We start from the raw sequence: 57,671 nt of genomic DNA on the forward strand, positions 1-57,671 counted from the left end.
TTCTGTATTTCTGCCTTAGCAAATTCTAGTCTTTCTTCATCTGTAGCTTCTTCTCTATCATCATATTTCCCAAGCATTAGAAAGAAAAGATAATCTCCATGTCTTACTATTTTAGAGGAATTTACCTTAGCAATATTCATAGGATATTGGAAGGAATCTTCTATAAGATATTTTCTGTATTTCTCTAGACCTTCCTCTATAATATCTCCCTTCCCTTCCTTTGCCTTAATTGCTATAAAAGTATCTACACTGACATTTATCATTGGTGATTCTGCTATAAAAGTTTCCATATCTTCTGCTTTTATCCCTGTAAAATTCATTATTTCTTCTGTAGTCAATTCTCTATCTGGATAATAATCTTCACCAAGGGCTTCCTTAACTGCAACATGTACTTCCTTTAAATCTACTACCTTACTTCCATTTTCTTTTGTAGCACAACCTCCTAAAAATGTAACCATCATTATCATAGCCAAAAATAATCCAAATACCTTTTTCAATTTACTTCTCTCCTATCTATATTATCTTTTATATTGTCCATATTATATTTATTCCCCTGCTTATCTATAAAAATATCTTTTTCTATTTCCAAAAATTGACTTTCATCACCATTTACTAAATAATATATTCCCTTCTCTTTCTGAAGAAATAATAAAGATTTCTTTCCTTTCTTAAATTCACCTTCCATTTGAGAAAAAACCTTTTCCTTCTCTACTTTCCCTCCCTTTATCCTAAGTATAATTTCATCATTATGAATATCTCCTAAAAATATTTCATCAACGCCTATGGTAATATCTGTATATATATAATTGTCTTCTTTTACATATTGACTTTTATTAATCTTTTTAGTTTCTCCTATAACTACATAATCTGCCTCATAGAAGTTAACCATCGGATCATTTAAGGTAAACATCCTCACTACTTGAGGAATTTCATTATAGTCTTTTGGAATTGAAATTTGTCCCCTAAATAATATTAAAGAAACTATTACAGCTATAGCTGCTGCCATAGATGAGATTTTTACATATCTTTTATAGATTGTACTTTTCTTGATTTTTTCTTTCTCTAATAATTCTGCCTTCTTATATATCCCTTCTAGGAATTCCCTATTAGCTTTCATCTTTTTCTGCTCCTTTCTCAAATATTTCTTTGAGAGCTTTTCTAGCTCTATGGATTAATACTTTTGTCTGTCCTAAGGTTTTTCCTAGAATTTTTGATATTTCTCCATAAGATAATTCTTCAAAGTCAGCCAAATAAATAGCATTTTCATAATCAGGCTTCAACTTTTTTAAACTATCAAGAAGGAGCTTTTTTTCTTCATCTTTTATTATTTTTTCTTCTATACTATCTTTATCTACTAATATTTCATTATCTCTTTCAAAGGGTACTACCTTTAGCTTTGATTGCTTTCTTACATAATCTATGGCTTTATTTCTTCCTAATGTATATATATAAGTTTTAAAGGAATAGTCAAAATTATACTTTTCCTTGTAAACATAGACATAGGCAAATACATCCTGTGCAATATCTTCAGCAGCAAAGATATCCCCAGTATATCGAGAAATAAAATATATTAAATTATCCTTATGTCTAAGCACAAGGGTTTCGAAGGAACTTATACTGCCTTCAAGAAAACTTTTATAAAGAATTTTATCATCTAACATTAGAGTCCTCCATTGTCTTTCATATATTATTCGTATAAAAAGATAAAAAGTTACAGTAAATTTTAATATTTTTTAATTTGCTATAAAATACCCCTTAAATATGTAAATCAAAATTGTTCTTGACTTTTCTATACTAAATAGGAGAAAATAAATATAGAATATTTTGGAGGTGAAAAATGAGATTAGATGAAAAAATTGTTCTAGTTACAGGAGCTAGTTCTGGTATAGGCAAAGAAATAGCTTTGCTATTTGCTAAGGAAGGTGCAAGGGTGGTTGCTGTAGCTAGAAGAATAAATAAGTTAGAAGAACTTGTAAATTCCACTATTGGATATAATGGAATAATCATTCCTTTTGAAGGAGATGTGTCTAAGCAAGAAGACATGGACAAGTTAGTAGATTATATAATTAAAAACTTTGGAAGAATTGATGTTTTAGTTAATAATGCAGGAAATCTTGATAACTTTACACCTGTCCATGATTTATCTGATGAGCTTTGGGAAAATATATTAGATATAAATCTTACAGCTCCTATGAAATTGGCTAGAAAAATAATTCCTTTTATGATTCAAGCTGAAAGTGGAAATATAGTTAATGTTGCATCAATAGGTGGACTAAATGGTGCTAGAGGTGGTGCTGCTTATACTGCATCTAAATTTGGACTTGTAGGGCTATCGAAAAATATTGGATTCATGTATGCTAATAAAGGAATTAGGTGTAATGTTATATGTCCTGGAGGAGTAGATACAGAAATAACTTCAAATCAAAAACCCAATACCTTTGGGGTAGAAAGAATTATGTCTGGTACTGGAAATAATATAAGATCTGGATCTCCAGAGGAGATTGCAAATATAGCATTATTCTTAGCTTCAGATGAATCTAGCTTAATCAATGGTGCTACTATTGTAGCCGATGCTGGTTGGACTGCATATTAATCAGTAAAAAAACTAGGTGAATTTCACCTAGTTTTTTATAAATTCCAATTCCTTTAGACATAATTTCTTGAATTATTTCTTTATATGAACCTTTATACATATGTAGCTATAGCTGTACCAATTAAAGGTGCTACTACTGCAATGGCTAAAGTGGTATTGACCGTCTCCTGTGGCAATTTATTTAAACTTCACATTATACTCTCCATCTATTTTTTCCACAACTACATTAAGATTAGTCTTCTTTAAAAATTCATCTGGAATTTTAATATCTTTTTTAGTCAAATCATAGAGAAGTTTTTCTATAGACTCTACGGCTTTGGTTTCCGTAGCATCAACTTGAGCAACGAGAATTTTATCTTTTTTAGGATTAATAGTTACAGTCAATCCTTTGCCAGATAATTTAACTCCATCATCAGTAATTACCTCTTCCTTTAAATATTTAATATCTGATGAAATATTAGAAGATAACTCTTTTAATGACATATCTACTATTGGTTTATCCTTATATTTAAACTCACCTATTTTTATCTTGCCCATCTCTACTGCATTATCAACTTTTTGGCTAGTTTCAGCATTAAACATACCTAATGCATTAAATATTAAAACAATTATAACGACAACTATTGCTGTTTTAATGATTTTCATACTATTCATCTCCTTACTCTTTAAATCACAATATTTACATTATCTCTTTTAAAACCTTATTTGCCCATTGAATTGCCTCTATATACTCTTGATATAAAATACTTGCATCTACCTTTATGTCTCTTGAAACTTCTATTGCTTGTGCCCAATCACCCTTTTCATATGCTAACATTAACTCATATATGGGATATAAAATTCCTCTATTGTAAATCAATGCTTCCAATATAGAGTCTGAAATAGCTATGTCTTTTAATGCTTCAGACATAGTTTGATCTAACATAGCATCAATTACACTAAATAACCCCATCATAGCTGCTTCATCTTTTATTTTCCCAAATCCACTACATAAGGCAATTGACTCTGCAAATCTTGTACGAATTAGAGATAGTTTAATTAATTCTCTAGGCTTTTCCTTTCCTACATCTTGAAGCATCAATACATTTAACCATCTTTCAATCTCCTTGGTACCCATATAAGTTAAAGCTCTTTTTATTGAATGAATTAAATCTTCCCCAGCCCTAGAACTCACTGCACGAACAAGTCTATAAGATAAATTTACATCTTGCTGAATCATTTCTGCTAAATTATCAAAGGATACTTCTTGTTTTTTCAATTCCTTTATTATACGAAAATACTGAGCTTTAGATGTACTTTTGCTAGGAGTTTTTCTAGTAATGCTAGGTTTACTAAAGAAATATCCTTGAAACAGATGGAAACCCATTTCCTTAGCTCTTAAAAACTCTTCCTTTGTTTCAATCTTTTCTGCCAATAAAATTTTATTTTGTGAAAGAGCCAGTTTTACATCTTTCTTAATGGCTTCTAATGGAGTTACTATTAAATCAAATTTAATAATATCTGCAATCGGTACTAAAGGATATTCTTTATATTCTTCAACAAAATCATCAAGGGCTATTTTATACCCCTTTTTCTTAAGGTCTTTTAGCCGTCCTATTAGCTTTTCATCTACTTTAACATCTTCCAGCATTTCCACTACAAGTCTATGGGAATCTATTAATTCTATTGCATTGGAATAAATAAACTTTTCATCGAAGTTAACAAATGCATATTTATCTTCCACTATACTATCCATTCCTGATTCAAATAATCCGCCAATTACTGTAGCAGTTGCACTCATTGATGATACTCCGTCAAAACTTTTAGACTGTATATCCGAACGAAATAATAACTCATAGCCATAAACATCTAAATTCCCTTTAAAAATAGGCTGTCTAGCTATAAACATAAAATCTCCCCTTATTATATAAATATAAAATAGACATCTAGTATTATATTATAAAAACATTGAAATTAATGGTATTGTGGCTATAGATACAATATGACTTATTATGGTAAATTTAGATGCAAACTCTATTTCTCCATCATGCTTTTGAGTTAGAACTACAAGGAGTATAGCTGATGGCAAAGATTGCATAGTAATTATAATACTTGTAAGTAATTCCGGTGCATTTACAGCCTTTAGTACAGCTAATGATATAATGGGAGATACTAAAAGCCTAACAAAACAACCATAATATATATCTTTATCTCCTATTATTTCTTTAAACTTTAATTTTGTTATTTTCTCTCCTAAGACTAACATAGATAATGGTGAAGTAAGTGCTGAAAACATGGATAATGGCTTATTTATTACATATGGCAATTGAATCTTTAATATAAATAATATTGTACCTAAGACTACAGCAACTAATGCTGGAGTAGTTACTAATTTTTTAATAGGAGATTCTGTCCTTTCTTTTGAAAGTATACCTTCACCATATGTCCATAATAAAGTATGGTAAGGAATCATAAATACAGATGCATATAGAACTGCCTCTTGCCCAAATAAATCAAATATTAGAGGAAGTCCCATAAATCCAGAATTAGGAAATATGGTTCCAAATCTAAGCACTTCATTTTTACCTTTAGGATATTTTATAAAAAAGAGTTTAGCTATTAATATAGTAAGAAGGTGTATTCCTATGGAATATATAAATATTAATACTACTCCTTTTAATGTATCATTAGAATAGCTCATATTAAAGGATGAAATTATAAGGGAAGGTAAAGCTATTGCCGTAAGAATTTGAGTCATACCCTTAGATATAGTGTCGTTTATTATATTTTTCTTTGTTGCTATATACCCTATTGCCATTAATATGGCTAAAACTACAACTTGCTGTATTACAAAAGAAGTCTGCATATTTTTCCCCCTTAGTTTCAATTAATTATATTATATATTTTTTCTATAAAGAAAACTAGGTAATTTTACCTAGCTATTCTGCTTTCTCTTATTATCTTCCTCTTAATCTAATGTAACTGTACCATATAAATTGCCCTCTGCTCTATAATATGAGTTCTCCCTTCAATTATCAAATATATAAATTTATTATTTTCTCTAGGTGATAATGATATACCCTTGATAAAAGATAGTAAACAGTTTCATGTTATACTAGGGTATTTATCGTTAAAAATGACAGTAATATCCCTGCTAAAACCGATAAAACCAGATTCCCCTTTATATATGATATAATAGCTGCAATTCCAACACCTGCCACAGTTGCCATCTTTACTCCATCTGCAGCAGTTATTATTCCTCTTATTATTAGAATACTCAAAGAAGTATAAGGTATATATAATAAAAATTGTTTTATATGTTTATTTACTTTCCTATTACTCAGCAGCATTAGGGGCATCAGTCTTGGCAAATAAGTAACTAAAGTCATGGCTATGGGAAAATATCCTATAACTATTGGTAGAGATGCTATAGCTCCTTGTTTTACTTTTTTATTCTATCTTTTTCTATATTCATATTATCATCCCCTTTTTTACCTTAGCGTAATAGAAAATTAATAATATTATATTATATTAGTATTATCATAAAAATACAAGAAGAAAAACAACTCCATTTTTGATGACTACACCAAAATGAAGTTGTTAAGGATAGTATTATATTGAAAATATATTTAATTTGTCTTTTAATTCCCTTGCTAGCTCCTTTAATTGCAATGCTGTTTCATTGAATTCTGTCATAGTTGCATTTATTTCCTCTGCCGATGCTGATACTTCTTCTGTACTTGCAGAGCTTTCCTCAGCTATAGAAGATATATTTAACATTCTATTTACTATATTATCTTTACTTTCATTTGTTTGATCTATGGAATCCTTTATTTTCCCTATTCCTATCATTAACTTGTTTATAGACTCCATAATCATATTAAATATTTCTCTTGTTTCATTTACAAATTCTGTTTGTTCAGTAACTACCATTTGAGTATCGTCCATGGTTTCTACTACTAATCTTGAACCTTCCTTTATCTTCTCTATTAAAGCTTGAATCTGATATGTAGCGTCTCCAGATTGCTCAGCTAACTTTCTTATCTCATCAGCAACTACTGAAAAACCTCTTCCTGCCTCTCCAGCCCTAGCTGCCTCTATGGCTGCATTTAATGCTAATAAATTGGTTTGAGCAGATATTTCATTTATAGTATCTGTTATAAGTCCTATCTCTGCAGTTACTCCATTCATTTCCCCTATGGCTACTGACATATCCTTAGCTTTATTATTTGCTTCTTCAGTTTTTCCTATTAATTTATTCATCTGCTTTAATCCATCTTGACTCAATTCATTTGTTTCTAATGATATTGTATTCATATTATTGGCTAACTCTTCAATATTTTCAATTTCCTTTGCTAATTTATTTACTCCTTCTACTCCATCATTAATATCTTCTGCCTGAGATACTGTCCCCTGTGCTACTTGATCTATGGTTATACTTATTTCATCTATGGCTATAGAAGCCTCATTGGCAGATGTACTCATTACATCCGATGTACTTAATATAATATTTGAAGATTCTCCTATATCCCTTACTAAGTTTCTAATAGTATTTATCATATCATTAAACCCGTTGCTTAAATCTTCAAATTCATCTCCTGTATCTATATCAGTACGAAATAATAAATCCCCCTCTGATACTTTTTGGAAGCCATATAATAATTTATTAATATTCTTATTTATCCATCTTACTACAAATAATGCTATAACTACAGCAATAGTTGCTATAATAATTACCATAATTCCATTGGTCAATCTTATCTTATTTGTATCATCCAATAGTTCTTTTTCATTTAAATCAACTACTATTTTCCAACCTCTTTTTGTATCCGTAGTATGACCAATATACTCTTTTTTACCATTTATCTCATATACATTAAAATTCATTTCTTCCCCAGAAACATCATCCCACCATGGCATTTCTTTAGCAGACTCACCACGTAATTCCTCTGAATCTGGATGAGCTACTGTTATACCTCTTGAATCAATGACATGAAGATATCCATTTTCTCCTATCTTTATAGATGATAATATATTAGATAAATCCTCTAATGCTATATCTATGGCAACTGCTCCAATAATCTCTCCGTCTATCTCTACAGTCTTAGAAATAGTAATTATATCTTTTCCTGTAAAGGCATCTATATATGGGTCTGAATAAGTTAATTTTCCTTTATTTGCTACTGCATCTTTATACCAATCCCTATCTGTAGGATCATAATCTGGTGCTAATTGAGTTTCTGGATATAATATAGTCTGTTTGTTCTCTAACCCAATATATGCTCCAAGAATGGCAGGATCTGATTTCTGTGCATATCCTAATCTTTCAAAAACTTCATCTGTAAACTCTCTATTCAAATAAACATCTTTAAATAATTTATCTTCTACAAATATATTAACAATTGATTCAAATCGTCCAAAAGAAAAATCTATAGAATTTTGAACCTGCTCTATATTTTGCAAAGATGTAACCTTGAGCTTATTATATAGGATATTAAAGGATGTTTGATATGACAAAATACCTAATAATACTATGGGAATTACAGATATGGACAATAAAAGTATAATTAGCTTTGTCTTAATGCTTTTTTGTCTTTTTACTCTTTTATTGTCTTCAGGTCTAACTACCTCTTCTTTCATCTTTTATAGTCCCCCTTGTTATTATTTTAACCAACCTTAATATATATATCGACACTATTTTAAAATCCATTAATATTATCTATTATATATTTCTTTATATTGTTTTTACTTATATAAAGGAACAGGTTTTCCGTTCCAATTTGAAACGGAAAACCTGTTCCTTTGTTATTTATATATCTTTAGATAATAGGGCAGCTCCTATAGATCCTGCATATCTTGCCAATGGACTTGTTTGTACTTTTACCCCTAGCTTCTCTGAAAGCAAATGGGTAAAAGATTCTACCTCACATAGTCCTCCTGTTAAAAATACAGTATCAGTAGCACCATGTTTGTGTAAAAGTGCATATACTCTTCCTGTAATTGAATTTACTATACCTCTTGCTATACTTTCTCTTTTAGTTCCAGAACCTATAAGACTTATTACTTCTGACTCAGCAAATACTGTACACATGCTGGTAATATTTATATCTTCTCCAGACAATGCCATTCTTCCCAATTCGTCTATACTGACTCCCAAAGTATTTGCCATTAGTTCTAAAAATCTTCCCGTTCCTGCTGCACATTTATCATTCATGGTAAAATTAGATACTTTCCCTTTTTCTAAGGTAATTATCTTAGTATCTTGTCCACCTATATCTATAACTGTGCAATCTTTACCTAATAAATAGTGAGTTCCTTTGCCATGGCAAGTAATTTCTGTAATGGTTTTATCTGCATAGGGTACGGAAATTCTACCATATCCTGTGGCTATAACCTTTGATTTATCTATTTCTATATTACTTTTCTCTAACCTTTCTTTAATTTCCTTTGAGGTTTCTATGCTGCTCCATCCTGTAGGCATAGTAAAGTTCTCCATTAGATCAATATCATTAAATACGGAAACCTTTGCAGCCGTGGAACCTATGTCTATACCAATATAATGCATTTTTTATCATCCTTTACTATTTTGCAGTTGCTGGTTTCTCTATTGTTTCTAAAAAAGCTTCTACCCTTACCTTTACTTGTCCAGTATCTGAATCTGAGTAATCAGTTTCTATTTGAATAAAGGGTAATTTTAATTCTTCTTGAACAAATTTCTTAACTGTAAATGATTCTATATTATAGGTGTGACATGCTTGCCAAGTCAAATCTACTACTCCATCTACATCATATTCTTTAGCTAATCTTTCTATTAAGTCTAATCTTCCATTATTATTCGTCATACATGAACAAGGTGTAGAAAGATATTTTTCTGCCAATGCAGTTATAGGATCTTTTTCTTCATCTACCATAACATCTAATCCCTTGTATCCAGTACAATTTTCTAGAGCCACTACTGATGCACCTGCTTCTTCTAATGCCTTAAGTACTTTTTCCGATCCAGAACCTATTGGACAACCTGTAAGTAGTATTCTGGGTGCTGTTTCATCAAAGGCATATATGCCTTTTTCCATACGCTCTTCTATTTCAGCTATTAATCTTTCTATTAAATCTATTCCCGATTCCTTATTTACATTAAAGCCTTTTAACCATTGAGCTAACATCATATCCATTCCTGATAAAGGAGCTGGCTTATGAGCATTTAATTTATGTAATCTTTTCATTGCGTCTCTTTCTTTATTCATAAGCTTAATAGCATCTCTTAATTTTTCATCTGTTATTTCTACTTCAAATTGTTCTTCTAAAAAATTCTTAAACTTAATCATTTCCTTTTTCCATAAATCTAATGAATCTTTATCATTTGCCGTTTGTGGTAAATTCATTATATGCATTGGTTTTATTTTTCCCATCAATTCGTACATTTTTTTCTTCCCATCACAAGTAGTTTCTGCTAAAAGTGCATCTGAGAAAAAGAAATATGGGCATTTATCTGTAATGGCAAATCCGTAGCTGGATTTTATAAGTGGACATAGATTTCTTGGCAGTTCTTTTTCTGCATCTTCTATAGGTGCTTGAGTTGTACCACATAATGTTACAGGTATTGCATCTGCTGCTAATGCTATTTCTGAAGGTGAAAATACACAATACATTCCTACAACTTTTTTCCCAGACTCATGTGCTTCTTTGATTTTAACTGAGTTTACACCTCTTAATCCTTCAACTTCTTCCATTATTGATGGTCTCATATTTCACACACTCCTTTTATAAAGTTACATACACTTTAAAGTCTACCATGTAAAAAAAACATCTACCAATTGTTTTTATCAATGATAGATGTTTTAATATAGATAAAACTTATTTTAATTAATCTTATTGCTTTTTCTTCAAATAATCTTCTATTGCAGCTCTTAATCCTTTAACTCCAAGAACTGAGCAGTGAATTTTGCTTTGTGGCAAACCATCTAAGGCATCTATTAATTCTTTTTCCGTAATAGCTAAGGCTTCTTCTATGGTCTTTCCCTTTGCCATTTCTGTTATCATACTACTTGTTGCTATAGAAGCAGTACACCCAAATACTAAAAAACTAATATCTGTTATTATATTATCCCTTACCTTAATATAAATAGTTAAGGAATCACCACATTTTAAATCACCAAAGGTTCCTTCCCCATCAGGATCTCTCATGCTTCCTACATTTCTTGGACTCATAAAATGCTCTATTACTTTCATTGAGTACTCTGAATACAATCTAATCACTTCCTGTTTATATAATAATGTTATCTACATCTTATTTTACCACATAGATATCGGAAAATTCCACATGTATCTTTTCTGAATAACATCCTTCCTCCCTATATCCTTCCATACTATTATCATCAATAACTCTATCTGGTAATTCCATTATAAACTCACTTCCCTTGCCAAGTTCACTATGCACTGATATAGAACCTTCATGTAATTCTACCAAGGATTTAACTAAAGATAATCCAATTCCTGAGCCTTCTACTCCTCTCCTAAGAGGATTTTCTACTTGGGCAAATCTGTCAAAAATCATTTCTAATTTATCTTGAGGAATTCCTATTCCATTATCTTTAACAGAAATAATAACTTTTTCTTCCTCAACATAAATGTTGACTTGAATTTCCCCTCCCTTTTCTGTAAATTTAATTGCATTTGATAATAAATTCAACATAATTCTCTCCATCATATCCATATCAAAGGCAATTATCTTTTCTTCTACATCCGTATCAAATATGATACTAATATCCTTCATCTTCGTATATTCTACAATGGACATTGTTATATCTTCAATAACTTTCACAATATCATTATTTCTTAATTTAATCTTGACATTGCTACTCTCAATTTTAGTTATATCTATAAAATTGCTAATTAATCTTAGTAACCTATAACTATTTTGTTTCTGAATCCCAATATATTTATTAAATAATCTTTTAAACTCTTCTAAATCATTCATATCTGTATTTTCTAATAATTGTATGCTCCCCAGTATAATATTTAAAGGAGTCTTAAATTCATGGGATATTGTGGCTAAAAAATTAGACTTCAATTGATTATATTCTTCTGTTTCTATTGCCTTCTGATTGAGAGCCTCTACCATTTTATCGAAAGCTTGCCCAACATCACCAAAAACATCCTCTTCATTAATTCCTGTTTTTACATTTAAATCTCCAGTCTTAACTTTATGAGCTGCTAATTTTAATTTCTCAATTGATTGAATAAAATTACTAGACATTAATATTGCTATGGCAAAAGATATTATGTAAATCAAAGTAAATACTGTTAAATTTCTTATGGATGAATACCTTCCATTTGCTAACACCTTTTCCACAGGTGTAGCTACAAAACTGACCCAACCAATTTCCTTAATAGGACAATCAACTCCCAATCGTTCTATTCCATCAGATTGAGAGTATCGAGAATAAGTCTTTATAATTTCTCCTCTTAATGCTTTTCTTGTAGGAGAGTCTTCACTGGCTACTTCTATTTTTGGAATTAATATACTATCTCCACTACGGTATACTATATTTGCATCTTTGTCTACTAATCCAAATATACTTCCTGCCACTATTCTATTTATGGGAAGAATATGTTTAATATCATTAGCTTTTATTGTATTGATAACTATACCCTTTAATTCTCCATCAACTAAGATTCCTCTTGCAATAGGAATTATCAATTCCCCACTAATAGTGCTACGCTCTAAATTTCCTATTACCTTTTCTTTTCCATTAATGATCTCTTGATAGATACTCCTATCTTTTATATCTATTAATAGTTCTTCTTCTTTTGAACTTATATCCATAATACCTTCAGGAGTAGCCCAATAATAATTCATCTTGAAAAGTTGATTTTCTAAAGATGTATCATTAAGATATTTACTCAGGCACTGAATTCTCTGATTAGGTTGTGAAATTAGAGCCTTTCCAATTACATACTGATTTGACCAAGTTCTTTCTAAAAAATTCATAAATAAGGTATTAATTACTTCTGCATATTCCTGATTCGCTTCTAATTCTGCCTGCATATTTATTTCCAAATCTTTTCTTATATCTATGATGTTTAATATTGATAACGGAATTAATGTAATAAAAATCAATAATACCAATTTAAATCTTACAGGATTTATTTTCAATATTTATCCTCCTAAAATATGTCTTTATGTGAACTATTATAGCAATACTTATAAAAATTGGCAATAAGTGACATTTAGGGATAAAAATAAAAATCAAGGACTATATTAAAGTATATAGTCCTTGATTTCAGGAGGAAGTCTATTCTATTTTCCTATATTAATAACTCCATTTTCTGTTATTTCTACTTCTACCTTTAATATTTCCTCCAAAAAGTTTAGAGGTACATAGGTAGTAAAATCCTTCATTTCTGGTGCTGTTCCTAATTTTACCATCATTTTAGCAAAATTATAATTATCTTGTCCAATAGTTACAGAAGTCCATTGTGCACCCTTTATTAATTCTGCCGTTTTTGTTTCACCATTCCACTTTATCTCATACCCTAAAGTTTCAGATATTTGTCTAAGTGGAATCATAATTACATCTTTATTATTTTTATATACTTTTTTATTTAAAGTAATTTCCTTATTATTTATAATTATTTTATCTAAAACTGTAATCTCTGGATTTTTCTTTTCTTCCTTTTTCCTTTCCATTACAATTATTTTTTCTGGTGTTGTTTGTGCTGGAATACTCTTTGTTGATATAGTATAAAAAACAATTAAATCTCTATTTATTATATTTTCTTTTTCTATTTTCTTTCCATCTTTATCAACTATAACTGTATTTTCAGATGGATTTATTTTTAGCATACCATCAGAGCTTATAAACTCTTTATTAAATCCTGAAACATGAGTAAATATTGGTTCTTCACTCTCATCTATCACAATAATATCTGGACCTAATTGTGGCGGCATACTCATTGCCATTATGGTATTCTTATGATAGTATGCTGAAACTTTCATACCCTTTTTAAGTGTATCTTTTGTTATAAATTCTTTAGATTTATTGTTTAAAAGAATTACATCTTCATTAATATGGAATAACATTCCATTATATGGCTCATCTTCCTTATCTTTAACTAATACAGATAAATTTTTTCCATTATCATTTACTTCAACTATCTTTCCCTCATACTTTATATAATCTGCTACTATTTTATCTTCAGTATCATTTTTATCAATAGATGCTGATATTGGAATTATATCCTTTCCTTCTAAATTATTAGCCCTAGCCATCAATGGACTCAATGAAATACAAGTCGCCAGTGATAATACCATATACTTATTTATTTTTTTCATTTCTTTATCACTCCTTTTCCCTTATAATTATAATATCAGTAATTTGTGTTAAAATGGTTACATTAGGATTACAATATGATTACAATATTTCTAATTTATGGAGGAAAAAATGAATATTAAAATAATTTTTGAAGATAAAGATATATTAGTTGTAGAAAAGCCACCAAAAGTTCCTTGTCAGTCTGACAAAACTTCTGATGATAATATGATGAGCATATTAAACCGACCCTATCTTGGTCTTATACACAGATTAGATCGACCTGTAGGAGGGGTTATGGTATATGCTAAAAATGAAAAAACCAATTCCTTTCTTTCTAAAGAAGTTTCATCTAGGAGATTGTATAAAGAATATCTTACAGTAGTTTGTGGTAAACCTGAAAATAATGAGGGAGAACTAAAAGATTATTTAAAGAAACTAAGAACTATAAATATGAGTAAAGTCGTTGATGAAAAAACTCCTGGTGCTAAAGAAGCCATATTAGAATATAAGGTCTTAGAATCTAAAGATACAGAAGAATATGGCACTCTGAGTTTGATTAAAGTTATTTTAAAAACAGGTCGCCATCATCAAATAAGAGTTCAGCTATCTAATGCTGGTTTCCCTATATGGGGAGATAATAAATATAATAAAACCTTTGTAAAGAAAAAAGGTTGGACACAAATAGCCTTATGGGCGTATAGAATAAGATTTAATCATCCTAAGGAAAAACAATATATGGATTTTACTTCTATGCCCTATGATGAATATCCTTGGAATCTTTTTTAATATAAAAGAAGTTAAGATGGTTCTTAAAAGGAGGAACCATCTTAATAGGTTTTATATCTAAAGTTAATACTAATTAATAAATATAATTATTTACAAATACGTCTATAAATTTTCTCACTTATATCAGATAAATTCATTCTATTTTTTTCTTCTATAACTTCTTGATATCCTTCAGTAATAGAGTCCACTCCATTATATGCTCCTCCAAGTGCACCAGAAATACTTGCAATAGCACTTGTCTCATCTCCTATATTGACTCCACCAAAAATAGATTCCATAGTATTGCCATTATTAGCTATAAATAGACCAAAGGCAGAAGGAACTGTTTCCGAAATCGCTGGTCCACTACCTATAATATCTGCCAATTTCTTCATTATTATATCTGTATTTCCCTCTTTAACTGCTATGTTCACAGCCATATCCATTCGTTTTTGTACAGAAGGTCCTGGGTAATGAAGTCCAATTTTGGCTCCCCTTTCCTCTCCAATTTTTGCACCATATAAACCAGCCTGAACTATATCATATACATTAACTTCTTCCTCCATAGCTTTGCTTACTGCTGCTGCTACGGCACAAGCTCCTGAAATACTATATTTATCATCATGGGACGACATGGTTACAGCTATAGTATCATCAATAGCCTTATCTAAATCCCCTGGATTAAACAATCCCATTGGAAAAGCTTTAGTTGCTGCACCATTACTTGACAGTGCATAATAATGTCCCTTGAAAAGCTTATTGCCCAAATGCCCTGCATATGCCCAGTCACTTACTTTACTACTGTCTTCCTTCAATCGATTAATCACTTTCCGAGTAGTCATACCTGCAAAATTTTCAAACCATTCTTCATTGGAAGCCCACTCCATCAATGCTTCTTGTGCCATTTCAGTGGAAAAACTTACATTGGTTCTCAATTTATACTGAATCAATATATAGGGAATGCTAAATGCATCTGTAACCATACCTGCCTTACGTCCTTTTGCTATTGTATCATTAGGCGGCGTACGAAAATCTGTTACTTTACCATTAAAAGTTTCCTGAATTTGACGAATAGATCTAAGTTCTGTAGCTGAACCCATGGCATCTCCTACAGCAGCCCCTAATAATATACCTAGAATTTTTTTATACATTCATACTTCCTCCTAACATATTGACTGTCTTACATGACAAATATTTTCTATTCCTTTGGCTAATCCCTTAATATGGAACCCATTTACTTCTTCCAGTATAGGAAGAAAATGATTAGGAAATACTTGAGATCCACGTAAAGTGCCCGCAATTGCACCTGCTATAGTTGCAAGAGTATCTGTATCATATCCAGCATTAACACAATTAATAATTGTTCCCATGGCATCACCATTATTTGCAGCAAATATTCCAAATGCTGATGGTACGGTTTCTGAAACATGAAGGCCTGTACCAATCTTTTCAGCTATATCTATTGATTTTTCTTTGGAACTTCCCTTTCCAAATCCTATTTCAATTGCCACTTCCATTCGCTTTACCACACTTGGTCCTGCAGCATCACGTGCTATCTCTCTTCCGATTTTCTCCCCTTCTGCTGCACCATATAATCCAGCCCGAAGCACATTATATACATCTGCATCATCCATCATAGCCTTGCTTACTGCTGCTGCTACGGCACAAGCGCCTGAAATAGCAAGATAATTATCATGGGTCAGCATAGTTACCTTGGCAGCATTATCAATAGCTGCATCTAAATTTCCTGGATTCATTAACCCTATTGGGGAAATACGCATAGCAGATCCATTAGTTGCTTGACGAGTTGCTAATTTTGATTTTCCAGATTTATCAACTTCCCTGCCTTCAAACTCATAAATTGCTAAACGAGTAGTAGGCCCAGCAAATCTATCGAAAAACATAGAATGTTTAGACCACTCTATTAAAGCATTTTTAACAACTTGTTCTGTTATATTGCCACCTGCATCAACTATATATTTAGCAATAAAATATGCCGAACTAAAATCATCTGTTACTTGTCCAGCTTTACTGCCAGCAGCAAAAGTATCCATAGGTGGAATTTCAAAATCAGTTACCTCATGTCCAAAATATTCTATAATCTGCTCCCTTGTTCTAGCTTCAGTAGCTGCACCCATAGCATCCCCTGCTGCTGCACCAACAAGTCCTCCTAAAATTTTATTATACATATTATATTCCTCCTAAATGATTTCTGGATAATAAAAAAAGCAGATTTTAATTAAAGATTATCACCTATATAAAATCTGCTCTTTCTCCTTATTATTTCCAACCTTCCATAGTAGCTACATTTTCTTTACTTATTAATTGTATTGGTGTCCAAACTACAGATTCTTTAAATTCATGACCTTGGATTGCCTTAAGAGCCGTAATTACACCAGCTTTTCCAAATAAATAAGGTGACATTGCTACAGTAGCATCTAATTCTCCATTCTCAATAGAAACCTTTGCTTCTTCTATAAAATCAACACCTGCAACAACTACTTTATCTTTCATATTCTTTGCCTTTAATGCCTCTACTGCACCTAAAGCCATAACATCATTTCCACAGGCAATACCTACTATATCTGGATATGCATCAATAAGTGCAGCTGTTAAATCATATGCTTGCTGACGGTCAAAATTTGCCGTTTGTACTGGCAATACTTCCATTCCAGCAGCTTCAAAAGCTTCTATAGCTCCATTCTTTCTAGCTTCACTTTGGGTAGCACCTGGGATACCTTCAATAACAGCTACTTTACCTTTACCACCTGTTTTATCAATTATAAATTCAGCACCCATTTTCCCTTGTTGCTTAAAATCAGAAGTAATATAGGCTTCAATCTTTCCTTTTGCTTCTTCTAATGCTTTTTCATTTACTCCATTTCCTACTGCCACAACTTTAGTTCCCTTATTATTTGCTTCTACAATACCTGGGATTAAATTATGTTCTGTTAATGGAGAAACAGCAATTGCATTGTAATCTTTAGATAAAAGCACTTTCATAATATCTAATTGTCCATTTATATCTGTTTCTGTTTCAGTTGCCATTACATCTATAGATACTCCATATTCCTTTGCAGCATCTTCATAACCTTCTTGCATTGTAATCCAAAATGAATTTGCAAGGGTACTTTCTATTGCAGCTAACTTAACACCTGTATCTTTATCTGGTAATGGTGTTAGAGCTTCTAGTAATTTTTGTTCCGCTTCTTCCATAGCACTGTTTTTTACCTCTTCAGTTTGTACCTCTGTTTCCTTTTCTTTAGATGTTCCTTCTTCTACATTAACTGGCTCTTTATCATTATTGGAACAACCTGTTAATCCTAAAGATAAAGACATAATTAATATAAGTCCTAATAAACTTAATTTTTTAAATCCGTTTTTTATTGACATTATTTTGTCCTCCTTTTTTATTCTTTATATCAATTCTACAATCATCTTGTAAAATTAATAAACTGCTTTACTTTTTCAACTGTAGCTTTTGATCTTGGTCCTTTATGCATACATTTTATGGCAGCTGATGCTGATGCAAATCTAAGGGAATCTTTTTTATTCATTCCTTCACAAAAATAAGCATAAATCAACCCTGCTAAGAAAGAATCTCCTGCACCTGTTGTATCTACTGCTTCTACAGAGTAAGCATCTATATGAATTAAATCCTCATTATCTAACCATAGAGCACCTTCATCTCCAACTGTACATATAACTCCATGGGGAACATGATATTTATCATAAAATTTTTGTATTCCCTTTTGATATTCATGTTCTCCAGTAATTTCAAAATAACCTTCTCGTCCACTTGAAAAAATTGTAGAAAGTCCAATCATCTCTTCTATTTCCTTAATATCAACACCACATTTCTCCATAAAGCTTGGTGGACATTGCATATTATATACAACAGGTATGCCCTTCTTTTTAGCTAATCTTCCTAAATATATAGATGCACGAGATGAAAACATATCAGTGTAGAATACATCTATTTCATCTAGAATATTTTCTGGAAGTTCTTCTGGCTCCAAATTTGTTACTGAATCTCCTAAATTTGCAAAAATACAATGTTTTTCTCCTTGGGTTATGATAAATGTATGTAAGGTAGAACCCATTGGTTTAGTAACTAAAAATCTGTCATCAACACCATCTTCTATTAATGTTCTACGAAATTCATCTCCATACTTATCATCGCCAATTTTTCCTGTTTGATAGGCATCTACATCAAAATGAGCCAGAGCTACAGAAAGATTAGCAGCACTCCCTCCAGGTACAAGCTTTTCAGACTCTACAAAACCAAATCCATCTTCTCTCGGCATTTGTTTTGTTTCTATTATTACATCCATAGCTAATGCTCCAAGTGAAAGTACCCTCTTTTTTCGTTCCATATCACTATCTCCTTTTTATTTATTCTATTCCATCTTAATTCTTTTCCTCTGCTTATATTCTGATAATGCCACTGTTATTAAAATGATAATTCCTGTTAATAATTGCTGGTAATTAGATGAAATAGCCAAAATTCTCAAACCATTATTTATTACTCCCAAGATAAGGCAAGCAATAAAGGTATCAACTACACTTCCTCGCCCCCCTTGCATATCAGTTCCACCAAGTACAACAGCAGCAATAGCATCCATTTCATATCCCATTCCTGCCAAAGGCTCTGCTGTATTCAATCTAGCACTAATAATAAGCCCAGCTATTCCTGAACATAATCCACATAATATATATATCAGTGTTTTATATTTACCTGTATTAACTCCATTCCTTCTCAATGCTTCTTCATTACAACCCATAGAAATAGAATAATTTCCAAATCGTGTTTTTCCTAAAAGAATTATTCCTATTAAAGTAACAAGAAAGGCTATAATAATTGGACAATTGAAAAACCCAATAGTACCACTACCTAAATAGGTAAATGATTTAGGAAATCCATAGATAGGTCTACCCTTTGTAATCACTAATGTTGCTCCCCTAATTATAGACATAGTGCTTAGTGTAGTAATAAAAGGATTTATCTTTAAAAAAGAAACCATATACCCATTGAAGACTCCTGCACCCATAGCAGCTGCTAGTCCCATGATAATGGCAATAAATACATTAAAATCAGCCTTCATGGCAAAGGCTGATACAACTGAACTCAATGCAATTACAGAGCCAATTGATAAATCAATTCCTCCAGAACAAATTACAAATGTCATTCCTATGGATAAAATAATATATAGGGACGCTTGATCCAATATATTTTTTATATTATTAAATGTTAAAAAATGTGAAGATATAAAGCTAAGAATAATTATCATAAGAAATAGAGTGAAAAGTAACAAAAGCCTATACATATGTGGTTGTAATGCAATTTTAAAATCTTTATCCATAACCCTTCTCCTTTATTAAATGCCTATTGCACCAGTAATCATTGAAACAACATCATTCATATTTAATTCATCAGTTTTAACAATATCTACAATTCTGCCTTGACGCATTACACATATCTTATGTGCAATTTCAAATACCTGCTGTAAATTATGACTGATTATAATTACTCCATAGCCATCTTCTGCAAGTCTTTTAATTAGTCTTAGCACTCTTGAAGATTCTACTAAACCCATGGCTGCCGTTGGCTCATCAAAAATTAATAACTTTCCTCCTTGATGAATAGCCCTAGCAACAGCTACTCCTTGCCTCTGTCCGCCACTTAAATTTCCTACAGGAATTTTTACACTAGGTATATGGACTTCTAAGTCTTCAATCAACTGTTTGGATTCAGTATATATTTTCTTCTTATCAATAAATAAACCTTTCATTGGTTCTCTGCCAAGGAAAATATTATAAGCTGCATCTCGAGTATCTACCAATGCTAAGTCTTGATAAACTGTTGAAATCCCTTTGTCTAAACAAATTTTAGGACTTAAATTATCTTGTTTTTCTCCATCTATCCATATTTCCCCACAGTCTTGTATAAATACTCCAGAAATAATTTTAATGAGGGTAGACTTTCCCGCCCCATTATCTCCTACAATAGCCAAAACTTCCCCTAAATAGCTCTCCAAATTAACTCCTTTAAGGGCTTCTATATTGCCAAAACTTTTTGTTATATTTTCCACCTTTAAAAATGGACTAAATCCTTCAGATTTATCACTCACTTCTTCACTTCCCCCACAACCTTCTACCAGTGTAATTTATTAAATTTGACTAATTTCGACATATTTTTTATATAGTTTATATTTTAGCAAACTTATATAAAAAAGTTAAATTTACATTATCTATACAATATAAGCTTAATATTGATTTTTTTTATAACTCAATCCTTTACAATATAAAAACCAACCATGAAGCTTTCTAAACTTCATATGGTTGGTTCTTAAAATAATTATTTAATATTTAGCTTTTATTTAATAAAATCTATTATTATTTTCTTTGACCATAGATCTTAAACTTTTCTGACATTAAGCCCATTTCTTCATCTGGTAATATTATAGGTTCTCCTATAGACTTGGTTCTATAATATAGTTCTGCACAGTATTCTATTTCTTCTGTAATATTAAAAGCATTTTCTAAATTATTTGCCCCTGCTAAAAGTCCGTGATTTGCTAATAAAACTGCTTTTCTGTCTTTCATAGCTTCAAATGCATTTTCTGCTAATTCCTTAGTACCGAAGGTAGCATATTCTGCACATCTAACATCTTTTCCAGCTAATGCAATCATATAATGAACTGCAGGTAACTTCCATCTTAAACATGATATAGTTGTTGCATATATGGTATGTGTGTGTATAATAGCATCTATATCTGTTCTTTTCTCATAGAATATTCTATGCATTTCAAATTCAGATGATGGAGTTTTATTTCCATCTATCTGCTGACCATTTATATCCATAATGACTATATCTTCTGATTTAATATTAAAATAGTCGATTCCACTTGGAGTTATGGCAATTAATTTTTGTTCTCTATCAAATATACTTAAATTACCACCAGTACCTTTAGTTAAACCAGATGTAATTAATTTTTTCCCGTATTCTACTAATTGTTCCCTTTGACTTTTCATCAACATATAATCACCTATTTTTCAAATAATTTCTTTAAACTAATATTATAAGGCGGTCTTGCTATACCTTTTTCTGTAATTATTCCAGCAATCAAATCATGAGGAGTAACATCAAATGCTGGATTATAAACTTTAATACCCGAAGGTGCTGTTTGTTTCCCAAATCCATTTATAATTTCCTCTGCTCCTCTTTCTTCTATTGGGATTTCCTCTTTAGTTGTTGCATCTAAATCAATAGTTGACAAGGGTCCTGCAATATAAAATGGAATATTGTGAGCCTTAGCTAATAATGCTACTCCATATGTTCCAATTTTGTTTGCAGTATCTCCATTGGCTGCCACTCTATCACATCCAACTATAACAAGGTCTATCTTCCCCTCTCCCATTACCATAGCTGCCATATTATCAGTTATAAGAGTTACATCTACACCTGCTTCTTGTAGTTCAAAGGCAGTTAATCTTGATCCCTGTAACAATGGTCTAGTTTCATCGGCAAATACTTTTATATTCATTCCCTTTTCCTTAGCAATATATATTGGTGCTAAAGCCGTACCATATTTAGCAGTTGCTAATCTGCCTGCATTACAGTGAGTAAGAACTGTCATTCCATCCTTTAACACTTCAAGTCCATTTTCACCTATTTTTCTACAGGTTTCTTCATCTTCTTTATGAATTAATATGGCTTCCTTTTCTAAAGCAGATTTAATTTCACTTATTGGTAACTCCTTATTATCTAAGGCTACTTTGTTCATTCTTTCTAATGCCCAAAATAAATTTACAGCAGTAGGTCTAGAACTAGCTAAATAATCTGAAACCTTTTTAAACTCCTTATAAAAGTTTTCAAAATTATTTTCATCTATATCTTTAACTCCTACTACTACTCCATAGGCTGCAGCAATACCAATTGCAGGAGCTCCTCTAACCTTTAATTCCTTTATAGCATCCCAACATTCTTTTACATCATCAATTTCAATTACAACTAATTCTGTAGGTAATTTTGTTTGATCAATAATGTATATACTTCCCTTTTCATATCTTATTGTATCTATCAAATTTAATCCCCCTATATTTGAATTTATATTAGACCCAGTATATTTTCCAGTAGATTTCTAAACTTTTCACCAGCCTTTGTAGCTGTTTCAAATACTTCTTCAACTGATAACGGAATATCTAATATACCTGTTCCCAGATTTGTTATACATGAAATTGCCAGTACCTTTAAACCACCATGATTAGCAACTATTACTTCTGGAACTGTAGACATGCCTACTGCACTTCCTCCAAAGGAATGAAATAATTTGATTTCAGCTGCTGTTTCAAAGCTTGGTCCTGTATAACCTACATAAACTCCTTGTCTTAAATCTATCCCAATATTATTAGCTGCTTTATGAGCTATTTGAATTAATTCAGGGTCATAAGGCTTACTCATATCTACAAACCTTGGTCCAAAATCATCTTGGTTCTTTCCTATTAAAGGATTATATCCCATGAAATTAATATGATTATCTATGACCATTAAATCTCCAGGAGAAAAATTTGGGTCAAGACCTCCAGATGCATTTGTTATTACTATCTTTTCTATGCCAAATTTTTGCATAACTCTAATTGGATAAGTTACTTCTTCCATAGAGTAACCTTCATAGAAGTGAAATCTTCCTTGCATACAAAATACTGTTTTCCCCATAGATTCAGCAATAACCAGTCTTCCCTTATGTCCTGGTGCAGTAGATACAGGAAAGTTTGGTATGTCCTCGTAGGGTATAATTACTTGATTTTCTAGCCTGTCAACAAACTCACCTAATCCCGTACCTAAAATAATACCTATCTTTGGTTTTAATTCTGTAATACTTTCAATATACTTAACGGATTCATTTACCTTTTGTAAAAGCATATGCTACCTCCTATAAATGTATTTTAATTAACAGCGAACTACTCCCCCATCTATGTTAATTGCTTCCCCATTTATATTTTTTCCTTCATCTGAAGCCAAGAAAACTACCATGGCTGCAATATCTTCTGGAGTTTGAAATCTCTTTAATGGTATTCCACTTTCCATCATTTTACGTGTTTCCTCAAGACTCATGCCTGTTTTAGCAGAGATGCTTTCAATGACTCCTTTAATCATATCAGTTTCTACTGACCCAGGGCATATGGCATTAACCCTTATACCTTATCCACCAAGCTCTACTGCTAAGGAACGTGTAAATCCAATTACAGCTGATTTAGAAGCACAATAAGCACTAGATCCTGGAAAAGCATTTCTCCCTGCTATGGAAGAAATATTAATAATACTTCCTTTAATATTTTTTGACAACATATTTCTAACAACAGCCCTTGTACATAAAAAGGTACCACGAGTATTCACAGCAAAAATTCTCTCCCAAGTATCCAGCGAAGTATCCTTTAAATCTGATTCAGTTGAAATTCCTGCATTGTTTACTAATATGGAAATACCTTCTGTTTGTTCATTAACTTGTTCTACAGCCTTATTTACACCTTCCTCGTCAGAAACATCAAAGGCTAATCTTATAATTTTATCTTCATATATTCCAGCATCCCAAGTAGGTTCTTTTATATCGCAAGCTGCTACTATTGCTCCTTCTGATAAAAATCTTTTTGCAATAACCTTTCCCGAACCATTAGCTGCACCAGTAACTAAAACTACTTTTCCATTCATTTTCATATTATCACACCCTTATCCAAATAGAATTATTATTTGCACTTTGGTAAATTGCATTACATACATTAGAATTAATATATCCGTCCCTAAATGTTGGATATTTGGGATCTTCATTAGTTGAGCCTAAGTTAATATCTTTATAAACTTCAGTAAAGAAATTTTTGAATGTACTTGGAAAACCACCGCCAAATGCATTGGTTTCCATGTTTACCCCTGTAAATTTCCCTGCCTTATTTACCGTATATGGATTTTCCGTGTTCCACCAAATACTTTTATTTGTCCCACTGATTTCTATTGATAGTTTATTGTTCCTTCCATGAGATATTTCAGAAAGAAGCATATTACCAACTGCACCATTGGAAAATCGCAAGGAAACAATAGCACAATCATCACTATTTACCTGAATCTTTTGAGAACCTATTTCTTCGTTTTCATACATCATATTATCTTTTAAATATCTAGTTGGATTAAATTTACCATAATTAGCACTTACTTCAATTATCTCCAAACCCGTTAAATAACGAGCCAAGTCTATCCAATGGGAACCAATTTCTGAAGTAGCTCTCATAGATCCAGCTAAACCTTCCTTGTAACGCCAAGAATAGTCTGCTGGTAAAACATGAAATTCTTGAAGATAGCTGCCATGAATTAAATTAATATTTCCTAATTCATTTGATTCAATATATGTTTTAATCTTAGTACAAGCATCATGAAACCTAACATTAAAATTAACTGCATTTACAAGCCCTTTTTCATTAGCAAGTTCCATCAGTTCCTTAGCCTCATTTGGATCTAAACATAGAGGTTTTTCACATACTACATGTTTACCACTATTTAATACCTTCTTTACCATTTCATAATGTAATGTAGGGGGAGTACATATATGCACTACATCTATATGGGATGCTAAAGCATCATCAAAATTAATACTAAATCTAGGAATATCCCATTTTTTTGCAAAGCTTTCTGCTCTTGAAATATCAGTACCTATAGCAACTACTACTTCATGTCCTAGATTTATTAATTCCTCAACATGAACCCCTGCTATAAATCCAGCTCCAACAATTGCAACTCTCATATTAATTCCTCCTTACTGATCTAATTTGTAATACTTCTCAACTATTGCTGCTCCTTATAGGGTTTTCCTGAGGCAGCAGGTGGTTGGACAGATTTTTTTACAAAACTGCTCAATACTAGAATTGTTAAAACATAAGGTATCATTTGAATAAATTGAGTATATCTTACAGAGGTTTGTAACCGCATTTGCATGGCATCAGCAAATCCAAATAATAATGCTCCTCCAAAAGCACCTACTGGACTCCATTTGCCAAAAACACAGGCCGCCAAGGCCATATACCCTCTACCACTGGTCATATCCTGAGAGAAAAAGGATAATTGTCCAATTGATAGATATGCTCCTCCCATTCCTATAAGGGAAGCTCCTAGTATTGTTGCTAAATATCTATACCTTGAAACACTTAAACCTAAACTCGATAAAACCTCTGGATGTTCTCCTGCAGTCATTAAACGAAGTCCAAAGCTTGTCTTTTTTATTAAATACCATACTATAATCAAGGTAGGAAAAAGCAAATAAACCAATGGATTTTGTTTGCCAAAAACATCTCCAATTATAGGGATATTTCCAATAAATGGAACAGACCAAGGATTTAAGTTTTTAACTACATCACTTTTTCCATCCATATTCCATATTATCTTTAATAGCATGGCAGTAAATCCACTTACTAAAATATTAACACCTACACCACTTACAGTATGATTAGCCTGATGTTCAATACAAAGATAACTTCTTATTAAAGCCACTATTACAGAAAATAATATGGCAAATATAATACCCATCCAAGGATTATTAAACAACCAGCTACCTATTACTGCACCAAAGGCACCTGATAACATAATGCCTTCTGTAGCTAAAGCATTGATTCCTGAAAGCTCCATGGTTACAGCCCCTAAAGTGGCAAAGGCTATAGGTGTAGTCAATCTTAAAGTTGCACTTAAAATAGAAATTAAGTATTCCATAGCTATCTCTCCTTTTGCCCCATCTTTTTACTTAATAGGTTTTTAAAGTTTGGAATAAGCATTGGTGCAGAAATTAATAGGATTATAATCCCTTGTAATACGGTTATAAATTTAACTGATAAATTGGTACCAAAATTTAACATAATCCCTCCTGCTTTAAGTCCCCCAAAAATAATTGAACTAAATATAACACTAATAGGGGATGTCCCTAGTACAGCCACTGCAATGCCTTCAAATCCATATCCTGAGGAGAAACCTTGAATCAGTCTATAATAGGAACCTAAAACTTCCATTGTACCTGCCAAACCAGCACATACACCAGAAATCAACATAGTGGTTATCATTATCTTATTTACATGAATACCACTGGAAGAAGCTGCTAAAGGATTTGAACCTACCATTGTAATTTTATAACCTAATACAGTTTTCTTTAATAAGTAATTTAATCCAATAGCCAATGCAATACCTAAAAATATGGCTATAGTTACTTTGCTTTTTGCAAATAAACGTGGTAATTGAGCTGTTTGCTGTATTATGGCAGTCTGTGCAACAGAACTATTTTTCTCCCTCATTGGATAGTTAAGTAAATAATCCAATAGCAATATTGCAATATAGTTCATCATTAAAGCAGTAACAACTTCATGAGCACCTTTTTTGATTTTTAGCCATATAGGTAAAAACGCCCATATCATGCCTCCAATCATACCTGATATTATGGAAATAATTATATGTAAAGGAGCAGGTAATCCTTTTATATATATTGCTACTAGAGAACTAAATAAAGCACCCATATAAAGCTGTCCTTCTACTCCAAGATTTAAAATTCCACCCTTTAATCCGAAAAATACAGATAGACCACAAAATAAAAGGGGAGTAGACTGTAGCAACGTTTGTAATATGCCTTTACGTGAACCAAAGGCTCCTTTTATAAGCAGCCCATATATTTCTATTGGGGAGTTGCCACTAGCTAATATAATAATACTGCCGATGATAAAAGCTAATAATAGGGAGTATAGCGGTGCTAAGTTTATCTTTTTCAAACTATCTTTCATCATTTTTACCTCCCCCCATTAATCTTCCTAATTCCATTAATGAAAATTCTTCTGCAGGTTTTATTTCTACGATTTTACCATCATATAGTACAGCTATTCTATCGCTTAATTCCAGTAATTCATCTAAATCAGACGATATTAATAGTATCCCAGCACCACTTTCCTTTAAGCGATTTAACTCTTTATGGATAAAAGATGTAGCCATGATGTCCACACCTCTAGTAGGATGAGCAGCAATCATTAATTTGGGATTTCTCATTGTTTCTCTACCAACTACAAATTTTTGCTGATTTCCACCGGAAAATTCGTGGAGATTTCTATTAATGTCCCTTGGTCTTACATCATAGGTTTCTAGTGCCTCTGATGATGTTTTTCTAACCTTTTTCCAGTCAATAAAAAATTTATTATACACGAACTCCTTATTGTTTTGAAAACCCATGAGGAAATTATATGGAACTGGTAAATGTGGTGCTATACTATAGGCTTGTCTATCTGCATGGATACAAGAAATACCAGATTCTATTAGTTCATTTGTTCCTTTACCTTTAATAGATTTGCCTTCTAGTAGGATATCTCCTGTCCAGTTATTTTGTAAGCCAAATAAGACATTTATTATTTCTCCTTGTCCATTACCCTCTACTCCTGCAATGCCTAATATTTCCTTCTTCTTAATATCAAATGTAATTCCTTTTAAAATCTCTACTTTCTGAAAGTCTTTAAATCTTACATCTTCAAATTTTAATAAGGTTTCATTGGATTCAAACTTTTTCTTTTCACCTTTAGATATTTTATGTCCTACCATCAACTGGCTTAGCTCGTCTATATTAGTTTCTTCTACTAATCTCTCACCAATCATTTTTCCTTGACGCAGTACATAAATTCTATCTGATATGGCCATGGTTTCTTTCAATTTATGGGTGATGATAATAATCGTCTTTCCACTTTTACGCAAATTGTCAATTACCTTAAATAAATCTTCAACCTCTTGAGGAGTCAATACTGCAGTTGGTTCATCTAAAATTAAAATATCTGCTCCTTGATATAAGGCCTTTATTATTTCTACTCTTTGTCTTTCCCCTATGGAAATATCCTTAATTAACTTATCTAAAGGCACTTTTAATCCAAAATCCGTTGAAAGCTTTTCTACAATTTTTCTGCCCTCTTTTCGATTGAAATGAAGATATTTTCCTGGTTCCTTACCTATCATGACATTATCTACAACAGACATAGTATCAACTAATAGAAAATGCTGATGCACCATTTGAATACCCATTGAGATAGATACTCTGGGACTATTAATATTCATTGGTTTGCCCCTGTAAAGAATTTCTCCTTCATCACTTTTATACATTCCATATAAGATTTTCATAAGAGTAGTTTTTCCAGCACCATTTTCACCTAATAAACAGAGAACTTCTCCTTCTTTACAGTAAAAGTCTACTGAGTCCAAGGCTATATTGCTTCCAAATACCTTTCGAATTCCTTTCATCTCAACAAATTTATCCAAAGAAGTTTACCTCTCTTTCTATAGGTTTAGGGAGGGAATTTCCCTCCCCTAAACTCTCCTTAATAAAAATTATTCTTCAAATGAACCTACTGCATTAATATATGCATCTACTTCAGATGGTTCAGATGGAATTTCAACCTTAGCTTCAATTAAAAACTCTTTTATCTTTTCTAGTTTCTCAAGTATTTCATCAGGAGTATTTAAATTAGAATCAACCATTGTTAATTGTGAAGTCATAGGGTTATCCTTCATAGCAACTGAAAAATCTCCACCTTTATATATTCCATTTAAAGCATCCTTTGCAGTAGTATATACCATATCTCCTAAACCTCTTATACCAGATGCTAATATATTATTTGGATATAAGCTATTTTGATTTCCATCATAACCTAATGCATAAAGACCAACCTTCTCTGATGCTTCTAAAACTCCTAACCCAGAACCACCTGCTGCTTGGAAAATAATATCTGCACCTTGACTGTATAAACTCTGAGCAAGTTCAGAACCTTTACCAGGGTCATTCCATGCACCAACATAAGTAACTAGAACCTTAATATCAGGGTTTACATATCTAGCACCTGCTTCATAGCCTGCTACCAAACTTCTTATTATAGGTATATCCATTCCTCCAACTATACCAATAGTATTTTTACCTTGAGCATTTGGAAGGTCTCCCTCCTTTTCCATAAGTCCTGCATAAGCACCTACTAAAAATGCAGTATCAGTTTGGCTTAATATGACGGACTTAATAGTATCTGTACTAGCAAATCCATCTATTATAAGCATTGGTTGTTCTGGATAATCTAAACTTACAACATTTACGGAGTCTACTGAATCTCCCCCCATTGCAACAATTAATGCGTATTCTTCAGTATCAGCAAAGTTTCTAATAATACCTTCTAAATCAGAAATTGCTTTTGGTTCTGCAACATCACAAATAATACCCTCTTCCTTTAATTTTAATATTCCCTCATATCCAAGATCATTAAAGGATTTATCTCCTAATCCACCCGTTCCCGTTACAAATGCAATTTTCTTAGGAGAATGGCTTTTATCCACACTTTCAGTTTTATTACTTTGGCATCCACTTAAAACTAAACTTACTATTAATATCATACTTAAAAATAAAATTAAATTACGTTTCATCCTTCAAACCTCCCTTATTTGTTTTTATTTTAAATTAGGAATTTCGGGAACAACTAGGACATTTTAAATCTCACCTCCAGCAGATGAATATATGTATTAAAACCACTTTAGGGTTATACTGCCTCTAATAATATTTAGTTTCACCTACTAATTTCATAATCAAATCCTTTTTTTCTGGATATTTTTCCATTAGTTCCTTTGGATTATCTGCGTGTTCATAATCACTTTCCTCAAAACCTGGGCTCATAGTTGTGCCCATCAGTGCATACTCTCCGCCATCTATAAGACGAGAACCCTGCCAAATCCCTGCCTTTACTACATATTGTACTTTTTGTCCATTTAAAATATCGCTACCAAGTACAACTCGATTAGAGCTTCCATCTGGTAACAATTCCAACAATTCCACAGGATCTCCCCAATAAAAATGATAAACTTCATCTGTAGGCAAACGATGAAGATGTGAATATGCCTCACCAGTCAGCATAAAGAATATAGCCGAACCCATATCTTTGCCATCAGCTTTCCCTGGAGAGCGATAAGTAGATTTAAAAAGACCACCTTCCCTTTCCAATGGTTCCAATTCTAATAATTTAATAATTTCATTAACCTTTGACATGAAACTCCTCCTTACTATTCATAAATTAATTAAACACAAATATGTGTTTGAATATTCTTTTCTTTAAAAAAATTAAAATAATTTATTATATCCTTACGGTTAGATTCATTAGTTATAATGTGATTTAACTTTTCCAATGAAATTACATTATAGTAAGATCTAGTTCCAAATTTCGATGTATCCATTAAAAGAAAAGATTCATCAGCTGAAAGAATCATACTCTTTTTAGTTTTTCCTTCATTTACACTTGAGTCTGTTAGACCATTTTCTATATTTAATGATGTTGATGAAAAAAATGCTTTATTGGTATTATAATTTTCCATCATATTTAATGTGTCATATCCAAAAACATAAAGTGAAGATTTTCTCAACTTACCTCCTAATAATATAACTTCCACAGATTCACTTTTAGCAAAACCCATGGCTATACTAATATTATTTGTAATGACGGTGATTTTTTTATCTTGCAGATATTCTACCATATGGTAAACTGTAGAACTGGCATCCATGGCAATTACATCACCATCTTGAACTAATCCAGCTGCATATCTTCCTATAGCCTTCTTTTCAATATGATTATTCAAAAGTCTACTATCCAATGGTGCTTCAAATCTATTGGTAGGAATTCTTCTGGCACCTCCATGAACTCGCAATAAAAGCTTGTCCTCTTCCAACTTAGATAGATCTCGCCTTATTGTCATTTCAGATACATTTAAAGTTTCTGTTAGATAAGCCACATCTACGTATGGTGATTCCTTTAAAAAGTCAAGTATAAACTGGTGCCTTTCTGATTTCTTCATCTTTTCACCTTCTTTTCATAATATAATTTATTTTCAGTAAAGTTTGTTTCAAACATTTATTTTAGTATATCATTTAACTTTAGTGACGTCAATTGGAAAAGTCCTCAATTCCCACTGGATTACAAGCTATATATTTGTTTGAATCTATCACAAATATATTGAAAAATGTTGGTTTCAACCATTCCCTTTTATTTAATAAAATCCTTTATTCATTAACATTTCTTTAAACAAATAAAAAGACCATAAGTAAAATATTTTACTTATGGTCTTTTATCTTCCATATACAAATGAATATGTTCTACTATATTCTTTTTATGTCCTACTAATGCTTTTATATTTTAATCTTCTAACATAAATAATAAACTTTCTCTAAGACGAACAATTTAAATTTAACAAATATTTATCTATATGTCTTTCAAGTATTTCATAATCAATTTGTCTAATCTTTGACTCAGTTCAAATATTTCCATCTTGTCCTTTTTAATCCTTTGCTTATTGAGATCATTTTTTATATTCTCAATCTGTTTTTTCAACTCTTTAAATTTGTGAATTTCTTCTTGTTTTTCACCTTTCTTTAATTTTTTCTCCTTATATAAATCTTTATCTGCTATTCTTATAATTTCTTCTATGTCACAGGAATTAATATTTGAAGCTATTCCTGTACTAATTTGGATATCTATATTTTCTTCTACTGATTGTTTATAAACTTCTCTTCGAATTTTTTTAATAACTTTATATGCTCTATCTTTATATTGATTTAAAATTAAAACTATAAATTCGTCTCCACCATATCGTATACCAATATCATCTCTTCTTATACTCTTTTGAATAGCTTGTCCAACCACTTTGATAGCTTTATCTCCTTCTAAATGTCCATAACTATCATTAATCTTTTTTAAATTATCTATGTCAATTAATATTAAAAATAAATCTTTGAAACTAAGATATTTTTGAATTTCACCATTAATCTGTTCCCAATAACTCCTATTATATAGACCTGTAACATCATCTATTAACACCTTACTACAACTATAACATTTCGAGGAATTTGAACTAATTGTAATTATATAATAAATTTGCCCATAAATATAAAACTTATCAATATATACAAAATAATCTCCCAAGGTATATGGGATAGTGGAATCTATAGATAAGTTTTGTAAAATATTAAGTTCTTTAATATAATTGTAAGCTCTCTCATTGCCAATATTACTATAATTAATCTTATATTCCTGATTTATTATAATTTGAATTACCTTGTTAGTTTCAAAATTCCCTTTATACATTAGTACAATCCTCCCAATTTATAACGCGTTCTTCTTTAGAACATATTATTGTACAACTTCGGATAAAATACAATTGTTCCAATAACGAACAGAAGGTGATTTATTATGAAATTAGTATTAGATTCCAAGGAACGCAATATCGCAGGCTTTAGAGTAAAGACTGCAAGATTGCAAAATAAAATGACTCAAAAAGAACTATCAGTAAAACTTGAGACATTGGCAATTTATATTGATAGGGCTAGTATTTCTAAGTTAGAACAGCAAAAAAGGATTATTACTGATATTGAATTAATAGGATTATCTCAAGTCTTGAATGTGAGTGTTACTTGGCTTTTAGGGTTAGAATAATATTTGTTCTAATAAAGAACATTATATCACTTCCTATTATTATTGTAAACATATCAGTCTATTTTATTGTTCATCTTATTTAATACTATAATGACTATACTATGGCGTTTACTTTGTCCTAAATTTACTGATAAGTTAATAGGAAAACTAAACAATTAAAGGGGGCTGTTTCATAACTCATAAATCAGCTATGAAACAGCCCCCTTTAAATTCCCATTTATAAAACATACTTATATATCATCCAGAAATGACAGGCACTCCCTGCCATTACAAATAAATGAAATAGTTCATGAAATCCAAACCATTTACAACTAGTATGAGTCCATTTTTGTCCATAAATAACAGCTCCTACTGTATAAAGTATTCCTCCACCTATTAACCAACTAATACCAGCTAAGGATAATGCTTTTTTAAGTGGAAAAAGTGCAATTGCTACAATCCATCCCATAATAATATAAATAGCCGTAGATATCCATCGTGGTATATCCATAGATATGGACTTTAAAATTATTCCCCCCATTGCAATAGCCCAAATTCCAATAAATAAACTCCAACCCCAAGGTCCATGTAAAGATATCAAACATATAGGTGTATATGTCCCAGCAATTAAAACATAAATCATCATATGATCTATTTTTCTATAAATTAGTTTATCTCCATCTGAAAGTGGTAACCAATGATATACTGTGCTTGCCGTATATAGAGAAATAAGGCTAATTCCATAAATAATAAAAGAAACCATATACAATAAACTATGTTTTTGTTTAGCATAATAAATCAATACTATGGATCCAATTATAGATAGAATAGCACCTATTAAATGAGATATTGCACTAAATGGGTCTTTAATTCTAGAATTCATAAAATCACTCCTTGCGTTATCGATATAACCTAATATAGTTTTAAATACTATATTAGGTTATATGTACATTATATATCCAGCTCATTAACATTTCAACACCTATTTTATATTTCACCATTGATATCTAGTATTTAGTACCATATAATTAAAGATAATCATAATTAATGAAAATAGCAGGGCAAAGCTTTAAATTTAATGAGGTGATAACTTTGGAATTTGATAAAAAACAATTACTAGACTTAATCCATAAATCTTCTTGTTCTAAAACCATTAGTATATCTGAGATTCCTGATATAGATTTATATATGGATCAAGTAACTGGTTTTATGGAAGATAAACTAAGTGATTTCAAACGAACAAAAGATGATAAAATCTTGACTAAAACTATGATTAATAATTATGCAAAAAATAATATCATTCCCTCTCCTGTAAAGAAAAAATATTCTAAGGAACATATGATACTATTGATTTTGACCTACCATATGAAGCAGATATTATCTATAGGAGATATTCATTCATTATTATCTCCAATTTCTGAAAAGGTAGATTTAAAAAACATTAATGGTACAGAAATTGAAGATTTATATGAGAACTTTTTGGAAATTCAATCTAAATCATATGATGATTTCTCTAGTAAAATAATTGAAAAAATAGACGAATTCAAAGAGCAAATTCATCTTAAGGAAGATTCAGAGTTTTCAATAATCTATTCAATAATCTTTTTTTTAATTATCCAATCAACTATGGAAAAAAAATTAGCTGAAAATCTAATTGATACTTTTTTCCATGAAAAAAATTAGATAAATATAACCCTAGAAGTATTTGTATAAAATACTTCTAGGGTTATAACTAATTAATTATTATATATATTATTTTGAACAAAAGCAAATCCTACTTAATCCCTCTAAATATGCCACTCCTGCTATGGTAGTTCCATAGAATAATATGGGTTTTTTTACTTTTAAAAAGTCCACTATAGTACCATTGGTTATAGTACTTCCTGTGACCACTAAAATATCTGCCCAATTAACTACTTCTTCCATATTGTTTTTTCCATCTTCTATTAAGACATCATATTTTGTCTTATCTATATTTCTAGGATCTAAATCCAATACCCTTATAGAAAATTCTCTTCTAAGATTGTCGATTATTGCTGGCTGAAAACCTACCATACCTATTTTCACATTTCCAAATTTATCTTTAATATATTTTACCACTTCTTTACCACATTCTTCTGGTTCTTCATCTTTACAATGAATAGTATTTTCAATAAATTTTAAATGTTTTAAAATAGCATTTAAGGCTGCAATGAATAAAACTTTATTTCTATTATCAGATAAGTCTAATTCTAAAACCTTCTTTATACTTCCATTAAACACTGTTGGTGAATCTGTATAAGCTTGTCCTACAGAACCTAAAAAGTTGGACTCTATAAGCACCTCTTTTCCATTTAAAAGAGGAAAGTCTTTTCTTTCTGTTATTCCAATGGCTTCTTCTGGTGTTAATGTATTTGTAGTAATAAAAATGTTCTCATCATATAAATTATTCTGTTTTACAATTTCTTTAAGCTTTTGTTGTAATTGTATATAAAACTCCATTTCCGTCCCACCTTTTCATTATTATTTTAAAAACTCTAATATAGAATTTTGTCCTAATCCATTATCTATCTCTTCTCTTTCAAATACTTTAAGTAAATTACCATCATTCATTATACCTATTCTATCTGCTAAAAATATAGCTTCATCTATATCATGGGTAACATGTATTATTGTAGGAACAAATTCTTTATGTATATTTTTTATTTCTTGTTGAAGTGTTGGCTTAATCATTATATCTAAGGCACTTAAAGGCTCGTCTAAAAGTAATATTTTCGGTGATATGATTATTGCCCTTGCCAAGGCTACTCTCTGCTTCTCTCCACCACTAAGCTTACTTGGATATCTTTTTAAAAGATGTTCTATTTTTAACATTGATACTAATTTATATAATTTTTCTGCTATAATGCTTTTATCCATTTTCCTTATTTTAAGTCCAAATATTATATTATCCTCTACTGTCATATGAGGAAATAATTCATAATCCTGATAAACAAAGCCTATATCTCTTTTCTCTGGCGGAAGGAGAACCATATCATCTTTATTATACAAAATATATCCTTTATCTGGAGTATAAAGTCCTGCAATAGTTTCCAATAAAACTGTTTTTCCCGCTCCACTAGGCCCAAGGATTACAAAGTACTCCCCTATATTTATTTTTAGATCTATATTATTTAAAGCAAATCTACCTAATTTTAGTTTTATGTCTTTTATCTCTAGCATAGTATTCCCCTTTATCTAAACAGACTTTGATTTCTGAATTAATTCAACTAATAACATGGATATTATAGATATAAATATAAGTATAGTAGCAGTACCAATGGCAATATCTAAATCCCCAGTTGACATATTCATAAATATGGATGTAGGCATTACTTCTGTTTTCATGGTTGTAGCCCCTGCAAGCATAATTACTGCTCCAAACTCCCCTAATGCTCTTGACCAAACTATGATTAAAGAAGAAACTAGACTATTTTTTATTAATGGAACAGTAATATATATGAATGTTTGCCATCTGTTACATCCTAATGTTCTTCCAATAAATTCTATTTTATATCCCGATTCTTTTATTGCTATTCTTAACATATTAACCATAAAAGGAAGATTTACAAAAACTTGAGCTGCTACTATTCCCTTTGGATTAAAGACAAAGTCTATACCAAGCTTAGATAGAAACTTCCCTATACCTAAATTCCCTAAAAAAAGTAGTAATGCCACGCCAGATATCATATGGGGTAAAGACATTGGCAAAAATATTAATATTTGTATAAGCCTTTTAGCCTTTATATCTACTCTCTCTAATACATAGGCTACAGGTATAGAAAAAAACAAACATATTAATGTAGATATGGTAGATGTAATAAGACTTAATCTTATAGAAAATAGTATTTCTTTTGACTGAATACATTGATGTATATTAGGAACCCCCCGTATCATTAAAAGTACGAGGGGAGTAAATGTAAATATTAAAACTATTGATAGTGCAAATACTAATAAATATGAAAAGCATTTATTTGACATATCTAATCAATCCTTATATTTACTTTACAGAAGGAAATCCATACTTTTCAAATATTTCTTTTCCCATATCTGAGCTAACAAAATCAACAAAAAGGTTTGCTTCTTCCAGATTTTCAGAAGTTTTAATTGCCCCTATTGGGATTATTTGTTGTATATTAATATCTTCTGGAATTGCTATGGTTTCTATATTTTCATTCCCAAAGGCAGCATCTTCTGTAACTATAGCTGCATCTGCATTTTTAGATTCCAAATGTACTAATATTTCATTTACCGTTGCTGTTTTAGCTACTACATTATCATTGATACCTGTTAAACCTGTTTTTTCTATTAGTTTTTGACTAGTTTGTCCTATAGCATTAGCCTTTTCATCACCTAATATAACCTTTACACCTGATTTTGCCATATCTTCAAGACTGGTTATATTTGCTGGATTTTCCTTTGGAACTCCAATTATAGGATTATGATATGCTACATCCTTAGAAGGATATGTAAGTTCTTTTTCCAATGATGTTTCATAAGCTTTCTTAGAGCCTACTATAAATACATCTCCCTTTCCTGAAAGCTCTATTTGACTCAATAATTGAGTAGAACCTGCAAATACATATTCTACTTTTATACCATTCTCTTCTTCAAAAACCTTTGCAATTTCCGTCATAGGTTTTTTTAATCCTGCACCACTATAAACCAAAAGTACTACTTCTTCTTTGTTCTCATTATTATTGGTTTCTTCCTCTTGACTAGAAACATTAGCATTTAATGTATCCTCTGTTTTTTCTGTTTTTCCACAAGCTGCAGTAAAAATCATAAGACTTAAAACTAAAAATAAAGATATGATTTTTTTTAATTTATTCAATTCACTTACCCCCTATATTTATTTATAGCCGTTATTCTCAAAAAAGACTAACGACTATAAATAAAAGTATATTTGTTTTTTAGGGGTTTGTCAATTAGATTATCTATTTGATTTCTTCTCTTTTTTTTACTCCCTTATATCTAATCCATCGGTGTTTAGATATATATTTTATAAATTCTATAAGTCTTCTCAAATCTTCCTTAAATTCATCATTCGTATTTTGACTTTGGATTCTAGCTATTTCATATATAGAATTTTTCCCATCTATTAAAAGCCATGCAGAAGTACACATATTATCAAATTGTATATCTCTCTTAGGCTTTTTCTTAGCTAGAAATCCAGCAAACTTTGTAATTGGATTTTTAACTTCAAAGTTTAATAATACTTTTCCATCTACTATTTTCCAATCCTTATGAATAATTTCTGGGACATATAATACAAAATTATATTTATCTTCATTATGGTTGCTTTCAACAATATTTTCTTTATTATTTTTAAGCATTTTCACTATTCCTTTTAAATGTACAAGAATAATTATACAACCAAATAGCAAGTGCTATAAATATTCCTATGCTGACTAAATTCTTTAAAATTTCATTTGGAATTATCCCAGAAAGAAAATCAATTCTAATATTTAAGGCAGCAAAAACACCAACTATTATACCTGTAAGAGCATCTCCAGCAACAAGACCTGAGGCAATTAAAGTACCTCTTTCTACTCCATTATCCCTATAAACCTCATTATCTTTAAATCTGACTTCTACCAGTTTACGTATAATTCCTCCAAAAAAAATGGCACTATTTAAAGATATTGGTAAATAGATACCCAATGCAACTGGTAGAATAGGAAGCCCTGCAAGGGCACAAAACAATGCTATTACAGCCCCTATTATTACAAGTGTCCATGGAAGCTGACCTGTCATAATACCTTCTACTATCAACCTCATAAGTGTGGCTTGAGGAGCTGTTACCTGTTCAGAACCTATTCCATATGCACTATGCAAAAGCAATACAGTAGCTCCAGCCATAAATGAAGCTATTGCCAAGGATATGAACATACCATGTTGAATTTTTCTGGGGCTACCTCCTATTATATATGTTGCCTTCAAAGACTGAGCTACTCCTCCACCTACAGCTATTGCAACACAAACTATACCTGCAGATAGTAGAGCCTTCCTCATACCTTCATTACCTGTAGCTCCCATGGCTTTATATACTGAGGCTATAACAAGAAGAGTTGCAATAGTCATTCCAGACACAGGATTGTTACTGGCTCCTATTACTCCAACCATTCTAGCTGATACTACTGCAAAAAAGAAAGAAAATAGGACTGCAAGAATTGCACCTACTATACCTGCTCCTATTGATGGAATAATCCATGTCAGTAAAAAACCAAATATAGCCGCTGCCAATACCCAAACAATAGGTGCTTCTTCATTTACTCTATCATAGGATTTTTCACCTTTACCAAAACCACCCATAGCTTCTTTAAAGGATGTAATAATAGTTGGCAAAGATCTTGCCAATGAAATAAATCCTCCCATGGCTACAGCTCCAGCTCCTATATACTTAATATAATTAGCCCAAATTTCTGTAGCTGACATTTGAGAAATTAACATATTAGATGGAAATATAGGAGTAGCTGCGTAGACTCCAAAAAACTTTATTAATGGAATGAGTCCAAGCCATGCTACAACGGAACCAGCAAACATTAATATGGATGTTCCTGTTCCAACAATAAAACCAACTCCTAAAAGAGATGCTAAGGTATCCATTCCCACCATTGTTCCCTGATAAGCAGTTATTGTATATGAAGCAGTTTCATTCCATAGCCCAAATCCTCCAGATAAAATCTTATATCCAAGACCTACTCCCAAGCCTTTTAACACAGATTTAAATCCTTGCCCACCTTGATTTGCATTTACTAAAACTTCCGCCTGAGCCATAGATTCTGGATATATTAAATTCCCATGCTCTTGTACTATTAAGTATTTACGAACTGGAGTTATAAAATATACACCCATAATGCCACCAATAACAGTAACTAAGGCAACTGTAATGAGAGAAAGATTAAATCCTATTAATATAATAGCAGGTAATACAAATATAATACCACCTGCTATAGATTCTCCTACAGCAGCTAGGGATGCTACATAATTTGCTTCTAATATGCTATTTCTTCTAAATATGGATTTCAATATTCCTGTTGCAAGAATAGCTCCTGGAATACCTGCAGAAATAGTAAGCCCTACCTTAAGACCTAGATATGTGTTTGCCGCAGCAAATATTACTGCAAATATAATACCCATGATTATTGAGTACCCAGTTGCTTCAGGCATAACTTCTGTTGTTGCTACAAATGGAATATAATCCTCTCCCTTTACTCCACCATATGCTTGTTTAGATAATTTCCTTGAAGCATTTGACATAACAAATTCCTCCTATATCTATCTATTTTAAATCTTCAAGTAGTTTTATAAGAAATTCCCAGACCCTTTGAACTGAAGAAATACTTAAATGTTCTTTCTCAGTATGAACATCATATAAATTGGGTCCAAAGCTTATCATATCAGTATCTGGTAATATTTCCTTCAAAAGACCACATTCAAGTCCTGCATGTATGGCACTTACTTCTGCTTTTTTATTAAATAATTCCTCATAAACTCTAACAGCTTTTTCACGAATTTTAGAGTTCTTATCAAACTGCCAAGCAGGATATGCACCCTTTTCCTCTGATTTTCCACCAGTTCTCTTTGCAATAACTGAAAGTTTATTTAAAATTTCCCTTAAAGAACTACTAGATGCAGAACGCACAGAAGCTGTTATTTCAACATTATTATTCTTTTCCTCAATAATAGCATTGTTTAAGCTAGTCTGTACCAAACCTTCAATATCTTTGGACATATACTGAACTCCATCTGGAACCATCATAATGTAGTCTATTAAATTATCACTTAATTCTTTAGAATATATCTCTTCCACCTTTACTTCTTTTAAATCTATATTTAATCCTCTCTCTTCTACAGAGTATTCTTCCTTAAAATCTTTTGTAAGATCTTCTACTATCTTCCTGACTCTATCTATATCTTCAGCTAAGATAACTGCCTTTGCATCACTTGGTATAGCATTATGCTTTGTACCCCCTTGAATTTTAGCTAATCTTATATTAGTTTTATAATTACATTTTACTAAGATTCTTCCCAGTAATTTAATAGCATTTGCCCTTTGTTTAATTATCTCCATTCCAGAGTGTCCGCCCTTAAGACCTGATATCTTAATTTCTAGTCCACTTCCATTTTGCTTTTCTTTTTCAAGTCTAAATTTAGTAATCTTATTGGCTCCACCTGCACAACTTACTAAAAAAACTCCCTCTTCTTCAGAGTCTATGTTTAAAAGAGTCTTCCCAGATAGATGTTCATTTGATAAAGCATGTACTCCATCCATGCCTGTTTCCTCATTAGTAGTAATTAAAACTTCAAGTGGTGGATGTTTTATATCCTTAGAGTCTAATATTGCCAAGCCATAAGCAACTGCAATCCCATCATCACCACCTAAAGTAGTATTATTTGCCCTCATAATATCCCCTTCTACTATCATTTCGATAGGGTTTTTTGTAAAATCATGATTAGAGTCTTTTCCCTTTATACAAACCATATCCATATGTCCTTGAATAATTACAGGGTCAGAGTCTTCATATCCCTTTGATGCAGGTTTCTTTATGATAACATTATAAATTTCGTCCTGATATACTTCTAAATTTCTTTCCTTTGCAAAGTTCACTAAATAATCACTTGCTTCTTTTTCATTACCTGAACACCTTGGAATTTGGTTTAACTGATGAAACCAGTGAAATACTTCCTTTGGCTCTATATTTTCTAAATCTATCATCTTCATCCTCCCTAGCATTTTAATATTATTTTATTGAACAATAATTATTCCCTATAATATGTTTTTTTATCCAAAAAAGATTGCATACCCTTAAGTATGCAATCTTTTAATTTTTGAAACCCTCTTTTTAATAATTTAAAAATATGTTTATATCCTTGTTAAAAACATTATGACAATTTACTATCCTTTCTCGGTAAATTATTCTTTATATAAATGATATTAAGTACTACTGATAAAACAAAGCAACTGAAAATTATAAATATCAGTACATTGGTTTTAAACTCACTATCCATATTTATTGAAAAATTAGTATATTGGGATATAATAGGAAATATAAATATACTTCCATTATTTAACCCATGAAAAATAATACAGTTTATAATATTTTTAGTTTGAATATATAATAAAGCACTTAAAATTCCAAAGAATAATCTTCCAAATATGTTGAAATCAAAATGTACTATTCCAAATATTATTGAAGAAATAAAAATTGCTGGAATAATACCCAATCTAATTTTCAACCTACTCATTATCACACCTCTAAATATGAATTCTTCAACTATGGGTGCTAAAGTTATTCCAAAAATAATAAATATATTGGAAGGAACTTTTATTAAGGACTTATCTCCAATGAATATACAAAGACCAATTCCAATGTAGATACCTAAATTTAAAATATATAATTGAACTATTTTTTTATAATTTACTTTTTTTATCAAATAAATTATTTCACTCTTTACTGATATATTCTCTTTAGAAAATATAATATAGACCCAAATAAGAATTAAAACATTTAAAATAAATTCTCCAAAATATTTATTTTTTAAATAAATATTTTTAACAAAAGGCATTTGTAAAATCATAAAAGTAAATATCATTGTACTAATGTAAATTAATATTACTTTTCTTATTTTTATTTTTTCTAACAAATCCCCCATTAAGTAGTTACCTTCCTATCCTAAAAATTTTAATAATTCTACTTTATAATACTTTACTGATAGAAACTATCTAAACAATTGTTTACCAATCTTCTGCAAGGAATATTATTTCATCCCTGTTTTTACTAATAGCAACAAGACTTAACTCCCCATGATTCCAATCATTAAGATGATAAGGCTTGCTATTAATAAGATAAATTGTAAAATCTTCAGGCAAATCTGTATAACCTAAAAAGTCAAATGCACTTGAAAATATACCATTTTCCTCAGCTTGATTCTCACTTGATTTTCCTATCCATTTGGCTTTTTGTGACAATTCATTAATATAACTATTAATAAAATTTATATCTATTTTAAATTTTAAACCGAACATTTCTCCACCCTGTAAAAAAGCAGGATTATAACTAAATATAATATCTTTTGCGTTATCAGGAATTTTATTAGGAAAATATTCTGTTAATAAGTTATTTGGATATCCCGTTAGTTTTAAAACTCTTTCATATTTACTTATATCCGTTGTTGTAGTTGTTGCTGCATCAAAAGTTATGAAAAGAAACACAAATAACATTGCAAAACCCAAGACAAAAATCAGGATACTTGTTATTAGAGAGGAAGTAATAATTTTCAATCTTCCTGTTACAGAGAAAAAAGTAATTATTCCAAAGGAAACAAAGGGTATGGCAAATACTAAACCCATAAAATAGTAAGGTTCAATTACTGTCATAGTTACGAATAAATATATTGCTATAAACAGAATAAAAGAGATTATGGTCATTATTGCTGGAAAACGTGCCATTTTAAAAATCAGTGGTGTTTTATTTATTTTCATAACCTTCCCTCCATATCTTTGAAATGATTAAATTGGTTTCTTCATTAGTAACTATATACTTTATATAACCTTTGGATATATAGTCACTAATTCTAACAATGACACATTTAAACTAATATATTTTATAAAAGGATTATCATTTAACCTAATTTATCCCCTTTTTTAACAGACCGTTCTGGTTTAATTAATATAACCCCTTGTGATGAATAAACTCCTAATATTAATACTTCTGACATAAAATCTGCAATTTGTCTTGGTGGAAAATTTACTACTCCTAAAACTTGCTTACCTACAAGTTCATCCATATCATAACACTCGGTTATTTGAGCACTAGATTTTTTAATTCCTATTTCTTCTCCAAAGTCAACCCATAGCTTATAGGCAGGTTTTCTTGCGTTTCTAAAATCTTCTACCTTAGTAATCTCTCCAACTCTAATATCTAATTTCATAAAATCTTCAAAAGTAGCCATAAAAACCCCTCCTACTATAATTAATATGAAATGTTTCCCTTATATCATTATACATCTTATTAGCTACCTATAATATTACTCCATTCTTCCCCATTTCATTTCTTCACCATGTCTATCATATTTTTTTCTTTTTGCTTTAATTTCTTCTATTTCTATTTTATATACATTAGTTCTTTTTAATCCAGCCTTAATAGCCATATTAAAATAGCTCATCTTTGTTGGAGTATATTTTTCACATATAAGCCTCATAGCTTTAATCTTTTCTTCCTCATCTTCTACTAACTTTACTTTGCCTTTTACAACTGCTGATTCATATTGGGTAGTAAAAACACTACTAATAAGTAATACTGCCTTAGATTCATCCTTCACTATTTCATCCAATTCCTCTTTGGTATAGTTTTCCGGCACCTTTACTTCACCTATAAACGCTACACTAACATTGGGATTTTTCTCTAATGCCTTTACCTTTCTGCCATCCATAGCTGAATGAAAATATAAGTTTTCTTCATCCCTTACAATGGAAAGGGGAATACCATAAGGTTCATTATCTTCATCAATCATAGAAACAATTCCATATCTTGACTTATCTATAACTTCTAAACCAAATTCTTTATTCATTTCTCTATCTTTTCTTCTCATAAAATCACCCTCCAAAATATATTTTTCTCTACCTTATATAATATCCTTTAGCCTTTTGTAATCTGGATTTTATTAACAACTGCATCTGAAAATTTAACAATAAGCCATTCACTGGCAATACTTATTAATCCACGTTCATCACCTAAGTAGTAAACAAAGTTATTTTCTTTCATTGTCTACCTTCCTAAATATAAATTTTTTAAATATTATTAATAAATCTAATTATTATAATATAGAAAATAAACTACTTTGACAATGTATGATAAGCTTTTATTATTTATTTTTAAATAAAAGATATAATTAGCAAAAACTACATACCTTTTTAAAAGGAGATAGGATTATTCTATACTTAAAATTCTTTTTTCAAATATACCATATCAATTAGTTGCTTTCCACACTCATAAATTGGATTATGATAATTATCTATAAAAAAATCTTTAATTCTATGAGACTCTATAAACCCACATTTTTGGTAGAAGGGTACTGTTAAAGGGCTATCACCTGTTCCTACATACATAATATCGCAATCATTTTTAAAGTATTCAAAAATATACCCAATCAATTTCTTTCCATAACCATGACCATGAAATTCTTTATAAATAGCAATATTTTTTAGTTCATAGATTCTATACGCCTCTTTAGTCACTACACAGATTCCTTTTAAATCATTATCATATATTGCAAACATAATGCCTCTTTCCAGATATTTATCAATCATGTTTTCTTGCTCATCTGCTAATAACAATAAGTCTAAAAAATCTTTTTTATTTTCTTCTATTATTTGTATTTTCATTTTGACCCCCCATAGTTTAAAATAAGAAGTAACCCAACAACACATTATGTTCACAATCTTTAGTTTTATAATGCAATTATTTCTTCAAGAGTATTTTTCCAATTTCGGTTATTTGTTTTAAGTATTTCTCATTAAATTGATTTGCAATTAAAATCTACTCATTTCCAATACAGTGAATATTTAACCAAACATCAACCTTATCATCATTTAAAATGATTACATACATATCCTTGTCATAAATCTTACCATGTTTGTACCATCCTGATAACTCTTTCTAATTACTACATTATTTGATGTTGTGATATTTGATACACTAATAATCTCATTAGCTGAAACATTAAAATATAAGTAAACAATCTCTACTTCACGTTATTTAACAATCCATACCATATACATTTATTTTACAATGTATAATATATAAAATCACTTATATTCTTATAACCAATCATCTCGTACTGAATTAAAGTATTTACATTCAAATGATTTAGGGAAAAGAGATATAAAAAAAGCAGAAGGTTTCTTGGATTTTAATCTAAGATTTCTCCTGCTTTGAAGAACTTTATTTCATGGGGACAAAATAAATAATTTGAAGTTAATCAACTTTGTATAATCCTTATTTTATTGGTTTGCCAATTCCTTTATCTAATCTCCATTTTGGGGCAACTCCATCATCCCCCCAGTACTCATTAAGAGATATGATTTTATCGTCAACAAATTCAAAAAATGAAGTTGCATGGAAAGAGGCACTATTGTCTAGCAGCCAAACCCTTGTAGCTGTAATTCCTAAATTTCCTACTAATTCTATTCTTTCAACTTCGCCACACCAATCTCCTGGATACTCGCAATTTGCTCTAATATATTCTTCTACTGAGAATTGTTCATTTGTATTATGCCATTTAATAGTAGCATTAGATAGAAAATAATTCTGTAAATTGTTTGCATTTTGGTTGGCAACATCTTGCCAGAAATCTAAAATTATTTGTTTTCTATTCAATCTTAGCACCACCTATTATATAAATAATCACTACGACAAATCTTACTACAAATGCGTCCTATTATATATTGATTATACTTATTTCTTAATCCTTTGCCATAAGCTTACAAAAAACAGTCTAATCTGTTCACCTATATAACTTGATATTATTATATAAACTCTTATAGTTACTATAAATATGATTAAAAGCATCAAAATTCCTGGAATAAATGGAATTTCTATAATAATTATCCCCTCCCTAACAATAACCAAATTTAGTCCTTGCTTCGCATAATTCTAATGTTACATCACCAAGTATAAATGCTGTGTCTTAATTTCATACTGTTTAAAATTTTACTTAAAATTAGATTCTAAAATAATATAATCATCATAGATAAGTTTAAAACTTTCAATCTCTTTAGCGTTAGAATTTAATACAGTACTTACACTTCCTTTTTTAACTTCTTTTTCAAAAAACTTAAAATTATTCTTATCTTTTTCTTCAAAAAAATCTAGAAGAACTGATACTTCTTCTCCCGTATTTGTTGTTAACCTTCCTTGTAAGGAGTCTAATTCTAATATATCATTAGAAAGATTTTCAAATTTAAAATTAATATCTAAGATAGAAATTTCATCTAAGTTTACAATTCCAAAATCTTTAAAATAATCCTTATATTCATCATTAGGTTTTAGCTCTTCTAATTTATAGTCAGTAATAGTTATTTTAATTAGTTCATTTTCAGCAGAAACATTCTCACTTTCCATTTTTCTTATAGATGTAAACTCACCAAGTTCTTCTCTTTTAACCTTGATAGTTTTATTTTTCATATCTGGGACTTCTACTACTTCTACTTCTTCTATTTTTCCTAATTTATTAGAATCTTGATTATTATCATTATCATTTAAACCTTCTTTTCCACATCCTACCATTACTATCAATAATAAAGTAAGCCATATTAATAATATCCTTTTTTTCATATATCTCATCTCCTTATATAAATAGTATCATACTTTGAACACTTTTTCATATTAAATTCCTTTGACCGAGATCAAGTTATTTATCTATTAGATTTAATATTACTGCACATAAATTTGCTTATATACCTTAGACCAAGTTGACACCATTATAGTCTTCTAAGGAATAAGAAAAATGGATATAAAAAAACAGGAGATTTCTTGGAATTTAATCTAAGATTTCTCCTGCTTTGAAGAACTTTATTTACTTTTGAAGGACTTTGTTTTAGGGGGACAAATATATCTTAATCCTTATATCTCTCTCCTATTATCCATAGCCTTAGCCAAAGTTACCTCATCAAAATACTCAAGGTCTCCTCCTACTGGAATTCCGTGAGCTATTCTTGTTACCTTTATTCCTAGTGGTTTTATAAGCTTTGATAAATATAAGGCTGTAGCCTCACCTTCTACTGTTGGATTAGTAGCTAGAACTATTTCTTCAACTACTCCATCAGATAATCTGTCTAAAAGTTCTCTTACCCTTATATCATTTGGCCCAACATTATCCATTGGAGATATAACTCCATGTAGTACATGATACTGTCCCTTATATTCCTTAGATTTTTCCATGGCTATAATATCCTTAGCCCCTTCTACTACACAGATTATAGACTTATCTCTCATAGTATCTCTACATATATTACAAGGGTCATCATCTGTTAGATTACAACATATACTGCAAAGTCTTATTTTTTCCTTTGCATTAGTTATAGACTTTGATAGCTTCTCTGCTTCTATTTCTTCCATTTCTAAAATATAAAATGCAAGCCTTTGAGCAGTTTTTCTACCAATACCTGGTAATTTTGATAGCTGCTCTATTAAGTTTGCTATTGGTAGTGCATACTGCTCCATTATATTACTCTCCTTCTATTAGAACAATCCTGGAATATTCATGCCTCCAGTTAGTTTTCCCATTTCCTTTGTCATCATTTCCTCTGCTTTTCTAAGAGCTTCATTTATAGCTGCCATTATTAAATCTTGTAGCATTTCAACATCTTCTGGATCTACTACTCCTTCATCTATGGTAATTGCCAATACTTCCTTCTTTCCATTTACCTTACAAGTAACAGCTCCTCCACCTGCACTTGCTTCAACTTCTGTTTCCTCAAGTTGTTTTTGCATATCCTCCATTTGTTTTTGCATCTTCTGCATTTGTTTCATCATATTACCCATATTGCCACCCATTCCTGGAAATCCACGTTTTGCCATATTAAATTCTCCTTCCTTACTTTATTTCTACTATATTTTCTCCAAAGAAGTCTATAACTTCTTTTATAGCTTTTTCCTTACTATTATTTTTTTCTTTTTTATCTATAGGTTTATCGCCTATCATTACAAACTTTACATCTATATTTTTCTTGAAATATGTTGAAATTCCTTGATTTACAACTTCTGCATTTGTAGGAGTGCTAATTGCTGCTCTATGAATACCAAAATTATCCTTATACCCTACTGTAAGCACACCATTTGAATAACTAATAGGCTCTCCTTCCATCAGCAATGCAAACACATTAACCTTTATAGATTTTATTGCTTGAAGCACTCTTTGCCACTCATTAACTATTGTTTCAAACTCTAATTCTTCCCCATTATCTATAAATATCTCTTTTTCAATTTTTACTTCCTGTGGTTCTTGAATTGATTGTTTTTCTTTTTGTATTTCTTGTTTATTGGTATGAAGAGGCTTATTCTCAAATTTAAAGGGTTCTTCCTTTACAGTTCTCTGGGGTATAATTCCCTTTTCAAGCTTTTCTATCCTTTCCTCCAAGGAAAGTTCATCCTCTAATCTTATTAATTGTATAACTGCCATTTCAAGGATTACCCTTGGCTGTGTAGACCATTTTGCTCTTTCATCTGCCATCCCAAGAATGTCTAAGCTTCTAAGTATAAATTCTATGTTAATATCCTTAACTTGATTTGAATATCTTTCTAGTGTTTCTTCGTCTATATCTATTAATTCTAAAGGATTTTTGGATGTTTTAACTATCATTAAATTTCTAAAATGACTTATTAAATCTTTAATAAATTGATGAATATCCTTACCATTTTGAATAACTTCATCTATAGATTGTAATGCATTTTCTAAATTCTTATCTATTATGTCTTGTGTAATATTTATTATAATATCTGAATTTACTATTCCTAAAATGCTAATGGCATCTAAATAGGTAATCTTTCCCTCTCCAAAAGATACACACTGATCAAGTAAACTTAAAGCATCTCTCATAGCTCCATCAGAGTTTCTTGCTATTAGATTAAGAACCTTATCTTCTACATCTAGTCCCAAATTATTACAGATTTCCCTCATATTATCTACTATATCTCTTGTTGTTATCCTTTTAAAGTCAAATCTTTGACATCTTGAGAGAATAGTTTGAGGTAATTTCTCAGGCTCAGTTGTGGCAAGTATAAATATTAGATGTTTTGGAGGTTCCTCAAGGGTTTTTAATAATGCATTAAAAGCAGCCTTCGATAACATATGTACCTCATCTATTATATATACTTTATATTTTGCCCTAGCTGGAGGATATACTACCTTTTCTCTCAATTCCCGAATATCATCTACACCATTATTACTAGCCGCATCCATTTCTATAACATCCATTATACTTTCATCTAATATCCCTTTACATATTTCACATTCATTACATGGATTGCCATCTACTGAAGCTAGACAGTTTACAGCTCTAGAAAATATCTTTGCTGTGGAAGTCTTTCCAGTTCCCCTAGTACCTGAAAATAAATATGCGTGCCCAATATTTTCCTTTTGTATTTGATTTTTTAGCGTAATTGTTATATGCTTTTGACCTAAAACTTCATCAAAAGTCTTTGGTCTATATTGTCTATACAAAGCTTGATACATATTATCCACCTACATTTTTATAATATATTATATTATATCAGATTGAGCAGGAGATTACACCTATTTTATATAGTCTTTGTTTTTATCTGTTGACATATATCTAAATTTTAGTTATAATATAATCCTGTGAGACAATAAACTATGGAGAGATGGTTGAGTTGGTCGAAGGCGCTCGCCTGGAAAGCGGGTAGACGTGAAAGCGTCTCGAGGGTTCGAATCCCTCTCTCTCCGCCATTAGAAAATTTTACCGTGCTAGATGGGGAGGTAGCGGTGCCCTATAACCTGCAATCCGCTATAGCAGGATTGAATTCCCAGTCTAGGCATCTCTGTTGTGAGGTCTGCCCTAAATAAGTGGCAGTGACGATTGGGTCCTACGCAACGAAAACTCATGAACCCCGTCAGATCCGGAAGGAAGCAGCGGTAAGTGAAACCTTTCGTGTGCCGTAGGGAAGCCTGATCTGAGTTAACTGTTTGGGTAACGCTTGGAACAGGATTGCCAAAGCTGGGTGCACGGTTACATAAAATAAAAACTGTGGTATATACCACAGTTTTTTTGTGGGCTGGTATAAAATCCAGCCCTATATTTTTAATTATCCTTCAAAAGTTTTACCTGACTTTACATTATATTCTTCTAAACTTTCTTTTCCATAAGTAAGTCCTGATACTATATTTGGTTCCTCTTTTGTTTCTAAACCCTTAAAACCTATATATATTGGAGTTATTACATCTGTTGCATTCTTAAAAAGATTAGCATCTTTCTTTATCTCTCCTTCTGTTATAAGCTTATTAGTATATAGGTAAAGAGATCTAAGGTTTGTGGATAACTCGTCTTTTTCTCTAAATGTTATTAACAATTCTGTTAATATCTCTCGGCAATTGTTGATAAGTATATTTAATTTATCATAATTCTTTTCTTTTATAGCCTCGGAAGATCCTTGAAATTTTTCCATTAATCCTTCATGGAGCATTGCTATTAATCCCCAATCATTTGTTGACATTACCCTTTTCTGTAGAGTAATACTTTCCATTTATTTGTCACTCCTATCTTTGTAATAGTTGAAGCACTGTTTGTGGCAATTGATTTGCTTGACTTAACATAGATGTACCTGCCTGCTGTAATATATTTAGTTTAGTAAATTCGCTCATTTCCTTAGCCATATCTAAATCTTCAATTCTAGATTTAGATGCCGTTAAATTTTCTGCCGTATTATCTACGTTTCTTATGGTATGCTCAAGTCTGTTTTGAATTGCACCAAGCTGAGAACGCATCTTAGATACCTTTTCTATAGCATCGTTATATTTTGTAATTGCTGATTCAAAGTTTTTTGCTTTTAATGAACCAGCTTCAACTTTAAATTTCCCGCCGTCTTCCTTGATAATATCCGTTAAGATATTTAATTTATCACCACTGCCAACCATAACATTAATTTCCTTCATTTCTACATCAATAAACTGCTCCTTATTGGCACCTATTTGAAGCCTTAACTTTTCAACTGCAGTACCAGAAGTAGTCTTTAAATCTCCCTTAAGTAAAGGTATACCATTGAACTCTGTATCTCTTCCTATCATATTAATCTGTTCCGTTAGTTCTCGCATCTCATTAGCTATAGCCTCTAAATCTTTTTCGGCATAAACTCCACTGGCACCTTGTACACTAAGTTCTCTCATCCTTTGAAGCATTTCATGTACTTCATTTAATGCTCCTTCTGCTGTTTGGATTAAAGATACTCCGTCTAGTGAATTTCTTGAAGCCTGTCGTAGCCCTCTTATCTGTGCTTCCATTTTTTGTGATATGGCAAGACCTGCTGCATCATCTGATGCTCTGTTAATTCTTTTCCCTGAAGAAAGTCTTTCTAGTGATTTTTGTAGACTTTCAGTATTAATATTTAATAATCTGTGAGTATTTAATGCTGGTATATTGTTATTGATTCTCATGGTTTTTATCCCCCTCAAATTTATTTGTATTTTCTATAAATAATATTATCTCTCCTAATATTTGAAACATTTCCTTAGGTAATTTATCAATTTTTTCTTCCATAGGTTCTAAATTCAAGTCTAGATTAGAACTTAATGTATCGGTTTTGTATGCCCTCTCAATATGTTTTCGTGATATGAATCTTTTCTTCATAATATCGCCTGTTTATTTAATGTATAACCAAATCTTTGCAAACCTTCCTCTAGTAAGGCTAGATTACTTCTTAAAGACACGCCTTCTTCCTTTATATTGATTTTGACTTGATTGCCAACCACATTAAGATCAATATCCACTATACCTATGTTATCTGTTTCTAGACTTATAAAAAACTTCATATTATTTCTATCAATACCTCTTTCAGCATCAGGTACTATAATATTTAAACTTCTATATTCATTACCTATTTGTACAGGTAATTGAAATACCATATCCTTTTTAGATATTTTAGATTGAAGTTTTATATATTCATCTTCTTTTGATTTTTGTCTTTCATTAGTATCAAAGGAATTATTGCTGTTTAAAAAGTTTATCAGTTCTTTATAATTATCTTTAAAATTAGCATCCCCATTCTTAATAGATGTGGATATCTTCTCTTGAAGTAATTTTATTCCTTCCTTAAATTCCTCAGTATATTTTGGGTTATTAGGCTGCAATACATCCTTCAAAACACCCCCTAACCCCTTTTCACCATTTAAGAAGGAATTTATCTCTCTAATTTCCTTTAAAGTCATAGGAAGTTGATTTTTCATTATAATTGGTAATATTTTTTCATGATTTCCCTTAATATCCTTTATTTCCTTAGTCATCCTTTGACTTTCTTTATATCTATTAATTTTCTTTTCTATATAATTATTTAATTCGTTAAGCGGCATAGCTTCCAAAGTTTGACTATCCTTGATACTTTCTTTTACTATATTAACAGTTAAATTATTCCTTGCCCTAAGATATTCTTCAAATATTAACCCCTCATTTATTCTATCGACTGTAGGTATAGCTTTTCCAGCTGTAGTTATTTCCTCTTGAGCCATATATAGGTTATTTAGAGTAATCCCATCATATTTGTTAAGGGCAAAAGACAAAGTATCTATATTTAATTTATCTCCCAAAGTATTTAATATATTGGATATATGAATAGTCTTATCAAAAGTTTTATACTCAAGGCTCAACTCTTTATCTATGTTGGTATCTATAATTCCTTTTATAGACTTTAATGTAAAATCTTCTCCATTTTTTATTAACATTAGAAGATCTTTATCTTTAATCTTTCCTAAAATTTCTAAATTTCTTTTTATCTCTTCAACTTCCTCATTATACAAAGGTTTATCTAGTTTCCCTATATCTTCCTTTTTCAACTCTTCTACCAATTGATTTATAGGCTCTTCTAGGGGATTTATATCCTTTTTATTTAATTTTGCTATTTCTTCATGTCCTAATAACTCTATTAATTCTTTTACTAATTTTTTCATAGAAATAATCTTATTATATTTTTCTTCATCCATTACCATATCATTTACTATAAATTCTCTCAGAATATTTATATTTTCAAGATTATCATCTAAATTTAAATTGCTTAAAATTTCTTTTAATCCATCTATAGTAGTTTCTTTTGCTATGGTAAATCCTTCAAAATTCTTTGCTGCAGTATTATTCTCTATAGGATTTATAGTATATGAATTATTTAATTTATATAAATTATCTATATTAAATAACATATCATCTTTGAATATTTTAATATAAGTTTCCTCTTTCAATTCTTTTAAATTGTGAAGTTTTGATATTACTTCTATGGTTTTATCTATATTTTCTCTTGTAATAGGTAATTTTTCTTTATTTAAAGCTATTATTGTATCATAAACATCTTTACCCATCTTCTGTCCATAAATTTCTTTTGCTATTTCCTCTGCATCTTTATAAGTTAAATCCTTCTCAAGTCTTAAAAGTTTTCTCAAGGAAAAAGAAGGGTTTTCATTTTTTATATCATCCAGTGCCTCAGCTATCTTTTGAAGGCTCTCACCATCTAAGTCTATTCCTCTATCAGAAAGTTTCACAAAGGAGTTAGTATCTATGCCTTCAATTATTTTATTTAAGTATTCCTTTGATTGTATATAAGAATCTACATTTCCTTTTGTAATAGGTATTCCACTACTAAGTAAGAACTCTATCATTCTAATATTTTCTTCTGTATATTCTAAGCCCAGCTCTCTAATTATATCTGATGCTTTTCTTACTTCATTTTCTTCCTTTACCTCTTCTTTCTCTTCTACCTTGGAAGAAATTATATTTTCTTTCTCAACTGTTATATTATCTCCTAGACTTGATACTATTTCCTCTTTTAATCTCAAAGAATATTCTACTGTTTTATTATCTATGGTCTTTTGAATCTTTATATCCTTTCCATCCTTCTCTACAAGTACCCCTTCTATATCATAAGGAAGGGTAGGTGTTAACCCATAGCTATTTATTATATTTTCTTTATTATTTATTTTTAATATTTCCATTAATCTTTTCCTTTCATAAATGCAGTGAATAATAAAAACAACTAACAAACTAATAGTTAAAAAGATTAAAGTAATCTAGTTTTTACTAAAAACCATTTACTTATAATTTTAACTCTTTACTATCTTATTTATCGTCATCTTCTTTATTTTTCTTAATAGAGATATTACTTATTTCCACATTTCTGCCGATATTATATAATAGAAAGGCAGGAGGTGTGCTATGAATAAGATTAATAGAGCTGGGATAGAAAGTATTTCTCCTATAGAAATTTCAAGAGCCGTAGATAGAAAAGCTGTAAAGGATACCTTTAAACTAAAATTAAATGAATTAGAACAAGATCAGATTAGAGCTGAACTAAAGTCCTTATATGATAAAATCGAAACTCAATCTGATAAATTGTCTGATAAACTATTTATAGATGATTTAATTCAATATAAAAAACTAGTTAGGGAATTTTTAAATATAACTGTAAATAATTCTCATGTATTTTTCAAAGAAAATTCCCTCGATAGGCGAGGTCGCCATAGGATTTATTCATTAGTTAAAAAAGTGGATCAGGAACTAGACGAACTAACACAGGAATTTCTAGACTTAGAAAATAAAAGAATTAATATCTTAAAAAGATTAAACGATATTCAAGGAATCCTTATGGATATAATGACATAGGCTTGAATATTTTATATAAACATGGGTATATTGTTTTATAGTGGGAGGGATTTCTATGGAAGAGATACTTAAAAAGGTTTTTTTAGCTGGTATTGGTACCTTAGCTTTAACATATGAAAAGGCTAATGAAGTGGTAGAAGCTATGGTCGAAAAGGGAAAAATAACTATGGAACAAGGCAAGGAATTAAATGAAGAATTAAAAAGGGCTATAAATAAGAAAGAAGGTACTACTAATTCTGAATTAAAGGATATATTAAAAGAACTAAATCTAGCTACTAAGGACGATATAGCTAATTTGGAATCCAGAATTAATAATTTAGAAAAAAACCGTTAGTTTGGGGGGAAGAAATACCTTGATTTTTCAAGGTATTTTTCAATATGGAAAATAACTATACTAGATTGAGATTTAAAGAAATTATTTCTGTTGCAATTAAACATGGTTTTAAAAATGGAATTGGAAATCCTATGGAACTAAGGTTGGTTTTAGAAGAATTAGGACCAACCTTTGTTAAAATTGGTCAAATATTGTCTACAAGACCTGATATATTGCCTAAAGAATATATAATAGAATTAGAAAAACTCCAAGATAATGTAAAACCTGAAAATTTCAATGTTATGAAAAAAATTATTGAAACAAGTTTAAAGGAATCTATCTCAAACGTATTTTTAGATTTTAAACCTACTCCACTTGCATCTGCTTCTTTAGCTGAGGTTTATTTAGCCAAACTAAAAACAGGAGAAGAGGTTGCTCTAAAAGTTCAACGTCCCTTTGCAAAAGAAAAAATCTTAGCTGATATAGCTATTCTAAATAAATTAGCTCCTTTTATTAAGTTTACAACAAAAAATGAAGTTTTAGATGTTAAAGCTGTTATTGAAGAAATTAAAATTGCAACTGAAAAAGAACTGGATTTTATAAATGAAAAAGAAAATATTAAAAAATTCAATTCACATAACAAGGATATTAAATATATTAAAAATATTATTGTATATGACAAATATTGTACTTCTAATGTTCTGGTGATGGAGTTTATTAGTGGTATAAAAATAGATGATACTACCACACTATTGGCTGAAGGATATGATATTAAAGAAATTGCCAAAAAACTTATTTACAATTATTTTAAACAGGTTTTTGAAGATGGCTTCTTTCATGCAGACCCTCATCCTGGTAATATTTTAATTCATAATAATAAAATTGGATTTATTGATTTTGGTTTAATGGGAAATCTAGATATGGGAATCAAGAAAAAATTCAACCTATTTTTAGAAGGAGTGGCAACTGATAATGTAGATTTAATGACTAGTTCTGTTCTCAGCATAGGTATTAGAAAAGGCGACGTAGACATAAACAAGCTTTATCAAGATATAAACTTAATTTACAATACTTATATAAATGAATCCATATATAACTATGATTTAGCTAAAATTTTAGAAGAAGTAATTCTTATTTGCAAAAAAAATAATATTATAATGCCAAAGGATATTACTTTATTAGCAAAAGGTCTTTTAACTCTTCAAGGTGTTCTGGCTAAAATGGATAAAGAGTTAAATATCATGGATATTGCAGTTCCTTATTTTAAAAATAAGACCATTGAAGATAAATTAAAGGATTATGATTTAACTTTGTTAGGTAATAAAATTGTCTCCGCAGGTAAAGCTTCTTTGGATCTACCCTTAAAACTTTCACAGCTAATTGATAGAGGATTAGAAGGTAGATTAAGACTAAATTTAGAGCTTAAAAATATGGATGAAAACTTTAATGAAGTAAATAAAATGGTAAATAGAATTATTTTCTCTGTTATTGTAGCTGGTTTATTAATTAGTTCTTCTCTGGTTATAAACGCCAATATTGGATTAAATATTTACGGTGTTTCTGCAATAGGTATTATAGGTTATTTAGGTGCAGGATTGGCTGGATTTTTACTTTTAATTTCAATATTTAAATCAGGTAAACTATAAAATTTAATAAGGGTCTTTCCCATTTTGAAGTGATTTCAAAACAGGAAAGACCCTTATTATGATATAAACAAATCATCCTTAGCAAGCTCGATACATCGTTTAGCTAATATGGAAACCGGGTCGATATATTTTCCTAGAACTCCTATTTTCTCTACTAATATAGGCAATTCAGTAC

Annotated in this window: 61 protein-coding genes, 1 tRNA gene, 1 other RNA gene and 1 pseudogene (2 of these 64 cut by a window edge); 9 read left to right on the forward strand and 55 right to left on the reverse strand. The window is 30.6% G+C overall.

The annotated features are described in order from the left end of the window. The 3 genes in view from BUB33_RS07305 to BUB33_RS07315 are tightly spaced (each overlapping or abutting the next) and all read right to left on the reverse strand, a layout consistent with a single transcriptional unit that may run on beyond the window. Window positions 1-497: the 5' portion of a DUF4358 domain-containing protein gene (locus BUB33_RS07305; RefSeq protein WP_115322110.1), read on the reverse strand. 34 nt of this gene lie to the left of the window's left edge; 497 of the gene's 531 nt are visible here — the first part of the coding sequence; it begins with the start codon at window positions 495-497; the stop codon falls past the left edge of the window. Beyond that, window positions 494-1,117 carry a hypothetical protein gene (locus tag BUB33_RS07310; protein ID WP_072974917.1) on the reverse strand — a complete coding sequence of 208 codons (624 nt, stop codon included), beginning with the start codon at window positions 1,115-1,117 and terminating at the stop codon, window positions 494-496. The genes BUB33_RS07305 and BUB33_RS07310 overlap by 4 nt, the downstream gene beginning before the upstream one ends. Further along, window positions 1,107-1,661, reverse strand: coding sequence for an RNA polymerase sigma factor (locus tag BUB33_RS07315; protein ID WP_072974918.1), 555 nt, complete (start codon window positions 1,659-1,661; stop codon window positions 1,107-1,109). Before BUB33_RS07315 ends, BUB33_RS07310 begins: the two co-directional genes overlap by 11 nt. 176 nt (window positions 1,662-1,837) lie before the next feature. Here BUB33_RS07315 and BUB33_RS07320 point away from each other — a divergent pair, with 176 nt between their 5' ends. Then, a complete protein-coding gene (locus tag BUB33_RS07320; RefSeq protein WP_072974919.1) occupies window positions 1,838-2,593 on the forward strand; it encodes an SDR family NAD(P)-dependent oxidoreductase in 756 nt (251 codons plus the stop codon). Window positions 2,594-2,770: 177 nt separating this feature from the next. On the opposite strand, the gene BUB33_RS07325 is transcribed toward BUB33_RS07320, so the two are convergent. The 10 genes from BUB33_RS07325 to BUB33_RS07370 all read right to left on the reverse strand — a co-directional run bounded on the left by BUB33_RS07325 (window position 2,771) and on the right by BUB33_RS07370 (window position 13,907). Then, the gene (locus BUB33_RS07325) at window positions 2,771-3,238 is read right to left on the reverse strand and encodes a hypothetical protein (RefSeq protein ID WP_072974920.1); all 468 of its coding nucleotides are present in this window, start codon (window positions 3,236-3,238) and stop codon (window positions 2,771-2,773) included. A gap of 34 nt (window positions 3,239-3,272) precedes the next feature. Then, window positions 3,273-4,481, reverse strand: a complete 1,209-nt coding sequence (locus tag BUB33_RS07330) for an EAL and HDOD domain-containing protein (protein WP_072974922.1) — start codon at window positions 4,479-4,481, stop codon at window positions 3,273-3,275. Window positions 4,482-4,529: 48 nt separating this feature from the next. Beyond that, window positions 4,530-5,438 carry an AEC family transporter gene (locus tag BUB33_RS07335; RefSeq protein ID WP_072974924.1) on the reverse strand — a complete coding sequence of 303 codons (909 nt, stop codon included), beginning with the start codon at window positions 5,436-5,438 and terminating at the stop codon, window positions 4,530-4,532. A 244-nt stretch (window positions 5,439-5,682) separates the two neighbouring features. Further along, a complete protein-coding gene (locus tag BUB33_RS07340) occupies window positions 5,683-5,961 on the reverse strand; it encodes an AzlD domain-containing protein (protein WP_072974925.1) in 279 nt (92 codons plus the stop codon). 223 nt (window positions 5,962-6,184) lie between these two features. Then, window positions 6,185-8,212 (reverse strand): methyl-accepting chemotaxis protein, encoded by a 2,028-nt coding sequence (locus tag BUB33_RS07345; RefSeq protein ID WP_072974926.1) that lies wholly within the window; start codon window positions 8,210-8,212, stop codon window positions 6,185-6,187. A gap of 169 nt (window positions 8,213-8,381) precedes the next feature. Beyond that, complete coding sequence (locus BUB33_RS07350; RefSeq protein WP_072974928.1) at window positions 8,382-9,137, reverse strand: acyl-CoA dehydratase activase; 756 nt, start codon at window positions 9,135-9,137, stop codon at window positions 8,382-8,384. A gap of 16 nt (window positions 9,138-9,153) precedes the next feature. Then, the gene (locus BUB33_RS07355; protein ID WP_072974929.1) at window positions 9,154-10,317 is read right to left on the reverse strand and encodes a double-cubane-cluster-containing anaerobic reductase; all 1,164 of its coding nucleotides are present in this window, start codon (window positions 10,315-10,317) and stop codon (window positions 9,154-9,156) included. A 124-nt stretch (window positions 10,318-10,441) separates the two neighbouring features. After that, on the reverse strand, window positions 10,442-10,828 hold the full coding sequence (locus tag BUB33_RS07360) for an iron-sulfur cluster assembly scaffold protein (RefSeq protein WP_234950012.1): 387 nt from the start codon (window positions 10,826-10,828) through the stop codon (window positions 10,442-10,444). Window positions 10,829-10,859: 31 nt separating this feature from the next. Further along, entirely contained in the window at window positions 10,860-12,728 is a 1,869-nt protein-coding gene (locus BUB33_RS07365; protein WP_072974931.1) for a sensor histidine kinase, read from the reverse strand. 144 nt (window positions 12,729-12,872) lie between these two features. Beyond that, window positions 12,873-13,907: a copper amine oxidase N-terminal domain-containing protein gene (locus BUB33_RS07370; protein WP_072974932.1), complete on the reverse strand. Its 1,035-nt coding sequence runs from the start codon at window positions 13,905-13,907 to the stop codon at window positions 12,873-12,875. 109 nt (window positions 13,908-14,016) lie between these two features. Between BUB33_RS07370 and BUB33_RS07375 the strand changes: the two genes are divergently transcribed. Further along, the gene (locus BUB33_RS07375) at window positions 14,017-14,673 is read left to right on the forward strand and encodes an RluA family pseudouridine synthase (RefSeq protein ID WP_084725264.1); all 657 of its coding nucleotides are present in this window, start codon (window positions 14,017-14,019) and stop codon (window positions 14,671-14,673) included. Between the two features lie 86 nt (window positions 14,674-14,759). On the opposite strand, the gene BUB33_RS07380 is transcribed toward BUB33_RS07375, so the two are convergent. The 18 genes and pseudogenes from BUB33_RS07380 to BUB33_RS07465 all read right to left on the reverse strand — a co-directional run bounded on the left by BUB33_RS07380 (window position 14,760) and on the right by BUB33_RS07465 (window position 32,811). Further along, window positions 14,760-15,803, reverse strand: coding sequence for an ADP-ribosylglycohydrolase family protein (locus BUB33_RS07380; protein WP_072974935.1), 1,044 nt, complete (start codon window positions 15,801-15,803; stop codon window positions 14,760-14,762). Window positions 15,804-15,815: 12 nt separating this feature from the next. Further along, window positions 15,816-16,841, reverse strand: a complete 1,026-nt coding sequence (locus BUB33_RS07385; RefSeq protein WP_072974936.1) for an ADP-ribosylglycohydrolase family protein — start codon at window positions 16,839-16,841, stop codon at window positions 15,816-15,818. A 91-nt stretch (window positions 16,842-16,932) separates the two neighbouring features. Continuing rightward, window positions 16,933-18,045, reverse strand: a complete 1,113-nt coding sequence (locus tag BUB33_RS07390; protein ID WP_072974938.1) for a sugar ABC transporter substrate-binding protein — start codon at window positions 18,043-18,045, stop codon at window positions 16,933-16,935. Between the two features lie 41 nt (window positions 18,046-18,086). Further along, window positions 18,087-19,028 carry a carbohydrate kinase family protein gene (locus tag BUB33_RS07395; protein WP_072974940.1) on the reverse strand — a complete coding sequence of 314 codons (942 nt, stop codon included), beginning with the start codon at window positions 19,026-19,028 and terminating at the stop codon, window positions 18,087-18,089. Window positions 19,029-19,052: 24 nt separating this feature from the next. Continuing rightward, the gene (locus tag BUB33_RS07400; protein WP_072974943.1) at window positions 19,053-20,015 is read right to left on the reverse strand and encodes an ABC transporter permease; all 963 of its coding nucleotides are present in this window, start codon (window positions 20,013-20,015) and stop codon (window positions 19,053-19,055) included. A 15-nt stretch (window positions 20,016-20,030) separates the two neighbouring features. After that, on the reverse strand, window positions 20,031-20,783 hold the full coding sequence (locus BUB33_RS07405) for an ATP-binding cassette domain-containing protein (protein ID WP_072974945.1): 753 nt from the start codon (window positions 20,781-20,783) through the stop codon (window positions 20,031-20,033). A gap of 265 nt (window positions 20,784-21,048) precedes the next feature. After that, window positions 21,049-21,687, reverse strand: coding sequence for an L-fuculose-phosphate aldolase (locus BUB33_RS07410; RefSeq protein ID WP_234950013.1), 639 nt, complete (start codon window positions 21,685-21,687; stop codon window positions 21,049-21,051). A gap of 14 nt (window positions 21,688-21,701) precedes the next feature. Then, entirely contained in the window at window positions 21,702-22,739 is a 1,038-nt protein-coding gene (mtnA, locus tag BUB33_RS07415; RefSeq protein ID WP_072974949.1) for an S-methyl-5-thioribose-1-phosphate isomerase, read from the reverse strand. 23 nt (window positions 22,740-22,762) lie between these two features. Further along, window positions 22,763-23,578 carry a purine-nucleoside phosphorylase gene (locus BUB33_RS07420; protein WP_072974951.1) on the reverse strand — a complete coding sequence of 272 codons (816 nt, stop codon included), beginning with the start codon at window positions 23,576-23,578 and terminating at the stop codon, window positions 22,763-22,765. 27 nt (window positions 23,579-23,605) lie between these two features. After that, a pseudogene (locus tag BUB33_RS07425) lies at window positions 23,606-24,370 on the reverse strand (SDR family NAD(P)-dependent oxidoreductase). A gap of 4 nt (window positions 24,371-24,374) precedes the next feature. Further along, window positions 24,375-25,445: a Gfo/Idh/MocA family protein gene (locus tag BUB33_RS07430; protein WP_072974953.1), complete on the reverse strand. Its 1,071-nt coding sequence runs from the start codon at window positions 25,443-25,445 to the stop codon at window positions 24,375-24,377. Between the two features lie 41 nt (window positions 25,446-25,486). Next, window positions 25,487-26,404: an ABC transporter permease gene (locus BUB33_RS07435; RefSeq protein ID WP_072974955.1), complete on the reverse strand. Its 918-nt coding sequence runs from the start codon at window positions 26,402-26,404 to the stop codon at window positions 25,487-25,489. A 2-nt stretch (window positions 26,405-26,406) separates the two neighbouring features. Beyond that, complete coding sequence (locus BUB33_RS07440) at window positions 26,407-27,456, reverse strand: ABC transporter permease (RefSeq protein ID WP_159429174.1); 1,050 nt, start codon at window positions 27,454-27,456, stop codon at window positions 26,407-26,409. Next, entirely contained in the window at window positions 27,446-28,945 is a 1,500-nt protein-coding gene (locus BUB33_RS07445) for an ABC transporter ATP-binding protein (protein WP_234950014.1), read from the reverse strand. The genes BUB33_RS07440 and BUB33_RS07445 overlap by 11 nt, the downstream gene beginning before the upstream one ends. A gap of 87 nt (window positions 28,946-29,032) precedes the next feature. Next, the gene (locus tag BUB33_RS07450; RefSeq protein ID WP_072974962.1) at window positions 29,033-30,109 is read right to left on the reverse strand and encodes a BMP family ABC transporter substrate-binding protein; all 1,077 of its coding nucleotides are present in this window, start codon (window positions 30,107-30,109) and stop codon (window positions 29,033-29,035) included. A gap of 124 nt (window positions 30,110-30,233) precedes the next feature. Further along, window positions 30,234-30,725 carry a cupin domain-containing protein gene (locus BUB33_RS07455; protein ID WP_072974965.1) on the reverse strand — a complete coding sequence of 164 codons (492 nt, stop codon included), beginning with the start codon at window positions 30,723-30,725 and terminating at the stop codon, window positions 30,234-30,236. A gap of 29 nt (window positions 30,726-30,754) precedes the next feature. Beyond that, a complete protein-coding gene (locus BUB33_RS07460; RefSeq protein ID WP_072974967.1) occupies window positions 30,755-31,525 on the reverse strand; it encodes a DeoR/GlpR family DNA-binding transcription regulator in 771 nt (256 codons plus the stop codon). Between the two features lie 404 nt (window positions 31,526-31,929). Continuing rightward, a complete protein-coding gene (locus BUB33_RS07465) occupies window positions 31,930-32,811 on the reverse strand; it encodes a GGDEF domain-containing protein (protein WP_072974969.1) in 882 nt (293 codons plus the stop codon). Window positions 32,812-32,916: 105 nt separating this feature from the next. On the opposite strand from BUB33_RS07465, the gene BUB33_RS07470 reads away from it, so the two are divergent. Then, the gene (locus BUB33_RS07470; protein WP_072974971.1) at window positions 32,917-33,159 is read left to right on the forward strand and encodes a helix-turn-helix domain-containing protein; all 243 of its coding nucleotides are present in this window, start codon (window positions 32,917-32,919) and stop codon (window positions 33,157-33,159) included. 217 nt (window positions 33,160-33,376) lie between these two features. Here the strand turns inward: BUB33_RS07470 and trhA are convergent, their stop codons facing one another. Next, the gene (gene trhA / locus BUB33_RS07475) at window positions 33,377-34,021 is read right to left on the reverse strand and encodes a PAQR family membrane homeostasis protein TrhA (protein WP_072974973.1); all 645 of its coding nucleotides are present in this window, start codon (window positions 34,019-34,021) and stop codon (window positions 33,377-33,379) included. Window positions 34,022-34,185: 164 nt separating this feature from the next. On the opposite strand from trhA, the gene BUB33_RS07480 reads away from it, so the two are divergent. Continuing rightward, window positions 34,186-34,821, forward strand: coding sequence for a DUF1836 domain-containing protein (locus tag BUB33_RS07480; protein ID WP_072974976.1), 636 nt, complete (start codon window positions 34,186-34,188; stop codon window positions 34,819-34,821). Between the two features lie 69 nt (window positions 34,822-34,890). On the opposite strand, the gene BUB33_RS07485 is transcribed toward BUB33_RS07480, so the two are convergent. From BUB33_RS07485 to dnaX, 18 genes are all read right to left on the reverse strand, one after another. Continuing rightward, window positions 34,891-35,619, reverse strand: a complete 729-nt coding sequence (locus tag BUB33_RS07485; protein ID WP_072974978.1) for a Rossmann-like domain-containing protein — start codon at window positions 35,617-35,619, stop codon at window positions 34,891-34,893. 21 nt (window positions 35,620-35,640) lie between these two features. Next, on the reverse strand, window positions 35,641-36,339 hold the full coding sequence (locus BUB33_RS07490; RefSeq protein ID WP_072974981.1) for an ABC transporter ATP-binding protein: 699 nt from the start codon (window positions 36,337-36,339) through the stop codon (window positions 35,641-35,643). A 15-nt stretch (window positions 36,340-36,354) separates the two neighbouring features. Then, window positions 36,355-37,137, reverse strand: coding sequence for an ABC transporter permease (locus BUB33_RS07495; RefSeq protein WP_072974984.1), 783 nt, complete (start codon window positions 37,135-37,137; stop codon window positions 36,355-36,357). Between the two features lie 19 nt (window positions 37,138-37,156). Continuing rightward, window positions 37,157-37,990, reverse strand: a complete 834-nt coding sequence (gene modA, locus BUB33_RS07500) for a molybdate ABC transporter substrate-binding protein (protein WP_200778158.1) — start codon at window positions 37,988-37,990, stop codon at window positions 37,157-37,159. A 103-nt stretch (window positions 37,991-38,093) separates the two neighbouring features. Then, on the reverse strand, window positions 38,094-38,492 hold the full coding sequence (locus BUB33_RS07505; RefSeq protein WP_072974987.1) for a PqqD family peptide modification chaperone: 399 nt from the start codon (window positions 38,490-38,492) through the stop codon (window positions 38,094-38,096). After that, window positions 38,485-40,419 (reverse strand): OPT family oligopeptide transporter, encoded by a 1,935-nt coding sequence (locus BUB33_RS07510; protein ID WP_072974989.1) that lies wholly within the window; start codon window positions 40,417-40,419, stop codon window positions 38,485-38,487. Before BUB33_RS07510 ends, BUB33_RS07505 begins: the two co-directional genes overlap by 8 nt. A gap of 22 nt (window positions 40,420-40,441) precedes the next feature. Further along, complete coding sequence (locus BUB33_RS07515; RefSeq protein WP_172463201.1) at window positions 40,442-41,878, reverse strand: aminoacyl-histidine dipeptidase; 1,437 nt, start codon at window positions 41,876-41,878, stop codon at window positions 40,442-40,444. A gap of 167 nt (window positions 41,879-42,045) precedes the next feature. Further along, the gene (locus BUB33_RS07520; protein WP_072974994.1) at window positions 42,046-42,816 is read right to left on the reverse strand and encodes a CPBP family intramembrane glutamic endopeptidase; all 771 of its coding nucleotides are present in this window, start codon (window positions 42,814-42,816) and stop codon (window positions 42,046-42,048) included. Between the two features lie 82 nt (window positions 42,817-42,898). Beyond that, complete coding sequence (locus BUB33_RS07525) at window positions 42,899-43,645, reverse strand: hypothetical protein (RefSeq protein WP_072974996.1); 747 nt, start codon at window positions 43,643-43,645, stop codon at window positions 42,899-42,901. Window positions 43,646-43,785: 140 nt separating this feature from the next. After that, window positions 43,786-44,115, reverse strand: coding sequence for a tRNA-binding protein (locus tag BUB33_RS07530; RefSeq protein WP_072974998.1), 330 nt, complete (start codon window positions 44,113-44,115; stop codon window positions 43,786-43,788). Window positions 44,116-44,190: 75 nt separating this feature from the next. Continuing rightward, window positions 44,191-44,754, reverse strand: a complete 564-nt coding sequence (locus BUB33_RS07535) for a pyridoxamine 5'-phosphate oxidase family protein (protein WP_072975000.1) — start codon at window positions 44,752-44,754, stop codon at window positions 44,191-44,193. 47 nt (window positions 44,755-44,801) lie between these two features. Then, window positions 44,802-44,927 carry a hypothetical protein gene (locus tag BUB33_RS16760; RefSeq protein ID WP_268807670.1) on the reverse strand — a complete coding sequence of 42 codons (126 nt, stop codon included), beginning with the start codon at window positions 44,925-44,927 and terminating at the stop codon, window positions 44,802-44,804. Between the two features lie 176 nt (window positions 44,928-45,103). Beyond that, the gene (locus BUB33_RS07540) at window positions 45,104-45,547 is read right to left on the reverse strand and encodes a GNAT family N-acetyltransferase (protein WP_072975003.1); all 444 of its coding nucleotides are present in this window, start codon (window positions 45,545-45,547) and stop codon (window positions 45,104-45,106) included. A 613-nt stretch (window positions 45,548-46,160) separates the two neighbouring features. Next, window positions 46,161-46,541, reverse strand: coding sequence for a hypothetical protein (locus BUB33_RS07545; RefSeq protein ID WP_072975005.1), 381 nt, complete (start codon window positions 46,539-46,541; stop codon window positions 46,161-46,163). 333 nt (window positions 46,542-46,874) lie between these two features. Further along, the gene (locus BUB33_RS07550) at window positions 46,875-47,498 is read right to left on the reverse strand and encodes a hypothetical protein (protein WP_072975008.1); all 624 of its coding nucleotides are present in this window, start codon (window positions 47,496-47,498) and stop codon (window positions 46,875-46,877) included. Window positions 47,499-47,786: 288 nt separating this feature from the next. Continuing rightward, window positions 47,787-48,386, reverse strand: a complete 600-nt coding sequence (gene recR / locus BUB33_RS07555; protein WP_072975010.1) for a recombination mediator RecR — start codon at window positions 48,384-48,386, stop codon at window positions 47,787-47,789. Window positions 48,387-48,404: 18 nt separating this feature from the next. Further along, window positions 48,405-48,743 carry a YbaB/EbfC family nucleoid-associated protein gene (locus BUB33_RS07560; protein ID WP_072975012.1) on the reverse strand — a complete coding sequence of 113 codons (339 nt, stop codon included), beginning with the start codon at window positions 48,741-48,743 and terminating at the stop codon, window positions 48,405-48,407. 16 nt (window positions 48,744-48,759) lie between these two features. Further along, window positions 48,760-50,397 carry a DNA polymerase III subunit gamma/tau gene (gene dnaX, locus BUB33_RS07565; protein WP_072975014.1) on the reverse strand — a complete coding sequence of 546 codons (1,638 nt, stop codon included), beginning with the start codon at window positions 50,395-50,397 and terminating at the stop codon, window positions 48,760-48,762. Window positions 50,398-50,540: 143 nt separating this feature from the next. Here dnaX and BUB33_RS07570 point away from each other — a divergent pair. Then, window positions 50,541-50,631 (forward strand) — tRNA-Ser (locus BUB33_RS07570). 13 nt (window positions 50,632-50,644) lie between these two features. Next, an RNA gene (ffs, locus tag BUB33_RS07575) (signal recognition particle sRNA large type) lies at window positions 50,645-50,911 on the forward strand. 76 nt (window positions 50,912-50,987) lie between these two features. Here ffs and BUB33_RS07580 read toward each other — a convergent pair. The 4 genes from BUB33_RS07580 to BUB33_RS07595 are packed head-to-tail and all read right to left on the reverse strand — an operon-like array spanning window position 50,988 to window position 54,870. Then, complete coding sequence (locus BUB33_RS07580) at window positions 50,988-51,425, reverse strand: flagellar export chaperone FliS (RefSeq protein ID WP_072975015.1); 438 nt, start codon at window positions 51,423-51,425, stop codon at window positions 50,988-50,990. A 13-nt stretch (window positions 51,426-51,438) separates the two neighbouring features. Further along, window positions 51,439-52,332, reverse strand: a complete 894-nt coding sequence (locus BUB33_RS07585) for a flagellin N-terminal helical domain-containing protein (RefSeq protein WP_072975016.1) — start codon at window positions 52,330-52,332, stop codon at window positions 51,439-51,441. Beyond that, entirely contained in the window at window positions 52,319-52,525 is a 207-nt protein-coding gene (locus BUB33_RS07590; protein WP_072975017.1) for a hypothetical protein, read from the reverse strand. The genes BUB33_RS07585 and BUB33_RS07590 overlap by 14 nt, the downstream gene beginning before the upstream one ends. Next, complete coding sequence (locus tag BUB33_RS07595) at window positions 52,522-54,870, reverse strand: DUF6240 domain-containing protein (RefSeq protein WP_072975020.1); 2,349 nt, start codon at window positions 54,868-54,870, stop codon at window positions 52,522-52,524. Before BUB33_RS07595 ends, BUB33_RS07590 begins: the two co-directional genes overlap by 4 nt. Before the next feature lie 220 nt (window positions 54,871-55,090). Between BUB33_RS07595 and BUB33_RS07600 the strand changes: the two genes are divergently transcribed. Genes BUB33_RS07600 through BUB33_RS07610 form a run of 3 tightly spaced genes read left to right on the forward strand, consistent with a single transcriptional unit; the run spans window position 55,091 to window position 57,496 of the window. Further along, window positions 55,091-55,537 (forward strand): YaaR family protein, encoded by a 447-nt coding sequence (locus tag BUB33_RS07600; protein WP_072975022.1) that lies wholly within the window; start codon window positions 55,091-55,093, stop codon window positions 55,535-55,537. A 55-nt stretch (window positions 55,538-55,592) separates the two neighbouring features. Next, the gene (locus BUB33_RS07605) at window positions 55,593-55,871 is read left to right on the forward strand and encodes a phasin family protein (protein ID WP_072975025.1); all 279 of its coding nucleotides are present in this window, start codon (window positions 55,593-55,595) and stop codon (window positions 55,869-55,871) included. A gap of 44 nt (window positions 55,872-55,915) precedes the next feature. Further along, on the forward strand, window positions 55,916-57,496 hold the full coding sequence (locus BUB33_RS07610; RefSeq protein WP_072975028.1) for an ABC1 kinase family protein: 1,581 nt from the start codon (window positions 55,916-55,918) through the stop codon (window positions 57,494-57,496). Between the two features lie 56 nt (window positions 57,497-57,552). Here the strand turns inward: BUB33_RS07610 and cuyB are convergent, their stop codons facing one another. After that, a protein-coding gene (gene cuyB, locus BUB33_RS07615) for a cysteate racemase (RefSeq protein WP_072975031.1) crosses the window boundary here: on the reverse strand, window positions 57,553-57,671 show its end. It continues 577 nt past the right edge of the window; only the last 119 of its 696 coding nucleotides appear in the window; its start codon lies off the right edge, out of view — the gene reads right to left on this strand; the stop codon is at window positions 57,553-57,555.

The organism is Tissierella praeacuta DSM 18095 (assembly GCF_900128955.1).
GTDB lineage: Bacteria > Bacillota > Clostridia > Tissierellales > Tissierellaceae > Tissierella > Tissierella praeacuta.

What these genes read in the sequence shown, in the direction of transcription:
- BUB33_RS07505 (WP_072974987.1), bottom strand. Translation starts at nt 38,492, where the DNA reads ATGCTTAAAAATAATAAAGAAAATATTGTTGAAAGCAACCATAATGAA.
- BUB33_RS07470 (WP_072974971.1), top strand. Translation starts at nt 32,917, where the DNA reads ATGAAATTAGTATTAGATTCCAAGGAACGCAATATCGCAGGCTTTAGA.
- BUB33_RS07590 (WP_072975017.1), bottom strand. Translation starts at nt 52,525, where the DNA reads ATGAAGAAAAGATTCATATCACGAAAACATATTGAGAGGGCATACAAA.
- BUB33_RS07325 (WP_072974920.1), bottom strand. Translation starts at nt 3,238, where the DNA reads ATGAAAATCATTAAAACAGCAATAGTTGTCGTTATAATTGTTTTAATA.
- BUB33_RS07605 (WP_072975025.1), top strand. Translation starts at nt 55,593, where the DNA reads ATGGAAGAGATACTTAAAAAGGTTTTTTTAGCTGGTATTGGTACCTTA.
- BUB33_RS07560 (WP_072975012.1), bottom strand. Translation starts at nt 48,743, where the DNA reads ATGGCAAAACGTGGATTTCCAGGAATGGGTGGCAATATGGGTAATATG.
- BUB33_RS07510 (WP_072974989.1), bottom strand. Translation starts at nt 40,419, where the DNA reads ATGTCAAATGCTTCAAGGAAATTATCTAAACAAGCATATGGTGGAGTA.
- BUB33_RS07525 (WP_072974996.1), bottom strand. Translation starts at nt 43,645, where the DNA reads ATGAAAATAAATAAAACACCACTGATTTTTAAAATGGCACGTTTTCCA.
- BUB33_RS07380 (WP_072974935.1), bottom strand. Translation starts at nt 15,803, where the DNA reads ATGTATAAAAAAATTCTAGGTATATTATTAGGGGCTGCTGTAGGAGAT.
- BUB33_RS07315 (WP_072974918.1), bottom strand. Translation starts at nt 1,661, where the DNA reads ATGTTAGATGATAAAATTCTTTATAAAAGTTTTCTTGAAGGCAGTATA.
- BUB33_RS07610 (WP_072975028.1), top strand. Translation starts at nt 55,916, where the DNA reads ATGGAAAATAACTATACTAGATTGAGATTTAAAGAAATTATTTCTGTT.
- BUB33_RS07480 (WP_072974976.1), top strand. Translation starts at nt 34,186, where the DNA reads ATGAAAATAGCAGGGCAAAGCTTTAAATTTAATGAGGTGATAACTTTG.
- BUB33_RS07345 (WP_072974926.1), bottom strand. Translation starts at nt 8,212, where the DNA reads ATGAAAGAAGAGGTAGTTAGACCTGAAGACAATAAAAGAGTAAAAAGA.
- BUB33_RS07585 (WP_072975016.1), bottom strand. Translation starts at nt 52,332, where the DNA reads ATGAGAATCAATAACAATATACCAGCATTAAATACTCACAGATTATTA.
- BUB33_RS07515 (WP_172463201.1), bottom strand. Translation starts at nt 41,878, where the DNA reads ATGATAGATTTAGAAAATATAGAGCCAAAGGAAGTATTTCACTGGTTT.
- BUB33_RS07390 (WP_072974938.1), bottom strand. Translation starts at nt 18,045, where the DNA reads ATGTCAATAAAAAACGGATTTAAAAAATTAAGTTTATTAGGACTTATA.
- BUB33_RS07540 (WP_072975003.1), bottom strand. Translation starts at nt 45,547, where the DNA reads ATGAAAATACAAATAATAGAAGAAAATAAAAAAGATTTTTTAGACTTA.
- BUB33_RS07400 (WP_072974943.1), bottom strand. Translation starts at nt 20,015, where the DNA reads ATGGATAAAGATTTTAAAATTGCATTACAACCACATATGTATAGGCTT.
- BUB33_RS07335 (WP_072974924.1), bottom strand. Translation starts at nt 5,438, where the DNA reads ATGCAGACTTCTTTTGTAATACAGCAAGTTGTAGTTTTAGCCATATTA.
- BUB33_RS07370 (WP_072974932.1), bottom strand. Translation starts at nt 13,907, where the DNA reads ATGAAAAAAATAAATAAGTATATGGTATTATCACTGGCGACTTGTATT.
- BUB33_RS07535 (WP_072975000.1), bottom strand. Translation starts at nt 44,754, where the DNA reads ATGAGAAGAAAAGATAGAGAAATGAATAAAGAATTTGGTTTAGAAGTT.
- BUB33_RS07375 (WP_084725264.1), top strand. Translation starts at nt 14,017, where the DNA reads ATGAATATTAAAATAATTTTTGAAGATAAAGATATATTAGTTGTAGAA.
- BUB33_RS07450 (WP_072974962.1), bottom strand. Translation starts at nt 30,109, where the DNA reads ATGAAACGTAATTTAATTTTATTTTTAAGTATGATATTAATAGTAAGT.
- BUB33_RS07320 (WP_072974919.1), top strand. Translation starts at nt 1,838, where the DNA reads ATGAGATTAGATGAAAAAATTGTTCTAGTTACAGGAGCTAGTTCTGGT.
- BUB33_RS07395 (WP_072974940.1), bottom strand. Translation starts at nt 19,028, where the DNA reads ATGGAACGAAAAAAGAGGGTACTTTCACTTGGAGCATTAGCTATGGAT.
- BUB33_RS07530 (WP_072974998.1), bottom strand. Translation starts at nt 44,115, where the DNA reads ATGGCTACTTTTGAAGATTTTATGAAATTAGATATTAGAGTTGGAGAG.
- BUB33_RS07385 (WP_072974936.1), bottom strand. Translation starts at nt 16,841, where the DNA reads ATGTATAATAAAATTTTAGGAGGACTTGTTGGTGCAGCAGCAGGGGAT.
- BUB33_RS07550 (WP_072975008.1), bottom strand. Translation starts at nt 47,498, where the DNA reads ATGAAAAAAAGGATATTATTAATATGGCTTACTTTATTATTGATAGTA.
- BUB33_RS07410 (WP_234950013.1), bottom strand. Translation starts at nt 21,687, where the DNA reads ATGAAAAGTCAAAGGGAACAATTAGTAGAATACGGGAAAAAATTAATT.
- BUB33_RS16760 (WP_268807670.1), bottom strand. Translation starts at nt 44,927, where the DNA reads ATGAAAGAAAATAACTTTGTTTACTACTTAGGTGATGAACGTGGATTA.
- BUB33_RS07435 (WP_072974955.1), bottom strand. Translation starts at nt 26,404, where the DNA reads ATGGAATACTTAATTTCTATTTTAAGTGCAACTTTAAGATTGACTACA.
- BUB33_RS07440 (WP_159429174.1), bottom strand. Translation starts at nt 27,456, where the DNA reads ATGAAAGATAGTTTGAAAAAGATAAACTTAGCACCGCTATACTCCCTA.
- BUB33_RS07310 (WP_072974917.1), bottom strand. Translation starts at nt 1,117, where the DNA reads ATGAAAGCTAATAGGGAATTCCTAGAAGGGATATATAAGAAGGCAGAA.
- BUB33_RS07465 (WP_072974969.1), bottom strand. Translation starts at nt 32,811, where the DNA reads ATGTATAAAGGGAATTTTGAAACTAACAAGGTAATTCAAATTATAATA.
- BUB33_RS07340 (WP_072974925.1), bottom strand. Translation starts at nt 5,961, where the DNA reads ATGACTTTAGTTACTTATTTGCCAAGACTGATGCCCCTAATGCTGCTG.
- BUB33_RS07455 (WP_072974965.1), bottom strand. Translation starts at nt 30,725, where the DNA reads ATGTCAAAGGTTAATGAAATTATTAAATTATTAGAATTGGAACCATTG.
- BUB33_RS07520 (WP_072974994.1), bottom strand. Translation starts at nt 42,816, where the DNA reads ATGGGGGATTTGTTAGAAAAAATAAAAATAAGAAAAGTAATATTAATT.
- BUB33_RS07430 (WP_072974953.1), bottom strand. Translation starts at nt 25,445, where the DNA reads ATGAGAGTTGCAATTGTTGGAGCTGGATTTATAGCAGGGGTTCATGTT.
- BUB33_RS07350 (WP_072974928.1), bottom strand. Translation starts at nt 9,137, where the DNA reads ATGCATTATATTGGTATAGACATAGGTTCCACGGCTGCAAAGGTTTCC.
- BUB33_RS07595 (WP_072975020.1), bottom strand. Translation starts at nt 54,870, where the DNA reads ATGGAAATATTAAAAATAAATAATAAAGAAAATATAATAAATAGCTAT.
- BUB33_RS07580 (WP_072975015.1), bottom strand. Translation starts at nt 51,425, where the DNA reads ATGGAAAGTATTACTCTACAGAAAAGGGTAATGTCAACAAATGATTGG.
- dnaX (WP_072975014.1), bottom strand. Translation starts at nt 50,397, where the DNA reads ATGTATCAAGCTTTGTATAGACAATATAGACCAAAGACTTTTGATGAA.
- BUB33_RS07495 (WP_072974984.1), bottom strand. Translation starts at nt 37,137, where the DNA reads ATGTCAAATAAATGCTTTTCATATTTATTAGTATTTGCACTATCAATA.
- recR (WP_072975010.1), bottom strand. Translation starts at nt 48,386, where the DNA reads ATGGAGCAGTATGCACTACCAATAGCAAACTTAATAGAGCAGCTATCA.
- BUB33_RS07490 (WP_072974981.1), bottom strand. Translation starts at nt 36,339, where the DNA reads ATGCTAGAGATAAAAGACATAAAACTAAAATTAGGTAGATTTGCTTTA.
- BUB33_RS07330 (WP_072974922.1), bottom strand. Translation starts at nt 4,481, where the DNA reads ATGTTTATAGCTAGACAGCCTATTTTTAAAGGGAATTTAGATGTTTAT.
- trhA (WP_072974973.1), bottom strand. Translation starts at nt 34,021, where the DNA reads ATGAATTCTAGAATTAAAGACCCATTTAGTGCAATATCTCATTTAATA.
- BUB33_RS07485 (WP_072974978.1), bottom strand. Translation starts at nt 35,619, where the DNA reads ATGGAGTTTTATATACAATTACAACAAAAGCTTAAAGAAATTGTAAAA.
- BUB33_RS07445 (WP_234950014.1), bottom strand. Translation starts at nt 28,945, where the DNA reads ATGAAAGGAATTCGAAAGGTATTTGGAAGCAATATAGCCTTGGACTCA.
- BUB33_RS07600 (WP_072975022.1), top strand. Translation starts at nt 55,091, where the DNA reads ATGAATAAGATTAATAGAGCTGGGATAGAAAGTATTTCTCCTATAGAA.
- BUB33_RS07355 (WP_072974929.1), bottom strand. Translation starts at nt 10,317, where the DNA reads ATGAGACCATCAATAATGGAAGAAGTTGAAGGATTAAGAGGTGTAAAC.
- BUB33_RS07460 (WP_072974967.1), bottom strand. Translation starts at nt 31,525, where the DNA reads ATGAAGAAATCAGAAAGGCACCAGTTTATACTTGACTTTTTAAAGGAA.
- BUB33_RS07420 (WP_072974951.1), bottom strand. Translation starts at nt 23,578, where the DNA reads ATGCTTTTACAAAAGGTAAATGAATCCGTTAAGTATATTGAAAGTATT.